Raw genomic sequence first — 54,655 nt, 5'->3', positions numbered from 1 at the left:
GCTTTTGTTGCGGCGGGCGTCCCGTCCTCCCGGGGGTCGCGCGCGTCGCTCCGGCATCGTCCGACGCGGCCCGTCCGGCCACGTCCGGCACCGTGCTCCTCGGAGCGGCGCCGGAACCCCTGGACCGCCCCGCCGTGACCGGCAGCCCCGCACCGGCGCCCTCCCCTGCCGTCACCGAGGCTCCGGCCCCCTCCGGGCCGCCGGGGGCCACGACCGGGGGCTCCGCGCCGGGCCCGATCGGCAGCGGCCCGGCCCTGCCCTTCGTCCCGGTCCCGACCCCCGCACCGAGCACTCCGGTCCCGGTTCCTGTTCCGACCGTGACTCCCCCACCGGACACTCCGGCTCCGGCAACGACGCACGTACCGAGCACTCCGGCGCCGGTCCCGACAGAGGCGCCGAGCACCTCCGCTCCGGTCTCGACTCCCGCACCGGTCACAACCCCCACTCCGGCCGCACCTCCCGCTCCGGCCGCACCGACCCTCGCGCTCGACACCGACGGCCGGCTGCTGCCCGATGCCCGGGGCACCGCCGCGCCCGGCGCCGAGGTGCTCCTCGAGGACGCCTCCGACGGACGCCGCGTGGGCTCCGCCACCGCCGACGCCGACGGCTCCTGGACCGCGCCGGCGCTCCCCCTCCCCGCGGGCACGACCACGGTGCTGGCGCGCACCGCTGCAGGAGTCAGCGCCCCCGAGACGGTCGACCTGCGCGCTCCGGTGCTCCTCGCCCGGGCCGCGTCGAGCGGGGGCGCGGTCGGCGTGCTCGTGCTCGCCGATCCCGACGCGGACGGCCTCGACCTCCTGGTCGACGGCGGGCAGGTGCGGTCCCTCGCTCCCGGAGCCCCCGTCCTCGCCGCGACCCTGGAGGTCGGTCCTGGGAGGCACACGATCGGCGTCCGCTACTCCTCCCCGGACGGGCGGACGGGACCCGTCGCCGTCGTGTCCGTCGACGCGGGCTGAGGCGCGCGGACCGCCCCGTGCCCCACCGTTATCCTGGGCGGATGCAGCCCGAACCCGCCGCGTCCGCGACTCCCCGGCCCGCCTCCGCGAGCACCCGTCCGACGGGCAGCGACGCCGCGTGGTCCGGCGCCCGGCCCGCGGGAAACCACTGGACCCTGACCTTCGCCTGCCCCGACCAGCCGGGCATCGTGCACGCCGTGTCCGGTGCCGTCGTCCAGGCCCGCGGCAACATCACCGAGAGCCAGCAGTTCTCGAGCGCCGACACCGGCCGCTTCTTCATGCGCCTGCAGGTGGAGTCGCCGATCAGCCGCGAGGAGTTCGCCGCCGCCCTGCTGCCGATCACCGAGCACTACGGGATGACCTGGCGCCTCGACGTCGTCGGCCGGCCGCTGCGCACCCTCGTCCTCGCCTCCACGGCCGCGCACTGCGTCAACGACCTGCTCTTCCGCCAGCGCGCCGGGCAGCTCGCGGTGGACATCCCGATGATCCTGTCCAACCACGGCAGCCTGCGCGACCTCGCCGAGTTCTACGGCGTGCCCTTCGAGTCGCGCCCCGTGGTCTCGCCGGAGTCGAAGCGCGGGTTCGAGGAGCGCGTGCTGGAGGTCGTCGAGGAGCACGACGTCGAGCTCGTGGTCCTGGCGCGCTACATGCAGATCCTCTCCCCCGAGCTCTGCGCGCGACTGGCCGGTCGCGCCATCAACATCCACCACTCGTTCCTGCCGGGCTTCAAGGGCGCGAACCCGTACAAGCAGGCGCACGCCCGCGGCGTCAAGCTGATCGGGGCGACCGCGCACTTCGTCACCAGCGACCTCGACGAGGGGCCGATCATCGAGCAGAACGTGGTGCGCGTGGACCACTCGCACTCGGTCGCTCAGCTCGTGGCGATCGGGCAGGACGAGGAGAGCCGCACGCTCACGCAGGCGGTCAAGTGGTTCGCGGAGGACCGGGTGCTCCTCGACGGGGCCCGCACCATCATCTTCCGCTGACCTCCGGCGGCTAGCATGGTCGGCGTGAATCGAGCAGGAGCGGACACCGCGGGCACCGACATCAGGATCGGCCCGAACGCGATCCTCCGGTTCCTCCTGGAGCTCGTCGCGTTGGCGACCTTCGCCCTCTGGGGCTTCGCGTCGTGGGACCTCCCGTGGAACATCGTCCTCGGCATCGGCGCTCCGGTGGTCGCCGCGCTGGTCTGGGCGCTCTTCCTCTCGCCGCGCGCGGTCCTCGCGATCGACATCTACGGCCGCTCGCTGATCGAGCTGCTCGTGATGGGCGCCGCCGCGCTGGCGTGGCTGGACCTCGGCCAGCCGGTCGTCGCGATCGTCTTCGGCGTCCTCGCCGTCGTCTCCGGCGTCATCGCGGGACGCCGCTCCCTCTGATTCTGACGGCGGCCGCTCAGGCCGAGGGGGCGCTCGCTCGGAGCCGTCCACCGCTGTCCCCGAGGGTGCACCGCTGTCCCCGTGCGATCACCGCCGCCTCGGACCGGAACCGTAGGGGGCGTCCCGACTCGCAGCGGCAGGTTGCCATCGCGCTCTCCCGTCGATGCACCTCCGGGGGTGCGCCACCGCAGCGGGATCCCGGGCCGATCGCACTGCCGGGGCCCCAGTCGGAGATGCTCCGCCCCGCCTGATCGTCGATCTCTCCCCGACCCGCTCCCGCCTCCGCTCTCGAGCCGTTCCCCCACGCAGCCCGGCCGGTCCTGCTCCCGGCCCGCACCACGAGCCGCCCCGTCTCCGCCTCCCCCGCCCGGGAACGGCGAACGGCCGCCCCCGCCGCTCCGGGAGGAGCAGGGGGACGGCCGTTCGCGGCGGTCGCGGAGGACTACTCCGCGGCGCCCGCCTCACGCTGCGCCAGGGCGCGGCGTCGGAGGCCGGTGATCACAGCACCTGCACCGAGGAGGGCGAGGGCGGCGGCTCCGAGGAGACCGCCGTCGAAGCCCGTCGACGGGAGGCCGCCGGCGCCGTGGCCGGGCGCGCCCGGTCCGGCGGTCGGCGTGGAGGTGGGCTCCCCCGGTCCGGCGGTCGGCGTGGAGGTGGGCTCCCCCGGTCCGGCGGTGGGGCCGGCCGTCGGCGTCGCGGTCGGCTCCGGGGTGCCCGTGGGCTCCGGAGTCGCGGTCGGCGTCGGGGTGGGGGTGACCGCCTCGGTGACGTCGACGCTCACGAGCGTCGCGAGTCCCGAGTCGGTGTAGGCGACACGGCCGAGGTAGCGGGCCGGGCCCGCCAGGTTCGACCAGGAGACCGCGTACGCGATCGGCTCGCCCTGCACGGCGTCGACCACGGCGGGGTCGGTGCTCAGCGAGCCGAGACCGTTCTCCGGAGTGATGACGAAGCTGCGGAAGTCGAACGTGACGGTCGAGGATCCCGGAGCGGTCGAGTAGACATCGGCCTGGACCGTGTACTCGCCCGGAGCGGGGTCGGCGATGTCGACGCGCTCGTCGGCCGAGCCGGTCGCCGAGGTGAAGACCTTGTCGGTGCTCTCGCTGGTGACGGTGAGGTCGAGGTCGGCCGCGTCGTCGAGCGAGTCGAGGTCGAAGCGGGCGAACTCGGCGCCCTCCGGCACCACGACGGTGGTCGTCAGCGACTTCCCCGTGGGGAGCGTCGCCGAGTGGCCGTCGGCGGCGGTGGCGTCCTCGGCGAGGACACCCTCGGCGAGACCGCTCGCGGTGAGCGGCAGCGCGCCGGTGATGCCGGGCGTGACCGTCACCGTGCCGGTGCCGGTCGAGCCGGTTCCGGAGACCTCGTAGGGCGCGTCCAGCAGGACGGGGCGCACCGCGATCGGGCTGCGGACGTCGTGCTCCGCGCTCGCCCAGGTCAGGTAGCCGGTGGCGAACTGGTTGAGCGCCGCCGAGCCGGTGGTGAAGGAGACCGTGTACTCCGCCGTCTGGCCCGCACCCGTGAAGGAGAGGGTCGAGGGCGAGACGACGGTGTCGATCCCGGCGAGGCCGTCGACCGAGGCGGTGTAGGTGCCCGCGCCGGTCGAGGTGACCGTGCGGGTCACGGTCTGCGTGCCCGCGAGGGCGCCGATCGCGATCGAGGCCTGGTTGAGGTCGGACGGGTCGATCGCGGCGATCGGGTCGATCACCGGGTTCGAGGTGAAGACGTAGCCCGCACCCTTGAGGAACGCGATCCAGTCCTCCGTGCCGCTCTGGTAGAGCAGTCCGGGGTCGAGGAACGCGGCCGGGTCGACGTGTCCGGCGCCCTGGGCGAAGACGTCCTCGGACGCGGCGCCCGACTGGTCGACGCTGTCGTAGGCGGAGGTCATCATGGCCGACTTCACCGCGGACGGCGAGGCCTTCGGGGTCGCGCCGAGGATCAGCGCGCCGAGGCCCGCCACGTGCGGCGACGACATCGAGGTGCCGGACTCGAACGCGAAGGCGGGGTCGTCGCCCTCGGCGTTGAAGCTGTCGGCGAGGATCGCGACGCCGGGCGCCGTGAGGTCGGGCTTCAGCACGTCGGCGCCGTCCGCCTCAGCGGGTCCGCGCGACGAGAAGCCGGCGACCTGCGGGACGGGGATGGAGGCGCCGGACGAGTTGCCCTCGGAGAGGGTCACGGTCGCACCGGCGGTGCCGGCGTAGGTCGTGATCGCCTGGTAGGCCTGCGAGTCGATCTGGATGCTCGGGACCGAGTGGTCGTCGACGTGCAGGGCGTTCGGGGTCGGGTTGAGCAGCAGCATGCCGATGCCGCCGGCCCGCTCGACCTCGGCCGACTTGGAGACGCGCGCGGTGACGCCCGCGGTGCAGGCGACGATCGTGCCCTTCACCTTGTCGGGGTCGAGGGTGCCGGTCTCGCAGATGGCGGGGTTCTCGGCGCCCGAGCGGACGACGTCGGCGCTGTTCACCAGCGGTCCGGTGACGTCCTCGTGGACCGAGATGGATCCTCCGACGAACTTCTGGCCGTCGCCGAGAGCGGCGGTCGCGGTGTAGGTCGGGATGGAGGACGCGGCGACCGTGGTGTACCAGGGCGACGCGTGGTCGAGCGTGGAGGCGCCCGCACCCGAGTTGCCGGCCGAGGCCGCGACGAAGACGCCGGCGGCGGCGGCGTTGAGGAACGCCTCGTCGATCGCGGTCAGGGTCGAGGTGGCCGAGCCGCCGCCGATCGAGAAGTTGATGACGTCGACGCCGTCCTTGGTCGCGGCGTCGATGGCCGCGAGGATGCCCGCTCCGGAGCAGAAGTCGTCGTCGTCGGTGCCCTCGTCGGGTCCGTTCCAGCAGACCTTGTACGCGGCGACCTTGGCGGCCGGGGCGACTCCGGAGATCTTCCCGTAGTCGTAGCCGTCGACGCTCGCCTCGACGCCGTTGTTGCCGGCTGCCGTGCTCGCGGTGTGCGAGCCGTGTCCGTCGGCGTCGCGCGGGGAGCGGTACTCGGGGTTGTCCGTCGAGCCGACCTCCTCGTCCGCGAGGAACCAGCGTGCGCCGATGAGCTTCTGGTTGCACTCGTCGCCGTCCCACTGCTCGGAAGCGGGGAGCCCCGGCGAGCAGGAGCCGACGAAGGTGCCGCCGTCCGACTTCACGAAGGAGGTGGTGGTGCCGTCCGTGTAGGGGGCCGCTCCGGGCGAGGTCGCCAGGGGCGCGCCTGCGAAGGAGGGGTTCTCGGGCGCGATGCCGGAGTCGATGACGCCGACGACGACGCCCTCGCCCGCCTTGTCGATGCCGCCCAGCTTCTGCCAGACGCCGGCCTCGCCCTCGAGGCCGAGGAAGTCGGTGGAGCGCTGCTGTCCGGTGTCGGGCACGGGGGTACCGGCGGCGGCCGCGGCGAGCGGCGAGGCCTGCGCGGCGCGGTCGACCTTCAGGTTCTCGACCTTGCGGACCTGGGCGACGTCGCGGCGGCTCGCGAGCTCGCCCGCCTGCTCGCCCGAGAGGGTCGCGGAGAAGCCGTTGAGGGCGACGGTGTAGTGGTAGCCGATGGCGGCGTCGACCGCGGAGGCGACGTCCTCCTGGCGCTGCTCGAGGTGGGCGGAGTAGTCCTCCACCGGAGCCGAGGCGGCCTGCAGCTGCGCACCGTCGACGGGCGCGGTGCGGGCGAAACGGGCATCGCTGCCCTGGTAGGTGGCCGCGGAGGGCTCGACGAGGGTGACGACGTAGTCGCCGTCGTCGAAGCTCTGGCCGACGGAGAGCCCGCCGACGAGCGAGGCACTGCCGGCGAGAGGGGCGGCACTGGCGCCGGTGGTGGCGAAGGCCGCGGTCGCGGCGACTCCGAGGACGGCGAGGCCCGCGAGGATGCGCCTCTCAGCGCGGCGGACGGGTGGTCGGTGGGACAGGTGGATCGGCAATCGATGTCCTTACTCACATTCGCTGGGAACCGGATCGGTTTCCACACAGAAACGACCCTACGAACTCGATTGCCCAGCTTTGTTACGAACAGGTAACGAAGTCGACGCTGAAGGGGGCCGATCCGTTGGCACTCTCCCTCCGCGAGTGCTAATTTATTCGCATTGAGCCGGGTCGGCTCAACTCTTGGAACTCTTCGTTGCACGACTGAATGGAGTGATCTCATGGCTGTCACCTACGACCCCGTCCGCGAGCTGGACCGCCTCGCCACCGCCCTCCTCGGCTCCGGCCAGGGGCCCCGCCGGATGCCGATCGACCTGTACCGGGACGGCGACCACTACGTCCTCACCGCCGACCTCCCCGGCATCGACCCCGGGTCCGTCGACGTCGACGTCGACGGGCAGCTCCTCACCATCCGCGCCCAGCGCACCGTCGCGGGCGGCGACGACGTCACCTGGATCACCCGGGAGCGCCAGTCGGCGACCTTCGTCCGCCAGCTGAGCCTCGGCCGGGGCGTCGACACCGAGCGCATCGCCGCGTCCTACGACAACGGCGTGCTCTCGGTGACCATCCCGGTTAGCGAGAAGGCGCGTCCCCGCCGCATCGAGGTCGTCTCGACCGCCCGCCCCGAGCAGGTGCGGATCGGCGAGGCGGCCGCCGAGTAGGACGACGAGCGAGGGCCCGTCCGCGATCGTGCGGGCGGGCCCTCCGCGTGTCCGCACGCCCTACGCTGGCCGGATGCGCGCCTCCTCCTCCGACACCGCTGTCGGCGTCCTGCTCCCCCGCGATCTCCCCGCCTCCGAGGTGCTCGTCTACGCCCGCCGCGCCGAGGAGCTCGGCTTCGACGAGCTCTGGGTGGTCGAGGACCTCGGCTTCCGCGGCGGCATCGCCCAGGCCGGCGCGGTACTCGCCGCCACCGAGCGGATCGTCGTCGGCATCGGCATCCTGCCCGCCGCCGTCCGCACGGCGGCCTTCACCGCGATGGAGCTCGGCACTCTCGCCGAACTGTTCCCCGGCCGCGTCCACGCCGGCATCGGGCACGGGATGCCGCACTGGATGCGCGGCCTCGGCGTCTGGCCGCGCAGCCCGCTCACCCTGCTCGAGGAGCAGTTCGACGCGATCCGCTCGCTGCTCTCCGGCGAGCGCACCGACCGCTCCGGCCGCTACGTGCACGTGGACGGCCTCGTCCTGGAGTCGCCGCCCGCCGTCGTGCCGCCGCTGCTGGCCGGCGTCCGCGGACCGAAGTCGCTGGCGCTCGCGGGCCGGATCGCCGACGGGGTCGTCCTGGCCGAGCCCGTCACTCCGGAGTACCTCGCGGCGGCCCGCGGCCACCTCGGCGGCACCGGACGGATCGTCGCCTACAACGTGGCCGCCGTGGACGACGACGCGGCCGCCGCGCGCGACGCGGTCCGGCTGGGACTCGAGTGGATCGGCGAGCCGGACTGGGCGCCGCACATCGCGCCGCTTCCCTTCGCCGAGGACTTCGCCCGCCTGCGGGCCGAGAGCGCCGACCGCGCCGCCTTCGTCCGCGACCTGCCCGACGCCTGGGTCGACCAGCTGGCCGTCGTGGGCACTCCCGAGGACGCTCGTCGCCGCATCGGCCTGCTGCACGAGGCCGGTGCGTCGAGCGTCGTGCTGATGCCGTCGGGGCCCGATCCGCTCCACGCGATGGAGGAGCTCGCCCGGGCGCTCTGAGGCGCTCGGCCCGGGCGCGTCCCACCGGGCCCGGAGACGCGTCCGGCCCGCAGGATCCGAGGATCGTGCGGGCCGGACGCGTCTGCTGAAGCCGGTGATCAGGCCGACATGCGGGCCTTCAGGTTCTCGTCGAGGGTCGCGAGGAACTCCTCGGTCGTCTGCCAGCCCTGCTCGGGGCCGACGAGCAGGGCGAGGTCCTTCGTCATCTTCCCGGACTCGACCGTCTTGATGACCACGTCCTCCAGGGTGAGCGAGAAGTCGATGAGCTCCTGGTTGCCGTCGAGCTTGCCGCGGTGCGCGAGACCGCGCGTCCAGGCGTAGATCGAGGCGATCGGGTTCGTCGAGGTGGGCTTGCCGGCCTGGTGCTGGCGGTAGTGGCGCGTGACGGTGCCGTGCGCCGCCTCCGCCTCGACGACGCTGCCGTCGGGCGTGGAGAGCACGGAGGTCATCAGGCCCAGCGAGCCGAAGCCCTGCGCGACGGTGTCGGACTGGACGTCGCCGTCGTAGTTCTTGCAGGCCCAGACGTAGCCGCCCTCCCACTTCATGGCCGAGGCGACCATGTCGTCGATGAGGCGGTGCTCGTAGGTGAGGCCCGCGGCGTCGAAGCGCTCCTTGAACTCGGTCTCGAAGATCTCCTCGAAGATGTCCTTGAAGCGGCCGTCGTAGGCCTTGAGGATCGTGTTCTTGGTGGAGAGGTAGACCGGGTAGTTGCGCGAGAGGCCGTAGTTCAGCGACGAGCGGGCGAAGTCGCGGATCGACGCATCCTGGTTGTACTGGACCTGCGCGATGCCGTCGTCCGGGGCCTTGTAGACCTCGAACCTCATCGGCTCGGAGCCGTCCTCGGGCGTGAACTCGACGGTCAGCGTGCCCTTGCCCTTGAAGACGAAGTCGGTGGCGCGGTACTGGTCGCCGAACGCGTGGCGGCCGATGATGATCGGCTTGTTCCAGCCGGGGACCAGGCGCGGGATGTTCGAGATGATGATGGGCTCGCGGAAGATCACGCCGCCGAGGATGTTGCGGATCGTGCCGTTGGGCGACTTCCACATCTTCTTGAGGCCGAACTCCTCGACGCGGGCCTCGTCGGGGGTGATGGTCGCGCACTTCACGCCGACGCCGTGCTTCTGGATGGCGTGCGCCGCGTCGATCGTGACCTGGTCGTCCGTCTCGTCGCGGTACTCGATGCCGAGGTCGTAGTACTCGAGGTTCACGTCGAGGTACGGGTGGATGAGGGTGTCCTTGATCTTCTGCCAGATGATGCGCGTCATCTCGTCGCCGTCGAGCTCGACGACCGTTCCCTCAACCTTGATCTTGGACATTGCTCTCCCATGGTGTCGATGACCCCGCACCTGTGCGGGACGGGCGGCTCTGCACCGCTCCGGATGGCCTCCGCCAGCCTACCCGAGGCCCGAACTGTCTCGATATCGAGACAGTTCTCGATCGTCCGCGCCGGGGCCGGCGCACGTCGCCCGACAGGAGGATGCCCGCCGTCCTGCGCCGCCGGTACAGTGACGGCATGAGTGACCTCCGCCTGGAAGAGCTGTCCGCCTCGAACATCTCCGCCGTGAACGGTCTGAGCCTCAAACCCGGCCAGGAGCAGTTCATCGCGCCGGTCTCCTACTCCGCCGCCGCCGCGGTGATCGACCCGGGCGCCTCCTGGCAGCGGGCCGTGATGGACGGCGACGAGCTGGTCGGCTTCATCCACGCGCACTTCGACCCGGAGGCGGCGGAGGAGTTCCGCAGCTGCATCTGGCGCATCAACATCGACGCGGCGAAGCAGGGCCGCGGCGTGGGCACCTTCGCCGTCCGCGCCACCGCCGACGAAGCGCGCGCCCGCGGCTTCGACACCCTCACGGTGATCTGGGAGTCCGGCGAGGACGGCCCGGAGCAGTTCTTCCGCTGGATCGGCTTCGAGGTCGTCGGCGAGACGCAGTACGGCGAGAACATCGGGGCGCTGACGCTCTGAGCGCGGCGCCGGAGGCAGCGGAGCCGGCCGACTTCGTCTCCGCCGTCCTCGAGGTGGTCGCCTCGATCCCGCCCGGCCGCGTGATGGCCTACGGCGAGATCGCCGCGGTCCTCGGCACGCGTGCGGCACGCGCGGTCGGCACGGTGATGGCCCGCTACGGCTCCGACACCGCCTGGTGGCGCGTCGTCCGCGCGGGAGGAGCGCCCCCGGTCGGCCACGAGGAGCGCGCCCGCCGGGAGTACGAGCGCGAGGGCACGCCCCTCGTCGTCACGCCGGGCGGCTGGCGCGTCGACGTGCGAAGCGCCCGCTGGCGCCCCTGAGCCGGGAGCGGCTCCGGGACGTGAGTCGCGAGCAGCAGCCGATCAGACGAGCGAGCCCCGCCAGGCCGCGTGCAGGGTGGCGAAGCGGCCCTCGCCGGCGATGAGCGCCTCCGGGGTGCCGTCCTCGACGATGCGGCCGTGCTCCATCACCAGCACCCGGTCGGCGATCGCGACCGTCGAGAGGCGGTGCGCGATGATGACCGCCGTGCGGTCCGCCAGCAGCGTCTGCAGGCCCTGCTGCACCAGGCGCTCGCTCGGGATGTCGAGGGAGGAGGTCGCCTCGTCCAGGATCAGCACCGCCGGGTCGGCCAGGAACGCGCGGGCGAACGAGATCAGCTGGCGCTGACCGGCCGAGACGCGGCCGCCGCGCTTGTTCACGTCGGTGTCGTAGCCGTCCGGAAGCGCCTGGATGAACTCGTGCGCGCCGACCGCCTGCGCGGCCCGGACGATCTCGTCGTAGGACGCGGTCGGCCGCCCGATCGCGATGTTGTCGGCGACGGATCCGGAGAAGAGGTACGCCTCCTGGGTGACCATCACGATCGCGCGCCGCAGGTCCTTCGGGTGCAGCTGCCGCAGGTCCACGCCGTCGAGGGTCACCACGCCGTCGCTCGGGTCGTAGAAGCGCGAGATCAGCTTGGCGAGCGTCGTCTTGCCGGCGCCCGTGGACCCGACGAGGGCGATGGTCTGCCCGGCGGGGATGTCGAGGTCGAAGCGCGGCAGCACCTCGCGGTCGGCGGCGTAGGCGAAGCGGACGCCCTCGAAGCCGAGGCGGCCCCGCGCCTGGCGCAGGTCGACCGGGCGGGCCGGATCCGGGACGCTCGGCTCCTCGGCCAGCACGCCCGAGATCTTCTCGAGCGCCGCGGCCGCCGACTGGTAGGAGTTGTAGAACATCGCCATCTCCTGCACCGGGTCGAAGAAGCGCCGGGTGTAGAGCAGGACCGCCAGCAGCGCGCCGATCTCGAGCCCGCCGTCGAGCACGCGGACGCCGCCGATGAACAGCACCACGGCGACGGTGACGTTGCCGATCAGCACGAGCCCGGGGTCGAAGGTGCCGAACACCCCGAAGACGCGCTTGTAGGCGAGCCGGTACTGCTCGACGACCCCGCCGAACACGGACTCGTTGCGCTTCTGCGTGCGGAAGGTCTGCACGGCGCGGATGCCGGTCATCGACTCCACGAACTGCACGATGAGCCGCGACGAGGCGACGCGAGTGCCGCGGAACAGCGCCTGCGACCGTTTCTGGAACCAGCGGGTGAGCAGCGCGAGCGGCACCAGGGCGCAGGCGAGCACGATGCCGCTCACGCCGTCCAGGGAGACCAGGGCGATCGCGACGAAGCCCATGTAGAGCGCACCCTGCACCAGCTGGTTGATGCCGGAGTCGAGCAGCTCGCGGATGGAGTCGAGGTCGCTGGTCTGGCGCGAGATGATCCGGCCGGAGGTGTAGTTCTCGTGGAACTCCAGGCTCAGCTTCTGGGTGTGCAGGAAGACCCGCTTGCGCAGGTCGATCAGGATCGCCTGGCTCACCCGCGCGGAGAGCACGGTGTACCAGGCGACCAGGAGCGCGCCGACGAGTCCGGTGAGGATGTAGGCGCCGACCGTGACCGCCAGCGGGACCGCGTTCCCCGCGAGGACCGCGGGCAGGCCGTTGTCGATGCCCGCCGCGATCAGCGCCGGTCCCGCGACCTGGGCAGCGGTCGCGACGACGACCACGACCGCGGTGAGCACCAGCCGCAGCCGGAGCGGCCGCAGCAGGGAGCCGAGCAGCCGCAGCGAGCGCCGGCGCAGGGCCGCCGACTCCGCTCTGCTGAGGTCGTCGCGCTCCTCGGAGGAACCGAGCGTGCTCATGATCGCGTCTCCTGGTGGGTCGTCGTGGGGCGGGAGCCGATGCGCTCGGTCCCGGCGGGCCGGGTCAGCTCGTCCTCCTCGAGGCTCGAGATGACGAAGCGGTAGTGCGGGCTGCTCGCGAGCAGCTCGCTGTGGGTGCCGACCGCGGTGATGCGGCCCTCCTCCATCAGTGCCACGCGATCGGCGAGCGCCACCGTCGAGGGGCGGTGGGCGACGATGATCGCCGTGGTGTCGCCGAGCACGCGGCGCAGCCCCGCCTCGACGCGCGCCTCCGTGTCGACGTCGAGCGCCGAGAGCGGGTCGTCGAGGACGAGCACCGCCGGACGCGCGGCCACCGCGCGGGCGAGGGCCAGGCGCTGGCGCTGGCCGCCGGAGAGGCTCATCCCCTCCTCGCCCACCTTCGTGTCCAGGCCCTCGGGAAGGCGGTGGACGAAGTCGGCCTGCGCGATCTCGAGGGCCTCGAGCAGCTCCTCCTCGGTCGCGTCGGGTCGGCCGAGGAGGACGTTCTCGCGCACGCTGGTGGAGAAGAGCGTCGCGTCCTCGAACGCCATGCCGATGTGCGTGCGCAGCTCGTCGCGGCGGAGCCGGCGGATGTCGACGCCGTCGAGCTCGATGGCTCCGCCGGTCACGTCGTAGAGGCGCGGGAGCAGCGCGGTGAGCGTCGTCTTCCCGGAGCCGGTGATGCCGACCAGTGCCATCGTCTCGCCCGGCTCGACCTCGAGGTCGACGCCGTCGAGGAGGTCGCGGTAGCGCTCGGGGGCGTCCTGGTAGCGGAAGTGGACGTCGCGGAAGCGGACCCGACCGCGCGGCTCGAGGATCGTCTCGGGGTCCTCCGGGTCGGTGATGGTGTTCCGGCTGTCCATCACCTCGAAGTAGCGGTCGACCGCCGTGCGGGTGTCGAAGGTCATCGAGAGGAGGAAGCCGATCGACTCCACCGGCCAGCGCAGCACGGTCGCGGTGGCGAAGAAGGCGAACAGCTCGCCGACGCTCAGCTGGCCGGCCGCGGCGAGCCAGACCCCGCCGAGCAGGCAGAGCGCGAACGCGATGTCCGGCACCAGCAGCAGGACGAGCCAGATCCCGGCGATGGCGCGGGCCTTGTCGATCTCGGTGCCGCGGAGCTTCTCGGCCTGGCCGGCGAAGTTCTCCAGCGCGTGCTGGTGGCGGCCGAAGGCCTTGAGGACGCGGATGCCGTGCACCGACTGCTCGACGGTCGTGGCGAGGTCGCCCGCCTGGTCCTGGCTGCGGCGCGCGATGCTCGAGTAGCGCTTCTCGAACGCGAACCCGTAGATCCAGACCGGGATCGAGCACACGACGAAGAGCACGCCGAGGATCGGGTTCCAGTAGACGAGGACGCCGAAGCCGACGACGATCGTCAGCGCGTTGACCACGAGCAGGACGAAGCCGAAGGCTATCCAGCGGCGGATGAGGCTGAGGTCGCTCATCGCCCGCGACAGGAGCTGCCCGCTCTGCCAGCGGTCGTGGAACGAGACGGGGAGGTCCTGCAGGCGGCTGTAGAGCGCCGAGCGCATGCGCGCCTCGATCCGCGTGCTGGGGGTGAGGACCATCCGGCGGCGCAGCGCGATGGCACCGGCCTCGACGACGCCGAGCACGAGGATGACGGCGACCGGGCCGATCAGCGGCCCGAGGTCGCCGGAGCCGGCGGAGGCCGCTCCGTCCCCCAGCGGCCCGTCGACGAGCTGCTGCAGGACGATCGGGATGACCAGCGACACCAGGCTCGCCACGAGCGCGACCGCGATGCCGCCGACCAGCCGGGGCAGGGAGTCGCCGACGAAGGGGACGAGGCGCAGCAGGGTCTGCAGCGTGCTCGGGCGCTTCTGCGCGGGGGCGCCGGGAGACGGGAGGGCGGGAGCGGACACGGCGGAGGGCTTTCGCGACGAGGGCGGGGCCTCCCCTGCCGGGTGGGCGGGGAGGCGGGAGGTGCCACCGGGCCGGAGAGCTCCGGGCAGCCTTGAAGGCTATACCCGGGCTATGTGCTCCGTCCAGCGGCCGCCGCGATCCGGCGGTTCCCCCCGCCTCCGCCGTCAGCGGACGCGGACCGAGAGGCAGGTGACACAGCCCTCGAGCTTCTCGAACTCCGAGACGTCCACGGTGAGGACGCGGTAGCCCAGGCTCCGCAGCAGCTCGGCGCTCCGGGGAGCGGAGGCGGCCATCAGGAGGGTGTCGTCGTCGAGGACGACCACGTGGGCGCCCGCCTCCTCGGGCATCGGCAGGAAGGAGGGGAACAGGCGCGGCTCGTCGACGACCGGCTCCCAGCCGATGACCGTGCCGTCGGGCAGCGCGGTCACGGCGCTCTTGAGGTGCAGCACCTTGGTCAGCGGGACCGCGACGACGTCGTACCCGCGGGGGCGGAGGATCGCGCGCAGCTGGGCGACCCCCGCCGCGTCGGTCCGGCCTCCGCGGCCGACGTAGACCGTCGATCCCACCTTGAGGACGTCGCCGCCGTCGAGCGTGCCCGGCTCCTCGATGCGGTCGACCGTCAGGCCGAGGGCGCGGACGGCCTCCTCGGCGCCTGCCGTCTCTCCGCGGCGGGACTCCGCTCCGGACCGGGCGATCACGGCGTGGTCGCCGAAGACGACGACCGCGTCCTCGAGGAAGACGGAGTCGGCGAGTCCGGGCGCCGGTGCGGCCTCGACCGTCTCCCAGCCGGCCCGCTCGAGCAGGTCGACGTACGCCTCCCACTGCTGCTGGGCGCGCTGCTGGTCGACGGGGACGCGCTCGAGGTGGGTGAGCTCGCCCGCCGAGAGGTCGGCGGCCGGGGCCCGGACGATCGCGATGCGGCGGTCGGTGACGACGGCGGCCGGAGCGCCCGTGGTGCGGAGGCGGTTCCAGAGTGCGCGGCCGACGCTCGCTGCCGAGACGGTGAACGCGAGCAGGAAGACGAGGTTGAGTCCGGCGAAGGTCTGGAAGATGGAGGCCCAGACGGCGCCCGTGACGGCCTCGCCGGTGGCGCTGGCTTGGACGAGCGTGCCGAACACGGCTCCGACCACGCCCCCGACGAGTCCCGCGAGGGCGGCGCTCCAGGTGCGTCCGAGCGTCCCCGCGACGGCGAGGACGAGGACGACCACGAAGCCGAGCACGCTCGAGAGCAGGAAGTAGGCGTTGACCTGCGGGATGGAGCCGGGCTGCAGCTGGTTGCCGATGAAGAAGGCCAGCAGGTTGGCGAGGTGCGCCACGAGCGCGGTCGCCGCGGCGGCGAGCAGCGCGACGAGGATCCGGCGGCCCGTTCCGGGCGCGCGGTCCCGGTTCGGGGCGGTGGTGGTCGCTGCGGTCGGGGTGTCGGGAGTGGACGCGGGCGTCGAGTCGGAAGGCACCCGGCGACCCTACGCGCCCCCGCCCCCGCCTCGCCTGTCGATCCCCTAGCAGCCCCCTAAGAGCCGCCCACCGCAAAGCAGAGCACTTTCAGCGGGAATCGCGTGCCCAGCGATTCCCGTGACCGGCGACGCCCCCACTCCATGGAAAGCCTCACGTCGTGACGCCGACCACGCCCCGCCGCGCGAGGAGCGGCCGGGAAACCGCCCACCGCAAGGCAGAGCCGACTCAGCGGGAATCGCGTACCAAGCGATTCACGCGGTCGGCGACGCTACCCGCTCCGCGGAACGCTCCGTGTCGCGAAGCCGACCGCGCCCCGCCGCGCAGGGAGCGGCGGGGAAGACAAGCACCGCAAGGCAGAGCCGGTTCAGCGGGAATCGCGTGCCAAGCGATTCCCGCGACCGGCGACGCACCCCGCTCTACGGAACGCACCACATCGCCGAGACGAGCACCGCAAGGCAGAGCCGGTTCAGCGGGAATCGCGTGCCAAGCGATTCCCGCGACCGGCGACGCACCCCGCTCTACGGAACGCACCCCGTCGCGAAGCCGACCGCGCCCCGCCGCGCAGGGAGCGGCGGGGAGATCGAACACCACTTCTTCCACTGAGTGACGGGCGCGGAGCGCCCGTCACTCAGTGGAAGAAGTGCCGCTCCCCCGTCGTGTACATCGTGACGCCGGCGCGGGCGGCCGCGTCGATGACCTCGGCGTCGCGGACGGAGCCGCCGGGCTGGACGACGGCCTTCACGCCGGCGGCGAGGAGCACCTCGAGGCCGTCGGCGAAGGGGAAGAACGCGTCGGAGGCGGCGACGGTGCCGGGGGCGCGGTCGCCGGCGCGGGTGACGGCGAGGTGGCAGGAGTCGACGCGGTTGACCTGACCCATGCCGACGCCGACGGAGGCGCCGCCCTTGGCGAGGAGGATCGCGTTCGACTTGACGGCGCGGCAGGCCTTCCACGCGAACTCGAGGTCGAGCATCGTGTCGGCGTCGGCGGGCTCGCCGGCGACGAGCTGCCAGCCGGAGCTGACCTCGCCGGGGCCGCCGATGAAGCGGTCCGGCTCCTGCAGCAGCAGGCCGCCGGAGATCTGCTTGAACTCGCGCTCCACGGGGGCGTAGAAGTCGGGGAGCTGCAGCAGGCGCAGGTTCTTCTTGGTCTTCAGCACCTCGAGCGCCTCGGGCTCGAAGCCGGGGGCGACGAGCACCTCGGTGAAGATCTCCTTCACCGTCTCGGCCATGGCGAGGGTGACGGGCCGGTTCGCGGCGATGACGCCGCCGAAGGCCGACACCGGGTCGCACTCGTGGGCGCGGCGGTGGGCGGAGGCGATGGGGTCGATCGCCTTCGAGCTCGCGATCGCGATGCCGCACGGGTTCGCGTGCTTGATGATCGCGACGGCGGGGAGCACAAAGTCGTAGGCCGCGCGGACGGCCGCGTCGGCGTCGACGTAGTTGTTGTAGGACATCTCCTTGCCGTGCAGCTGTGTCGCCTGCGCGATGCCGGTGCCGTCGGGAGAGACGTAGAGTGCCGCCTTCTGGTGCGAGTTCTCGCCGTAGCGGAGGACCTGCTGCAGGGTTCCGCGGATCTCGACCGAGCCCTCGACGCCCTCGGCCGCCTCCTGCCCGGCGAACCAGGCGGCGACGGCGGAGTCGTAGGAGGCGGTGTGCGCGAAGGCGCGGGCCGCCAGGGTGCGGCGCGCGGCGAGCGTCGTGCCGCCGTCGGCGAGGGCGGTCGCGATCCCGGAGTAGTCGGCCGGGTCGACGACGATCGCGACGTTCGCGTGGTTCTTCGCGGAGGCGCGGACGAGGGCCGGGCCCCCGATGTCGATGTTCTCGACCACGGTCGCCGGGTCGGCGCCGCCGGCGACGGTCTCGCGGAACGGGTACAGGTTCACCACGACCAGCTCGAACGCGGCGATGTCGAGCTGCTCCAGCTGCTCGCGGTGCGAGGCGAGCCTCAGGTCGGCGAGGATGCCCGCGTGCACGGCCGGGTGCAGCGTCTTCACGCGGCCGTCGAGCGACTCCGGGAACCCGGTGACGGCCGAGACGTCGGTGACCTCGTGGCCGGCGCCGCGGAGGGTCGCTGCGGTCGAGCCGGTGGAGACGAGCTCGACGCCGGCCGCGGCGAGCGCCGCTCCGAGCTCGAGCAGGCCGGTCTTGTCGCTGACCGAGATCAGCGCCCGGCGGACGGGGACCCGGTCGCGGTCGTCGTAGCTGCTGGGGTCGTGGGCGGTGATGCTCATGCGCGGGCGAGCTCCTCGAGGTCGACGGTTCCGTGGGCGATGTCGAGCACCGTCTGCACCAGCAGGCGACGCTCGATGGTCTTGATGCGCTCGTGCAGCGCGTCCTCGCTCTCGCCGGGGAGCACGGCGAGGCTCTCCTGGGCGATGACGGGTCCCGTGTCGACGCCGGTGTCGATCACGTGCACGGTGACGCCGGTCTCGGTCGCGCCGGCGGCGAGGGCGTCGCGGACGGCGTGGGCGCCGGGGAAGAGGGGCAGCAGGGCGGGATGCGTGTTGATCATCCGCGGGCTGAGCGCGTCCACCACCACGGGCGGCAGGATGCGCATGAAGCCCGCGCAGACGACGAGGTCGGGCTCCCACTCCCGGATGCGCCCGAGCAGGGCGGCGCCCCACTCGTCGCGGGAGGAGAAGTCGCGCGGCGCGACCGTGAAGGCGGGGACTCCGCGCTCCTCGGCGTGGCGGAAGCCCTCGGCGTCGGTGTCGCTGCCGACCGCGACGATGCGGGCGGGGAAGCCCTCGTCGCCGGCGGCGTCCAGCAGGGCGCGGAGGTTCGATCCGCCGCCGGAGAGGAGCACGACCAACTTCAGCACTGCGCAAGTCTAGGGGGACGCCTCAGCCGGCGTCAGCCGCGTCGGCTGCGGCCCGCGGCGAGGCCCAGGCCCGCGGCCAGCGCGAGCTCGAGGGCGGCGACCGCCCCGACGACGAGCGGGTCCGGGCCCACCTGGGCGAGCCGCCCGGGCCCGGCGGCGCCCGCCGAGAACCAGGCGAGGAGCCCGAGCAGCAGGCCGCCGACCACGCCGATCCCGCCGGCCGCGGCCGCGCCCCAGCGCAGCAGCGAGCGTCCGTCGAGCGCCTCGATCACGCCGCGCCGCAGCCGCCATCCCGCGGCGAACCCGGCGAGCAGCGGCACGAGCAGTCCGAGGAATCCGAAGGCCGAGTCCCCTGCGGGCAGTGCGGCGAGGACCGGTATCGACGGGATCGGTCCGAGCAGCGTTCCGGCCGCGCTCACGGAGGAGCCGGTGCCGAGGGCGAAGCCCGGGCCGATCAGCCAGCTCGCCGCCCAGATCACCAGGTTCGGGAGGAACGCCAGCTGCCCGAGAGTGAGGGCCAGGCCGCCGAGCGCCTCGGCGCCCAGGCTCTCGTAGAGCGCGACGACCGAGGTGTAGTGCACGACCAGCAGCACGGCGACGAGCACCGCCGCGACTCCGACCACGCCGGCCGCGGCGAGCGCTCCCCCGCGCAGCGACGCGAGGACGAGCCCGGGCCCCGGCGCGGGGACGCGGTCGAGCGCGGAGGCGGCCAGCTCGCCGAGGGGGTCGGCCTCGTCGCTGCGGGCGGAGTGGAGCGCTGCTCCGACGAGCACCCCCAGCGCGAAGACGAGCGGCGGCAGCAGCGTCCCCTGCAGGGGATCGACGGTGGCGGCCGGGTCCGCGGATCCGAGCGAGACCAGGAGCGCGATCGCCAGGTAGGTCGCGATCGCGACGAGGACGCCGATGGCCCGGAACGGCGACTCCTGGGCGCGGCGGCCGGTGCGCGCGCCGAGCAGCACGGTGAGGAGCGCGAAGGCCAGCGGAGCGATCGTCACCGGGAAGGCGTCCGCGCCTCCGGGCAGCGCGACGGCGAGGGCGGAGTCGGGGGCCAGCGCCGCCTGCAGGTCGGCCCCGTGGCCGAGCAGCCAGGCGTCGGCGGCGACCCGCCAGAACACGCCGAAGTCGACCGTCGTGTCGTACTGCACGGCCCAGAGGACGGTCAGCGGGACGAGCGGGATCGCGATCCCGATCAGCGCCGACAGCGCGGCGTCGAAGGCGGCGAGGAGGGCGACGGTGATCCGGTTCATGGGCCTGACGAGCCTAGCGGCGGCGCGCTCGGAGGCGGGTCAGGGGCGCGCCGCCCGGCCCTCTAGTGTCGGAGCCATGACGGGGACCTCGGACGCACGGACGGAGCGCGGCCTGGACCGCCTCGTGAACTTCTCCGACGCCGTCGTCGCCATCGCCATCACGTTCCTTGTCCTCCCCCTCGTCGACGTGGTCGAGGAGGGCCGCGCGGCCGATCTGGGGTCCCTCCTCACAGGTCACTACGGCACCCTCTCCGCCTTCTTCATCACGTTCGCCGTGATCGGGCGGCTGTGGGCGGTCCACCACTCCGTCTTCGAGGGCGTGGCCCGGTACTCGCCCGCGCTCGTCGTCGCGAACTTCGTCTGGCTGGCCGCGGTCGTGCTGCTCCCCTTCGCGGCGAACCTGATCTCGAACGTGCTCGACACCGACGGCAGCGTCATCGCGCTCTACATCGGCACGATGATCGCGGCGAGCGCGGCGACCCTCGCGATGCAGCTCATCGTGCGCCGCGACCCGGATCTCCTGGCCCCGGGGGCGGAACCGCGGCGCTCCCTCTCGAGGTCGCTGATCGTGATCAGCGTCCTCCTCGCGGCCCTCGTGCTCGCCGTCGCCGTGCCGGCCGTCAACATGTTCGCGCTCCTGCTGCTCCTGCTCTCGGGTCCGATCGAGCGCCTGGTGCACCGCGGTCGCCCCGGGGGACGAGCGGCCCACCGCCGGACGGAGCGCGGGCTCGACCGGCTCGTCAACTTCTCGGACGCGACCGCCGCCATCGCCATCACCGTCCTCGTCCTGCCGCTGGTGCAGCTGGCTCCCGAGGTCGCCCGGGAGGGCGGCGGAGTCCCGGCGCTGCTCGCGGAGCACCTGGACTCGGTCCTCGCCTTCGCGCTCTCCTTCGCGGTCATCGCCGTCTTCTGGATCCCCCACCACCGCGTCTTCGAGATCGCCGGGGACTACGACGGCGCCCTGGTGTGGCTGGATCTGCTCTGGCTGGCCGGGCTGGCGTTCTTCCCGTTCTCGACGAGCGCGCTGGCGCTGTTCCCGGACTCCCGGGCGACGATCGGGCTCTACATCGGCACCATGGCCGCGATGAGCGGGGCGCTGGTCCTGATCGAGCTGCGCCTCTCCCGGCACCCGGAGCTCAGGCGGCCCGGCGCAGGGCCCCTGCCGCTCGCGCCCGCCCTGCTGCCCTTCGCGCTGCTCCTCGTCGCACTGGCGCTGGCGCTGCTGGTCCCGTCGGTCGGGCTCTGGTGGCTGCTTCTGCTCCTTCTGCAGCGGCCCGTCCGGGCACTGCTCGCGCGGCGCTGATCCTCAGGCCCCGGGCGTCCAGCCCAGCTGCGGGGCGATGCGCTCCGCGACGGCGCGCAGGATGCGCCGGTGCGACTCCACCCCGCCGACCGCCGGGAGCGTCACCGTGAGCGCGTCCGCCTCCGCGAGCGCCGGATCCGCGGCGAGCGACGCGACGATCCGCTCCGGGCTCCCGACGTGGAGGGGGCTGAAGCGCATCGGGGCGGCGATGATCGACCGGTCGGCCGTGCGGGGGCGGCCCTCGTCGTCCATCCGCGCGAGGTAGCCCTCGATGAAGGGGCGGTGCGCCTCCTCGTCGGCGGCGTCGAGCAGCGGCAGCACGATGCGGCCCGCCGTCACCCTGGACGTGCGCCCCGAGTGCGCGGCGGCGAAGGCCTCGCGGTAGGCACGGATCTGCACCGCCTGCTGCTCGGCGAACGGCAGGCCCGTCTCCTCCGTGTTGAGCGTGGACACCTGCAGGTGCATGCCCTGCTCGCCTGCCCGAACCGCGGAGGACACTGTTCCCGCCCCGTACCAGAGCCGGTCGGCGAGGCCGGGCGCGTGCGGCTGCTGGACGAGCGGAGCGCCGACCGGGACCGACATCAGGGCCGACTCCGCGACGCCGAGCACGGCGCCCGAGAGCGCCTCGCGGAGTCGCGCGATGCGCTCCTGCGCCTCCTCGCGGAAGTGGCGCTCGGCCTGCCCGAACACCCCGTCGAAGACGGAGGAGAGATGCGCGAAGCCGCTGCTGACGCCGAGGTCGAGGCGTCCGCCCGAGAGCAGGTCCACGGTCGCGGCGTCCTCGGCGAGGCGCACGGGCGACTCGTAGCGGACGCCGATGACCGCGGTCCCGAGGCGGAGGCGGCGGGTCCGCTGGGAGGCGGCCGCGAAGAAGGTCATCGGAGACGCGAGGTAGCGCTCGAAGTGCCGCACGCGGACCCAGCCGGTGCCGTAGCCGAGCTCCTCGGCGAGCTCGAGCAGAGCGAGCCCGTCCTCGAGGCTCCGCGCGGCGTCGCCGGGCTGCTCGGGGCCCTCCGGGTACGGCACGAAGGTCAGCAGGTCGAGTCCGAGGCGGCGGGTCACGCTGCGACGCTACTCCGGCCAGGCCCGCCCCGACGACGGAACGGACGGCGCCGCCCGCCGGAGCAGGGGCACCGTCCGTTCCGACGGTGGTGCGGGGAGGACGGGCGCTAGAGCGCCGCGTAGACCTCGCGGAGCAGGGCGGCCGTCTCGGAGGGCGTCTTGCCGACCTTCACGCCCGCGGCCTCGAGGGCCTCCTTCTTGGCCTGCGCGGTGCCGGCCGAGCCGGAGACGATGGCGCCGGCGTGGCCCATCGTCTTGCCCTCGGGGGCGGTGAAGCCCGCGACGTAGCCGACGACGGGCTTCGTGACGTTCGCCTTGATGAAGTCCGCGGCGCGCTCCTCGGCGTCGCCGCCGATCTCGCCGATCATCACGATCGCCTTCGTCTCGGGGTCGGCCTCGAACGCGGCGAGCGCGTCGATGTGCGTCGTGCCGATGATCGGGTCGCCGCCGATGCCGATCGCGGTCGAGAAGCCCAGGTCGCGCAGCTCGTACATCATCTGGTAGGTCAGGGTGCCCGACTTCGAGACGAGGCCGATCGGGCCCTTGCCGGTGATCGTCGCGGGGGTGATGCCCACGAGCGACTCGCCCGGCGTGATGATGCCGGGGCAGTTGGGGCCGATGATCCGCGTCTTGTTCCCCTTCTCCTGCGCGTACGCCCAGAACTCCGCGGAGTCCTGCACCGGGATGCCCTCGGTGATGACGACGAGGAGGCCGATCTCGGCGTCGATCGCCTCGATGACGGCGTCCTTCGAGAAGGCGGGCGGCACGAACGCGATGGAGACGTCGGCGCCGGTGGCCTCCATCGCCTCCTTCACGGTGCCGAAGACGGGGAGCTCGACGTCGCCGTGGGTGACGGTCGTGCCGGCCTTGCGGGCGTTGACGCCGCCGACCACGTTCGTGCCGGCCTTGAGCATCAGCGCGGTGTGCTTGGTGCCCTCGCCGCCGGTGATGCCCTGGACGATGACCTTGGAGTCCTTGGTGAGGAAGATCGACATGCTTGTTCTCTGATTCCTTGAGTCGTCGGGTCCGTTACGCGGCGGCGAGTTCGGCGGCCTTGTCGGCGCCCTCGTCCATGGTCGCGGCGAGCGTGATGAGCGGGTTGGCGGCGGCCTGGAGGATCGCGCGGCCCTCCTCGACCTTGTTGCCGTCGAGGCGGACGACGAGCGGCTTCGTGGCCGAGTCGCCGAGGATCTCGAGCGCCTGGAGGATGCCGTTGGCGACCGCGTCGCACGCGGTGATACCGCCGAAGACGTTGACGAAGACGCTCTTGACCTGCTCGTCGCCGAGGATCACGTCGAGGCCGTTCGCCATCACCTGGGCGGAGGCTCCGCCGCCGATGTCGAGGAAGTTGGCCGGCTTCACGCCGTTGTGCCTCTCTCCGGCGTAGGCGACGACGTCGAGGGTCGACATGACCAGGCCCGCGCCGTTGCCGATGATGCCGACCTCGCCGTCGAGCTTCACGTAGTTGAGGTCGTTCTCCTTGGCCTTCGCCTCGAGCGGGTCGGCGGCGTCCTTGTCCTCGAGCGCGGCGTGGTCCGCGTGGCGGAAGCCGGCGTTCTCGTCGAGCGAGACCTTGCCGTCGAGCGCGACGATGTCGCCCTCCTCGGTGAGCACGAGCGGGTTCACCTCGACGAGCGTGGCGTCCTCGCCGGTGTAGACGTCGTACAGCTTCACCAGGACGGGCGCGACCTTGGCGATCAGCTCCTCCGGGAACTTCGCCGCGCGGGCGATCTCCTCGGCCTTGGCCTGGTCGATGCCCTGGCCGGGGACGACCTCGACGCGCGCGAGGGCGTCGGGGCGCTCGACGGCGAGCTGCTCGATCTCCATGCCGCCCTCGTAGGAGGTGAGCGAGAGGTAGGAGCGGTTGGCCCGGTCCAGCAGCACCGAGAAGTAGAACTCGCGGTCGATGCGCGCACCGCCGGCGACCATGACGCGTTTGACGACGTGGCCCTTGATGTCGAGGCCGAGGATCGACTGCGCCGCGGCGAACGCGTCCTCGGGGGTCTTCGCGACCTTCACGCCGCCCGCCTTGCCGCGGCCGCCGATCTTGACCTGCGCCTTGACGACGGTGACGCCGCCCAGCTTCTCCGCCGCGGCGCGCACCTCCTCCGGCGTGTCGGCGACGATGCCCGGGAGCACGGGGACGCCGTACTTCTCGAACAGATCACGGGCCTGGTATTCGAAGAGATCCACGCTGCATTCCCATTCCGCGCCGAGCGCGCTTGCGTTTCGAGTTCGAGGTGGCCCGGACGACGCCGGAGTCTCGGCACTGTCCCTGGGCCGCGCCGAGTCTACTCCGCACCCGCCGGGGGCTTCCCGTGCGGTCGCTCCGCGCCCGCCGGACGCCCGCCGGGGGTCACCGGCCCCTCCTCCGCCCGCCGCTCCCGCGTAGCGTGGAGCCATGTCGTCGGCCACCCGCACCCCGGACGTCTTCCGCGAGGGCGTGTTCCTGCTGGCGGGGGCGCGCGCGATCCTCCTCCAGATCGCGCACCCGGCGGTCGGGCAGGGCGTCGCCGACCACTCCGACTTCGTGCACCGGGCCGTGAACCGCCTGCACGGGACGCTCTCCTACCTCTACGTCCTGCACTACGGCACTCCCGAGGACGTCCGCGCCGTCCGCCGCCGCGTGAACAGGGCGCACGTGCCCGTGCGCGGCCCCGGCTACACGGCCTTCGACCCGGAGCTGCAGCGCTGGGTCGCGGCGACGCTCACCCAGTCGATGCTGCAGCTCTACGAGGGCGCCTTCGGTGCACTGAGCGAGGAGGAGGCGGACGACATCGTGCGCCGCTCCGTCGTCGTCGGCGCGGCCCTGCAGATGCCCGCGGACCTCTGGCCCGACTCCCGCACCGCGTTCGACGCCTACTGGGAGCGGGAGGTGGAGCGCCTCGACGTCACGCCCGCCGCCCGCCGCGTCGCCCACGACCTGCTGGGCCCGAGCATCGCCGCCTGGTACCTGCGCCCGCTCGGCCCCTACCTCCGCCTGATCACCGCCGGCCTGCTCCCGGCGGCGCTCCGCGAGCCCTTCGGCTTCCACTGGACCGCACGGCAGGAGGCGCGGTTCGAGCGGGCGCTCTCGCGCACCTTCGCCGCCTACCGCCTGCTTCCCGCGATCGTGAGGACGGCGCCCAGCCGCTACTACCTCGCCCGGGTCCGACGCGACGCTCAGAAGCCGGCCACGACCTCCCAGCCCGCGTAGGCGGCGAGCTCCAGCCCGAGCGCCTGCGCGGCCGCACGCGCCTCGTCGATCCCGCGCTCGTCGCGCACGTCGACGGTGACCGGCACGCTGTCGCCGAACCCCGCGATCTCGACCCGCGCGCTCGTCGGACCGCTGTAGAGCGGGACGTGCGCGTCCGCGGTCCGCGCGCCGACCACTCGCGAGCCGGTCGCCTCTGCGATCACCGCGAGGGCGAACGGAGCCGTCACCACCGCATCCGTGTAGAGCGTCGCCTCGCCGCGCATCGCGCCTCCCGTCGTCCGACCCGCGGAACCGGGCCGCAGCAGTCCGACTGTAGGCAGCCGCCCGCGCCTCCCGCACCCCCTTCCGCTCGGCGCCGGGATGCGCACTCCCCGCCCGTCCGTGCTGAACATCCGGTGCGGATCGCTCGACGCGGCCGCCCGGCGGATCTACGGTGAAGCACCCGGCATCCGCCGCGGCGGTCAACGACGACTGGAGCCTTGATGAGCATCACCGAACCCCGCACGGCCGAGGCCCCCGCCGCTCCCCCGCCCGCCGCCGGCTTCGGCACCCTCTCCGTCGCGGCCATCCTGGCGGAGGCGGCGCGGCGCACCCCTGACACGATCGCCATCCGCGTCGGCGAGCAGGCCGTCGACTACGCGACCCTCTGGCGGCAGACCCGTGCCTACGCCGGAGCCCTGCGCGCCCAGGGGATCGGACCGGGCGACCGCGTGGCCCTGCTCGTCCCGAACGTCCCCGACTTCCCCCGCGGCTACTTCGCCGTCCTCGCGCTCGGCGCCGTGGTGGTCCCGGTGCACGCCCTGCTCAAGCACGACGAGATCGCCTACGTCCTGCGCGACTCCGGAGCCGTCGCGCTCGTGTGCGCCGCTCCGCTGCTCGCCGAGGGGGCCGCCGGAGCGGACCTCGCCGACGTTCCCGTGCTGAGCGTGATGGTGCCCGACGGCACCGCCTCGCCCCTTCCGCGCCTGGAGGACCTCGCCGCGGAGGCGACTCCGATCGACGGCTACGTGCCCCGCTCCCCCTCCGACACGGCGACGATCCTCTACACCAGCGGCACCACCGGCCGTCCGAAGGGGGCCGAGGGGACGCACTTCGCGATCGTCTCGCAGTCGGACGTCCTGCTGATGAACACGTTCGACCTGCACCGCGGCGACGTGGTGCTCGGGGCGCTGCCGCTCTTCCACACCTTCGGGCAGGTCTGCGCGATGAACACGGCCTTCCGCACCGCCGCGACGGTCGTCCTGGTGCCGAAGTTCGACGGCGACGCCGCGCTCGAGGCGATGATCGCCCACGGCTGCACGGTCTTCGAGGGCGTGCCCACGATGTACGTCGCCCTGCTCGACGCCGCGACCCGGCGCGAGGACCGGCCGCCGCTGCGCTACGCGGTCTCGGGAGGCGCCGCGCTGCCCGTCGCCGTGATCGAGCGCTTCCGCGAGGTGTTCGGCGTCGAGATCTACGAGGGCTACGGGCTCACCGAGACCTCCCCGGTCGCCACCTTCAACCACGTCGGAGTCCCGCCGCGGCCGGGCACGGTCGGCACGCCGATCTGGGGCGTCGAGGTCGAGGTCGCCCGCCCCGACGTGACCGACCGCGTCGAGCTGCTCCCCCGGGGCGAGCTCGGCGAGATCGTGGTGCGCGGGCACAACCTGATGAAGGGGTACCTCGGCAATCCGGCGGCGACCTCGGAGGCGGTGATCGACGGCTGGTTCCGCACCGGCGACCTGGGCACGAAGGACGAGGAGGACTACGTCCGCATCCTCGACCGCACGAAGGACATGATCATCCGCAACGGCTACAACGTGTACCCGCGCGAGGTCGAGGAGGTGCTGATCGGGCACCCGGCCGTGCAGAACGCAGCGGTCTTCGGGATCCCGGACGAGCGCCACGGCCAGGAGGTGATGGCCGCGGTGATCCTCGCCCCGTCGGCGACCGCCACCGCGGAGGAGCTGATCGCCTACGCGAACGAGCACCTCGCCGCCTTCAAGTTCCCCCGCCGCGTCGAGTTCGTCGACGCCCTCCCGCTCGGGCCCAGCGGCAAGATCCTCAAGCGGGAGCTCGTCGCGCGCTACGCCGGCTGACCACTTCCGCGAGATGCCGCTCGGGTGAGCCCGCCACGGCGTACCTCCCACTCGAGTGGAATCTCGCGGACGGCGACCAGAGGGCACACGGGAAGGGACGGACGTCAGCCGAGCAGGGACCAGACGGTCCCGGCGAGGACGGTGCCGACGGCGGCGCCCGCGAGGACCTGGGCGGGGGTGTGCGCGCCGAGGCGCACCCGCGACCAGAGCACCCAGAGGACGATGGGCACGCTGATCAGCAGGGAGAGCGGTCCGTAGGCGATCAGCACGACGACGGCGCAGGTGGCGACCACCGCCGCGTGCCCGGACAGCTTCCAGACCAGGTTGACCACGCCGACGGCGAGCACCACGGCCACCGTCACCACGCCGAACGTGGTCACCGCGGCAGGAGCGCCGAGCACGGCGAGCAGTACCAGGCCGGCCGCTATCGACACCAGCGCCAGCGCGATCGGCAGCGCCCGCTCGCGCCGGTCGGGCACGTGATGGTCGCCGTGGATCCGGCCGGTGCGCATCAGCAGACGGATGACGAGGTAGGGCACCACGCCGACGAAGAGCGCCGCGAGCGCTCCCCAGGCGACGCCCAGCAGGGGCGGATCCGCGACGCGCGCGCCGACCACGACCGGCACGAGCACCGCGAGGACCGCCGGGGAGAACGCCTCCGTCGCGAGCCGCGCGGCCGCCGATCCGGCCGCCACCGGACTAGATCTTCTCGATCGGCGCGACCTTGATCAGCAGCTTCTTCGCGCCCACCTGGTCGAAGAGCACGTGCGCGACGCGCTTCGAGCCCTCGCCCGTCACCGCGTTCACGCGCCCCTCACCGAAGTCGATGTGCCGGATGCGGTCGCCCGGGATCAGCTCGAGGTCGCCGTTGTCGCGCACCATGCCGGTGATCCGGTTCGGGAACTCGCCCTTGGCCTTCGGCGCCGCGGCGAGCGCCTCCCGGAACTCGGTGTTCGATCGCGACTTGCCGAAGCCGGGCCGCTGAGCGTTCAGGGCCCGGGGCTGCGTGCCGCCGCGCGAGGTCGCCGCGCCGGGCGACTGGCGCCACTGGATCAGCTCTCCCGGGATCTCCTGCAGGAACCGGCTCGGCATCGCGACCGACGTCTCGCCGTACTGCGCGCGGGTCATCGCGAGCGAGAGGTAGAGGCGCTTGCGGGCCCGGGTGATCCCCACGTAGAACAGCCGCCGCTCCTCGGCCGGGCCGCCGGGCTCGTTCGCCGAGATGCGGTGCGGGAGCAGGTCCTCCTCGATGCCGGTGAGGAACACGGCGTCGTACTCGAGGCCCTTCGCCGTGTGCAGCGTCATCAGCGAGACGGTGCCGGAGTCGTCGTCGAGGTCGTCGGCCGCGGCGACCAGCGAGACCTCGGTGAGGAAGTCCACGAGCCCGCCGTCCGGGTTGTTGCGCGCGAACTCCTTGGTGACGGCGATGAGCTCGTCGACGTTCTCGGCGCGGGCCTCGTCCTGCGGGTCGCGGCTGGCGCGGAGCATGTCGAGGTAGCCGCTGCGGGTGAGGAGCGCCGTCAGCACCTCGTGCACCTTCGCCTCGCCGCCCTCCCGTGCGGGGTCGAGCATCAGCGCGCACTCGTCGAGGAGGGTCGCGAGGTCGACGATCGCCTTCGTCACCTTCGGGCCCATCCCGAGCGAGCCGGCGTTGCGCATCGCCTCCCGCAGGGTCACCGCGTTGGTGTCGGCGAACGACTGCAGCTGCGCCTCCGTCGCGGGGCCGATGCCCCGCTTCGGAGTGTTCATGATGCGCCGCAGCGCCAGCACGTCGGCCGGATTCGCCACCGTGATCAGGTACGCCAGGGCGTCCTTGATCTCGGCGCGCTCGTAGAACTTCGTGCCGCCCAGGATCCGGTAGGGCAGCGCGGAGCGGATGAAGATCTCCTCCAGCGCGCGGGTCTGCGCGTTGGTGCGGTAGAAGACCGCGATCTCGTCGTAGCCCGTGCCCGCCGCGTGCAGGCGGGCGATCTCGTCGACCACGAACTGCGCCTCGTCGTGACCCGAGTAACCGGTGTAGCCGACGATCTTCTCCCCGTCGCCGCTGGAGGACCAGAGGTTCTTCGCGCGACGGTCGAAGTTGTTCGAGATGACGGCGTTGGCCGCCGAGAGGATGTTCTGCGTCGAGCGGTAGTTCTGCTCGAGCAGGATCACGCGGCAGCCCGGGAAGTCGCGCTCGAACTCGACGATGTTGCGGATGTCGGCGCCGCGGAACGCGTAGATGGACTGGTCCGAGTCGCCGACGACGGTGAGCGAGGCCCCCGGGATGGAGCCGTCGGCCGTGACCGGTCCGCGGTAGGGGCGGTCGAACTGCGCCGCGGCCATCGTCGCCGGCGGCACGGGCCGGGTCAGCTCGTGGATCAGCGAGTACTGGGCGTGGTTCGTGTCCTGGTACTCGTCGACCAGCACGTGGCGGAAGCGCCGCTGGTACTTCGCGGCGACGTGCGGGAAGGCGCGGAAGAGGTAGACGGTCTGCGCGATCAGGTCGTCGAAGTCGAACGCGTTCGCCCCCTCGAGCGCCCGCGAGTAGGCCCGGAAGACCTGGAGGAACATCTCCTCGTTCGGGTCGCTGAGGTTCGCGGTGCGGGCGTAGGAGTCGACGTCGGCGAGCTCGTTCTTGAGCTTGGAGATCTTCGCGGAGGCGCTCGCGACGGTGATCCCGAGCGAGTCGGCCTCGAGGTCCTTCACGATGCGCTTGAGCAGGGCCCGCTGATCGCCCGAGTCGTAGATCGTGAACGACTTGGTCATGCCGAAGTTCTCGGCCTCGCGGCGCAGGATCCGCACGCACGCGGAGTGGAACGTCGAGATCCACATCCCCTCGGCGCTCTGCCCCACCAGCTTCTCGACGCGCTCGCGCATCTCGGCCGCGGCCTTGTTGGTGAACGTGATCGCGAGGATCTGGCTCGGCCAGGCCTCGCCGTTGCCCAGGAGGCTCGCGATGCGCCGGGTGAGGACGCTGGTCTTGCCCGAGCCCGCACCCGCGACGACGAGCAGCGCGTCTCCGCGGTACTCGACCGCCTCGCGCTGCTGGGGGTTCAGCCCCGCGACGAGCTGCTCGTGCGCCGGGTCGGTGCGGGGCGCGTCCCCGGGGCCGCCGGGGGGACCGACGATGACCGGGGTGGCGCGGGAGTCGCTCGGATCGAAGAGGAAGCTCATGTCCCTCCGAGTGTAGATCGCCCCTCCGACACCGGGAGCGGTCAGGCGGTCCGCTGACGCGGCGCGGGCGAGGTGAGCGCCCCACCGACGTCCAGTCCGCGCCACGCGAGGGAGAAGCCGAGCACGGCGAGCGCCGACGTCGACACCGCCAGGAGCTGCAGGAGCGCGAAGGCGGTGAGGTCCTTCGTGTCGTCGGGGTAGTACTGGATGCCCTGGACGGCGAGAGCCGCGAGCAGCACCACCACGATCACCGAGCACACCAGGAGCAGCCGGTTCACCCCGCGCCGCGCGGGCCTCTTCGGCGCTCGGCCCACCTGGGCCCTGGTGGTCAGCCACGCGCAGGCGGCGGAGGCGGAGGCGAGCGCGACGAGGTCGGCCCCGAGGACGTCGCTCGCCCGGTGCCAGGAGGCGGCCATCGTCAGGTTGCCGACCAGCACCACGACCGCGCCGCCCAGCGCGAGCACGACGGTCCGCGCGCGCCCGGGGACGACCATCGCCAGGGCGAAGACCACCGAGACGGCCGCCGCGGTGTGCCCGCTCGGGAAGCTGCCGCCGGTGTACCAGGAGTCGGTGTCGACCAGCTCGGGCCGCTCGAGGACCACGTTCTTGAGCAGCTGGGTGAGCCCGGCCGTGACGACGATCGAGCCGACGGAGGCGACGGCCAGCGCCGGGCGCCTCCGGATCAGTGCGATCGCCGCGACGAGCAGGGCGCCGACGACCATGGAGAGCGGGGTGACGTCCGCGAGCGCCCCCGCGGCGGCGCCGGTGGCGCGGCCGAAGACGAGGTCGGCTCCCCGGAGCCCCGAGTTCTCGACGCCCTGGCCCTGAGGGGTGAGCACGGCGAGCCAGTACACGACGGCGACGCCGATCACGGCGAGGACGGCGGTGGTGATCCAGCGGCGGGTGATGCGCTCTCGGGTGGACACGGGGCCTCCTCTCGAGGGTCGGGCGGGCGGTGGTGAGCCGATGATGCCAGCGCAGCCTCCGCGTCCGCTCGGCACGCGCCGGAGGAGCGCCCGATCACGATCCGGGTTCAGCCGCGGAGCAGGCGCTCCTGCTCGGCCGCCCGCGCCTCGATCGCCAGATCGGGCTGGTCGGCGAAGACGCCGTCCACTCCCGAGCGGAGGATCATCGCGAACTCCTCCTGCCAGCCGCCGTACTCCGCCGGGTCCTTCCCGCGGCGGTGCACCTTCTCGAGGAATCGGTTCTCGGCGCGCAGCGTCCAGCAGTAGACCTCGAGCCCGGCCGCGTGCGCGTCCTCGACGAGCGGACCGGTCCCCGTCGCCCGGCCGGCCGCGTCCCGCGAGAAGAGCATGCTCTTGTCGACGCTGATCCCGTCGACGGCTCCGGCGAGGTTCCGCAGTCCCGCCGGCGTGGTGAAGGCGGAGTAGGGGGCCGCGTCGGCGCCGTGGGCGGCCACGAGGTCGGGCGGGGCGCCGCGCGACTCGAGCAGGTAGATCCGGCGGGTGCCGACTCCGCTCACCGCGAGCCGCTCCAGCACGGTCTTCTCGAAGCTCTCGATCGTGAGCCGCGGGTCGCGCGGACCCCAGCCCGCGGCGGCGAGCTCCTCGCGCAGCAGCACGTCCAGCGGCAGCCCGATCCCGGCGAAGTACGTCGCGTGCTTGATCTCGGCGACGAGCCCCGGCGGAGCGAGCGGATCGTCCTCCGCCGCCCGGTCCAGCAGCGCCAGCAGCTCGCTGAAGCGCAGCAGCGGGAACTGGCCGTCGAACGTGGCGCTGGAGCTGCGCACCGCCGGCAGCCGCTCGCGGGCCCGCAGCTCCGACAGCTCGTCCCAGGTGAAGTCCTCGGTGAACCAGCCGGTGATCTCGCGGCCGTCGATCCGCTTGGTGGTGCGGCGTGCAGCGAACTCCGGGCGCTTCTCGACGTCCGTCGTGCCGGAGATCTCGTTCTCGTGGCGGAGGACGAGCACGCCGTCGCGGGTCGCCACCAGATCGGGCTCGAGCGCATCGGCGCCCAGCGCGATCGCCAGCTCGTAGGCGGAGCGGGTGTGCTCCGGTCGGTAGCCGCTCGCTCCGCGGTGGCCGATGACGAGCGGTGACTGGCGCGCGGGCATGCCGCGATCCTACGGGCGGCTCTGCACGGCTCGCAGCGGAGTCGAGGTCCGCTCGAAGAGAACAGCCAGACTCTGAGAGGTGCTCTCAGATAAGGTGGTGTCCATCGTCGCAGTCCTCTCGGATCCGCGGCGCACCCCGCACCCACAGCGACTCAGATCCGCGAGTTCCCTCGGAGACCAGCGCACCTGAGAGAAGAGGAACCATGGCAAGCAACAATCCGGCCTTCGGACGCCCGGAGTTCAGCAACCGCGGCTACGCCGGCCGCGTGCAGGACCTCCCGGACGTCTCCCCCGGCACGCTCGACCAGATGTACTCCCGTCCGGCCGCCGGCTCCGTCGAGACCGACCGGATGACCGTCGAGGACACCCTCGCCAAGACCGCCCTCGCCTTCGTCGTGCTCCTCGCGGGTGCGGCCGTCGGCTGGTTCGTCCCGGGCCTGATGCTCCCCGCCGTGCTCGTCGCGCTGGTGCTGGGCATCGTCAACGCCTTCAAGAAGCAGCCGTCGCCCGCCCTGATCCTCGGCTACGCCGCGACCCAGGGCATCGCGGTCGGCGCGATCTCGAAGTTCTTCGAGAGCGCGTACGCCGGAGCGGTCGTCCAGGCCCTCATGGCGACCGTCATCGTGATCGGCGTCACCCTGGCGCTGTTCATGAACGGCAAGATCCGCACCTCGCCGAAGCTCAACAAGATCTTCTTCATCGGCATGATCAGCTACGCGGTGTTCTCGCTGGTGAACCTGGGCCTCGGCCTCTTCGGCGTCGGCGGCGGCTTCGGTCTCCGCACCGGCTTCATCGGCATCGTGATCGGCCTCATCGCCGTCGCGCTCGCCACGTACTCGCTCGTGATGGACTTCGAGTTCATCCAGCAGGGCGTGCGCAACCGCCTCCCCCGCATCTACGGCTGGACCGGCGCCTACGGCATCCTGGTCACCGTCGTCTGGATGTACCTGGAGATCCTGCGCCTCGTCGCGATCTTCCGCGAGTAGCACGGCGCACCACGTCCGACGGGCGCTCGACCTCCGGGTCGGGCGCCCGTCGTCGTTCCCGGCCCCAGCGTCGTTCCCGGTGCACTGCCGGGAGCGCCTGGCACGATGGAGGGATGAGCGCCGCAGACTCCCGGATCGTCGGCCTCGACGTCGCTCGCGGCCTGGCCGTCCTCGGCATGTTCGCCGCCCACCTCGCCCCGGTCGAGAGCGAGATGCTCTGGAACGGCCGCAGCTCCGTCCTCTTCGCCGTGCTGGCGGGAGTGTCGATCGGGCTGATGACGGGCGGATCACAGCGCTCCTCGCGGCCCTGGCACGACACGGGATCGATCCTGCTCCGCGGGCTGTACCTGCTCGTCATCGGCGTCGCCCTCACCCTGCTCGGGACGCCGATCGCGGTGATCCTGCCGCACTACGGGGTGATGTTCCTCGTCGCGGCGCTGCTGCTCTTCCTGCCGCGGGCGGTCCTCGCCGTGCTGGTCGCGGTCGCGGCGATCGCCGGGCCCCTCGCGGTCGACGCGCTGACGAGCGCCGGCGGCTCCTGGCTCTCGACCCTGTCGCCCGACGAGGCGCTCCTGGCCGCGCAGCCCCTCATCTGGCTCACCCAGTACTACCCGGTGCCGTCGTGGCTGGCGTACGTGGTGCTCGGCCTCCTGATCGCGCGCTGCGACGTCCGGTCCGCGACCACCCAGCGCTGGGTCGTCGTCGGCGGCGCCGTCTCGGCCGTGCTCGGCTACGGCGGCGGGCTGCTGCTCGGGGGTCCGGAGGCGGTGGAGGCGCACGCCAGCACCACCGCCGAGCTCCTCGGGGCGGGCGGGGTCGCCTGCGTGGTCCTCGGCGCGCTGACGGCTCTGCTGCAGCGGCTGCCGCTCCTGGCACGGGCGGCGACTCCGATCGCGGCCGTCGGTGCGATGCCGCTGACGATCTACTCGCTGCAGCTCGTGGCGCTGGCGGTGTACCTGGTCCCGTACGAGCCGTTCGACTTCGAGGCGTGGCGCAGCTGGACGCTGCTCGGCGTCTTCGTGGTCGGCTCGATCGTCGCCGCTCTCCTCTGGAGGCGGCTCGTGGGGCAGGGCCCGCTGGAGTGGCTGCTCGCGCGCGCGTCGCTGCGACCTCGGGGTCCGCGCGCGGCGCTGGGTTAGGGTGGCCGGATGATCACGCGTCGCGAGGCCGCTCAGCGCCTCGACATCCCCCTCGAGATGGCGACGCGGCACGGCATCCCCACCCGTCTGTCGGAGGAGGAGCTCGCCGCCCTCGAGCAGGATCCGCCCGCCTGGCTCGTCCAGTCGCGCGCGAACCGCACCGGCAGGCGTCCCGTGTGGGTGACCCTCGACTGCGCCGTCTGCGGCCGCTCCGAGGCCGCCCGCCCGAAGAAGTGGTGGCCCGAGTTCACGTTCCTCGTCTGCGAGGACCACTCCCCCGCCTCCTGGCCGCACCACCCCGAGGGCCACCGCCGCGACGAGTACGACGGCATCGGCACCCGCTTCATCGGCGTGCTCGACACCCCCGCCTGACCCGCGCTCGCGCGCCTGCCGCCTGCACCTCGGCCCCCGGACCAGCGCCGACCCGCGTTCCCCGACCGCTCGGCAGGAGCTCGCTTCTCCGCCGGCACCCCAGGAACGTCCCCGCAGGGCCTCGTCCCGCTGACCGCCACTCGGAACGCCTCGCCAGGCACCGGTCAACCCCGACCGATCCCCCGGCCGAACCGCGGCCACCCGTTCCCTGAACAGCCACCTGAGCTCGTTCCCCGACCTGCATCCCGGGAACGGCCCCGCAGGGGCTCGTTCCCCCACCCGCTCCCGTCAACAAGAAACGGCCCCTTCGAAGGGAGCCGTTCCTGACGTTCCGCGGGTCTCCGCGCGGTCAGCTGCAAGGCGGAGAAGGGCGCGATACCGGAGGTATCGCAACCGCCGACAACGCCGCAGATGACCGTGCGGAGACCCGCGGAATCACTCCCACTCGATGGTGCCGGGGGGCTTGGACGTCACATCCAGCACCACCCGGTTCACGCCGCTCACCTCGTTGGTGATGCGGTTGGAGATTCTGGCGAGGAGGTCGTAGGGCAGGCGGGTCCAGTCGGCGGTCATCGCGTCTTCCGAGGAGACGGGGCGCAGGACGATGGGGTGGCCGTAGGTGCGGCCGTCGCCCTGGACTCCGACGGAGCGGACGTCGGCGAGGAGGACGACGGGGCACTGCCAGATCTCGGTGTCGAGGCCGGCGGCGGTGAGCTCGGCGCGGACGATGGCGTCGGCGTCCTGGAGGAGGTCGAGCCGCTCCTGGGTGACCTCGCCGACGATGCGGATGCCGAGGCCGGGTCCGGGGAAGGGCTGGCGGCCGACGATGACCTCGGGGAGGCCGAGCTCGCGGCCGATCGCGCGGACCTCGTCCTTGAAGAGGGTGCGGAGCGGCTCGACGAGCGCGAACTGCAGGTCCTCGGGGAGTCCGCCGACGTTGTGGTGGGACTTGATGTTGGCGGTGCCGGTGCCGCCGCCGGATTCGACGACGTCGGGGTAGAGCGTGCCCTGGACGAGGAAGTCGATCGTCTCGCCCTCGCCCTGGGCTTCGAGCACGAGCGCTTCGGCGGCGGCCTCGAAGGTGCGGATGAACTCGCGGCCGATGATCTTGCGCTTCTGCTCCGGGTCGCTGACGCCGGCGAGCGCGTCGAGGAACTGCTCGCGCGCGTCGACGGTGACCAGGCGGACGCCGGTCGCGGCGACGTAGTCCTCCTCGACCTGGCGGCGCTCGTCCTTGCGGAGGAGTCCGTGGTCGACGAAGACGCAGGTGAGCTGGTCGCCGATGGCACGGTGCACGATCGCAGCGGCGACGGCGGAGTCGACTCCGCCGGACAGGCCGCAGATGACGCGTCCGGTGCCGACCTGCTCGCGGATCACGGCGACCTGGTCGTCGATCACGTTGGAGGAGTTCCAGTCGGCCGGGATGCCCGCGGCGCGGTGGAGGAAGTTCTCGATGACGGCCTGGCCGTAGGCGGAGTGCTTGACCTCCGGATGCCACTGCACGCCGTAGAGGCGGCGCTCGTCGTTGCCGAAGGCGGCGACCGGGGTGGAGCTCGTGGAGGCGAGGACCTCGAAGCCCTCGGGCGCCTGTGCGACCGAGTCGCCGTGGCTCATCCACACCGTCTGGTCGGCGGGCTGCTCGCCGAGGAGCACGCCACCGTCGGTCGAGAGGGCGGCGTCCGTCGCTCCGTACTCGCGCAGCCCCGTGTTGGCGACCTCGCCGCCGAGCGTCTTCGCCATCACCTGGAAGCCGTAGCAGATGCCCAGGACCGGGACCCCGAGGTCGAAGATCGCGGGGTCGAGCTGCGGGGCGCCCTCCTCGTACACGCTGGAGGGGCCGCCCGAGAGGATGATGCCGACGGGCGACTTCGCGGCGATCTCGGCGGCCGTGGCGTTGGAGGGCACGATCTCGGAGTAGACGTTCGCCTCGCGGACCCGGCGGGCGATCAGCTGCGCGTACTGCGCGCCGAAGTCGACGACGAGGACGGGCTGCGCGGCCAGGTGCGGCTGGGGAGCGGTGGGCTGCTCGCTAATGGGGGGCCTCCACGGAGTCGGTCGGGGTCTTCGGGTCGGTGCCGGCGGTCCGGCGCTCGAGGTACTGCTCGACCTCGCGGGCGATGCGGGTCTCGACGAAGAAGGAGAGGGTGGGCACCACGCCGCCGAGCGCGATGAGCACGAAGCGCGTGAACGGCCAGCGCATGAGGCTCCACAGGCGGAAGTCGGCGAAGAGGTAGACGACGTAGAACCAGCCGTGCGCGATCAGGATGCCGGTGGACAGGTTCGCGCCGGTGCCGCTCGACGTGAACTCGCCTCCGGGCACCTCGTACATCGGGGCGAAGTGCAGGACGCCCTGCTGGCCGAAGGCGAACAGCTCGAGGTGGAAGACGTACTTGAGGAGCATCTCCGCGCAGAGCAGGAGCAGCATCACGCCGGTGATGATCGAGGTCACCCGGTAGAAGCGCAGCGCGCTCCGGATCGCAGGGAACTGCGCGGGCTTGGGCTCGAGGGGCATGACGACCAGTTTACGGTGCGGGGGCGGGGGCCTCGGCCCGGTCGCCCAGGTCGGCGCGGGCGCGCTCCTCGGCGTCGAGCGCCTCCTCGGCCTCGCGCTCCCACGCGTCCTTGACGAGGCGGAACCAGAGGTAGAGGGCGAAGCCGGCGAAGACGACCCACTCGATCGCGTAGAAGACGTTGAGCCAGTTCAGCGAGACGTCGCTCACGCGCGCCGGGGAGTCGATGGCCCCGAGTCCGGCGACCGGCTCGTCGACGACGACGTAGCCCTGGTAGACGTCCTGCGGCGGGTCCGGCCAGCGGTTGATCAGCGCGGGGACGGAGAGCGCGGTGAGGGTGGCGGGGTCCAGACCCTCCGCCGGCGCCTCCGCGGCCTCGTTGGCCACGAGGCGGCCGGTGAAGGAGGAGGGCGCCTGCTCGCTCCCGCTGTTGAGCGCGTCCGCGACGGACTGCGCCTGCGTTTCGTCCTGCGTCCAGCCGTAGGCGAGCACCAGGTCGGCGTCGGCGGTGCGGGTACGGGCGATGACCCACCAGCCCGGCTGCTCGCCGTTCAGGCGGCCGCCGAGGATCTCGGCACCGCCCGGCACGAAGACGGACGAGCCCTCCACGCGCTGTCCGTCGGCGGTCGCCGTGATCGAGCGGGAGGGGGTCGCGACCTCGGCGAGCGGGAGCGTCGTCTCCGACACTCCGGAGTCGGGCGCGGCGGCTTCGACCGCGCGGCCGACCTGCCACTGCCCGAGCGCGGCGAAGAGCCCGGCGATCAGGAGTGCGAGCGCCAGCGCGGCGATCCAGCGCGGGCGCCGGGCCACCTGCCCGACCGTGCTCTGCGTCATTCGTCCCTCGTCCGCCCTCGATCCGTGCGGTGTCCCGCGGGCCGGATCGAGCCTAACCCGTGAGTGTGGGAGCTCCGTGGGATCAGTAGTCGGGCTCCCTCGGGCGGCGGGGCCGGGCGTCGTCGGCGCCGTCGGACTGCTGCATCGCCTGGTCGATGAGCGCCTGGCGCATCGGATCGGGGAACTCGTCGTCGAGCTCGTCCGGCTCCGCGGGGCGCCTCGGAGGAGCGGGGGCCTCCTCCGCGGAGACGGCGGGCGCGGCCATCGCCGCCTCCACGAGCGCGAAGTCCTCCTCGTCCATGGCCGTGGCCGCTGCGGGTGCCGGGCGGTGCCGCCGCCGCGAGAGGAACGCGCCGATGCTCTCGGAGCGCGAGGCGAGGATCGGCCCGACGATCGCCATGATCAGCACGTAGAGGCCGGCGAAGGGCTGGATCCGCTCGTCGAGCCCCGCCGAGAGCGAGAGCGTCGCCAGGATGAGCGCGAACTCGCCGCGGTTGTGCAGGATGAACGCCGCGTTCAGGCCCGCGCGCGGTCCGAGCTTGTTGAGCCACGCGACGAACTGCCCCGCGCCGAGGTTCAGGACGATGGTCATCACCGCGGCGATCAGCACCGGGACCACGACGCTCGGGAACGCACCGGGATCCAGCCCGAGACCGAAGTTGACGAAGAAGAAGGCTCCGAACACGTCGCGCAGCGGGATCGCGATGTGCTCGACCCTCGACCGGAACCGCGTCGCTCCGATGACCAGTCCGATCAGGAACGCGCCGATCGCGTCCGTCACTCCGAGGACCTCGCCGATGCCGCCGAACAGGATGGCGAGACCGAAGAACAGGATCGTGAACAGCTCGTCGTCGCGGGTGCGGAAGAAGCGGGAGACGACCTTCCCGCCCCAGCGGGCGATCGCGAACATCACCACGAGGAACGCGAACGCGATGACGAGCTTGAGCACCACCGGCCACGGCTCCGTCTCGCCCGAGAGCACCACGGACACGATCGCCAGGTAGACCGCGATGAAGATGTCCTCGACGACCGTGACGCCCAGGATCATCGGCGTCTCGGGGTTCGCCAGGCGCTTGAGCTCGATCAGCAGCTTGGTGACGATCGCGCTCGAGCTCGTCGCCGTGATGCCGGCGATGATCAGCGCCTCGCGGCTCCCCCAGCCCAGCGCGAAGCCGAAGCCGAGGCCGACGGCCATGTTGACCGCGATGTAGGAGCCGCCGGAGAGGATCAGGCGGCCGGCGTTCCCGAAGAACTCGTCCTGGTCGAACTCCAGGCCGAGGTTGAACAGCAGGAGTATCAGCCCGAAGACCGCGGTCAGCTCGATGTAGCTCGACTCGAAGTCGAGCGGGAAGAGGTGGAAGTTCGGGCTCGCGAGGAGCCCGACGACCATGTAGATCGGGATGGCCGGGAGCCCGATCGTCCTCCCCAGCCGGCCGAGGACGTAGGCGACGACGAACAGGACGCCGAGGACGATGAGGTCTTCGCCGTGGTGCATCCTCAGGCTCCGGGCGGGGCGTCGACCGTCTTGGCGAAGCTGCCGGTGCGGAAGAACGCGAACGCCTTGGCGACCTTCTCGGGGCTGCCGGCGACCACGAGGGTGTCGCCGGGGAAGACGCGGAAGTCGGGGGCCGGCGCCGGATTGGCGGCGTCGCCCCGGACCACGGCGACGACGGTCAGCCCGACGATCCCTCGGTCGGCGGGCTTGCCGAGCTGCTGTCCGGCGATGTGGTCGTCGTAGTCGACGGTGAACCAGTCGATCGAGAGGCCCGGGATCTGATCGAGCGCGGTCAGCGACTCCGTGATCTGCGTGCCGCCGAGGAGCTCGGCGAGGGTGTGCGCCTCGTCGTCGCTCAGGCGGAGGGACACCTTGGCGCCGTCCTGGTCGCCCTCGGCGAACGTGATCAGGTCGCTGTGGCCGGAGCGGTGGGCGATGACCCCGACCTTGCCGCCGTCGGCCGTCAGGAACGTGTGCAGAACGCCGACACCGGGCAGTTTGACCCTGCGGACCTCGACCATGCGTGCTCCCTCCGCGCCGTGCGGCGCTCCCACTCGGGACTTCCAGCTTAGGCGCGTGCGGGGCCCTCCTGCCGAGGGAACCCCGACCCGCCGAGGGATCCCGCAGTTCCCGGCGGGCTCGGCGGTCCTGCGTTCCCTCGCTGCCCACAGGTGGTGGGGGGAGTCTCCACAGAGGGAGCGGAGGGAGGGAAGGGGGGCGGAAGCGTGCAGTGGGGATCTGTCGAGACGGGGCGTGCCGCCGGTCGGACGAGTCCGTGCGGCTGCGCCGCGGTACGCGCGGACCGGCGAGTGGGCGGGGGCCTCCGCGGACGAGCGGCAGCGGGCGCGGATCGACGCCGTGGCCGCGACCTGGAGCGCGCCCTTCGTCCTCCGCGAGTCGGCGGCGGCGGTCCGGGACGCCCCTTGGTCGAGCCGCTCGCGGAGACCGTGCATGTCGAGGGGCGACTGACCTGGGCAGCCGGACGTGGAACGGCGTCGCGGAGCGCGCGTCCGCCCCCACCCGCACTGATCGACGGACGCGCCGTCTCGGATCTGGCGCAGACCGCCGTCGATCCGAATCGCCCCGGCGTTCCTCCGGGACCGCTCGCCCGAGCACGTGCTTCTCGCCGTGAATTGCCGGGAGGATCGGGTCCGCAGCGTCGTCCGCTGGGGCCGACGCGAGGCCTGCGATGCCCGCCCGCTGATCGTCCGGCCGACCCGGGCCCGCGTCCGCCGCGTCGACGGACCCCCGGGCCGTCGAGGGAGCCCGCTGTTCGCGGCGGCCTCGACGGTCAGGATCGCCTCGGTCAGTGAGCGTCAGCTGGGCTGGTACGGCGCGACGACGACCTCGACCCGCTGGAACTCCTTGAGGTCGGAGTAGCCGGTCGTCGCCATCGAGCGGCGCAGGGCGCCGATGAGGTTCGCCGTGCCGTCGGCGCCGGTCGCCGGGCCGTAGAGGACCTGCTCGAGGGTGCCGACGGTGCCGACCTCGACGCGGCGGCCTCGCGGCAGCTGCGGGTGGTGCGCCTCCGCGCCCCAGTGCCAGCCGCCGCCCGGAGCGTCGGTCGCGCGCGCCAGCGCCGAGCCGAGCATCACGGCGTCCGCGCCCACCGCGACGGCCTTCACGATGTCGCCGGAGGTGCCGAGGCCGCCGTCCGCGATGACGTGCACGTAGCGTCCGCCCGACTCGTCGAGGTAGTCGCGGCGAGCGCCGGCGACATCGGCGACCGCGGTCGCCATCGGAGCCTGGATGCCGAGCGTCGTGCGAGTGGTGGAGGCGGCACCGCCGCCGAACCCGACGAGGACGCCCGCGGCGCCCGTGCGCATGAGGTGCAGGGCCGCGGTGTAGGTGGAGGCGCCGCCGACGATGACGGGCACATCGAGCTCGTAGATGAACTTCTTGAGGTTCAGCGGCTCGGTAGCGCGCGAGACGTGCTCGGCCGAGACGGTCGTGCCGCGGATGACGAACACGTCGACCCCGGCGTCGACGACGGTCTGGTAGAGCTCCGCGGTCCGCTGGGGCGACAGGGCCCCGGCGACGGTCACGCCCGCGGCGCGGATCTCGGCCAGGCGCGCGGTCACCAGCTCGGGGCGGATCGGAGCGGAGTAGATCTCCTGCATCCGCTGCGTCGCGGTCTCGGCCGGAAGCCTGCGGATCTCCTCGAGCAGCGGCTCCGGGTCCTCGTACCGCGTCCACAGGCCCTCCAGGTCGAGGACGCCCAGCGCCCCCAGATGCCCGAGCCGGATCGCCGTCGCCGGCGACACCACCGAGTCCATCGGCGCGGCGAGGATCGGCGTCGCGAACTGGTACGCGTCGATCGACCACTTCACCGACACGACCTCGGGGTCGCGCGTCCGGCGGCTCGGGACGACGGCGATGTCGTCGAAGGCGTACGCGCGGCGGGCGCGCTTGGCGCGCCCGATCTCGATCTCCATGACGCTGAGTTTACTGTGGCTCGCTCCTCGCTCCGCTCGCCGCTCGCCGCTCGCCCGCGGTCGGCCCGAGCGGGCGATCGCGGTCCGCGGAGCGGGTCGCGTCCGCGCTACGACGATCCGCTCGCACGCGGATCGCCGGTTACCGCTGAGCGGTGTCAGCTGTGGCTCGCTCCTCGCTCCGCTCGCCGCTCGCCCGCGGTCGGCCCGAACCGGCGATCGCGTTCCGCGGAGCGTCCTGCGTCCGCGCTTCAACGATCCGCTGGAACGCGGATCGCCGGTCACCGCTCCCACCGGGCTCCGCACCAGGCCGCGATCGACGCGAGCGGGCGCACACCACCAGCAGGTAGAGCCAGCGCGGCCGCCACCACAATTCGCTGCAAGGCGGGAAGCCCGTCCCCACTCCGTCGCGCTCGCGCGCGGCGCACGACCACTCCCCCGCGTCGGCAAAGGCGGAAGCCCTCCCCCCGCAGTCGCGGCGGCGCCCCGCGCCGCTCGCGCTGCGCCTCCCGCTCCTCAGCCGAGGACCGGTGCTCGTCTCCCGGAGGGAGGCGGCGGATCGGGATCGCGGCCCCTCCGGCGTGGTGGGCGTATGGGCCGCAGGCCCATCGGGCAGAGGGGCCGCGATCCCGATCCGCCGCCGGCCCCACCAGACCTCTCAGCGCCGGTAGTTCGGCGCCTCCACCACCATCTGCACATCGTGCGGGTGCGACTCCTTCAGCCCGGCCGCCGTGATGCGCACGAACTTCCCGCGCTCCTTCAGCTCGGGGATGGTGCGCGCTCCGACGTAGAACATCGACTGGCGGAGCCCGCCGGCGAGCTGGTACGCCACGTTCGCGAGCGGGCCGCGATAGGGCACCTGGCCCTCGATGCCCTCGGCGATCAGCTTGTCGTCGGTGGGCACGTCGGACTGGAAGTAGCGGTCCTTCGAGTAGGAGGTCCGCTCGCCGCGGGTCTGCAGGGCGCCGAGGGAGCCCATCCCGCGGTAGGTCTTGAACTGCTTGCCGTTCTGGAACACGAGGTCGCCGGGGCTCTCCTCGCAGCCCGCGAGGAGCGAGCCGAGCATCACGGTGTCGGCGCCGGCGACGAGCGCCTTGGCGATGTCGCCGGAGTACTGGAGGCCGCCGTCGGCGATCACGGGGACGCCGGACTCGCGCGCGGCGAGGGACGCCTCGTAGACCGCGGTGACCTGCGGGACTCCGACGCCGGCGACGACGCGGGTGGTGCAGATCGAGCCGGGGCCGACGCCGACCTTGATGGCGTCGGCGCCCGCGTCGACGAGGGCCTGCGCCCCGGAGCGGGTCGCGACGTTGCCGCCGATGACGTCGACGCCGGCGAACGCGGAGTCGGACTTCAGGCGGCCGATGATGTCGAGCACGCCGGCGGAGTCGCCGTTGGCGGTGTCGACGACGATCACGTCGACGCCCGCGTCGAGCAGGGCGGTGGCGCGCTGCCAGGCGTCGCCGAAGAAGCCGATCGCGGCGCCGACCCGGAGGCGGCCCTCGTCGTCCTTCGTGGCGTTGGGGTACTGCTCCGACTTGTCGAAGTCCTTGACCGTGATGAGGCCGGCGAGCTTGCCCTGCGCGTCGACGAGCGGCAGCTTCTCGATCTTGTGCTGCGCGAAGAGGGCGATGACCTCGCTGTCGGGGATGCCGACGCGGCCCGTGATCAGGCCGGTGCTGGTCATCACGTCGCGGACGAGCGTGGTCGCCTTCTCGAACGGCGAGACGAAGCGCATGTCGCGGTTGGTGATGATGCCCACGAGCACGCCGGTGGAGTCGACGACGGGGAGGCCGCTGATCCGGTACTGGCCGCAGAGGTCGTCGACCTGGGCGACGGTGGCGTCCGGGGTGGTGGTGACGGGGTTCGAGACCATGCCCGACTCGCTCCGCTTCACCCGGTCGACCTGGTCGGCCTGGTCGGCGATCGAGAGGTTGCGGTGCAGGACGCCGAGGCCGCCCTGGCGGGCCATCGCGATCGCCATGCGCGCCTCGGTGACGGTGTCCATCGCCGCGGAGAGCAACGGGGTCGCCACGCTGATGCGCTTGGTGAGACGGGAGGCCGTGTCGGCCTCGCTCGGGATGACGTCGGTGTGCCCCGGGAGGAGCATGACGTCGTCGTAGGTGAGTCCGAGGAATCCGAAGGGATCCGGCTGGTCCATCAATGCCCCTTAGCAGGTCGAGTGCGGGAGCCCGGAGAGGACGGGAGGAGTCCGCTCACGAGCGCCACGGTTGTTCGATCTTAAGCGCCGTGAGGCTCGCGGTATTCCTCGACGGCGCGGCCGCCGGGCCGCGGATGGGCGCTGGAGCGCTCTCCTCTCCCTCATAATGTCGTCACGCGTAAGTGCGGACGGTGAAACACCGCCGACACATGCGGAACGTATGGTCAACCAACGTTGTTTGACGACGGCGATTCGGGCGTGCCCGGAGACCCCATCCGTCTGTGCACCCTGACGAGAGGTAGACGTCTTGCTCACAGCCAGCCGTTCGATGCGCCGCCAGCGCTCGACGACCCTGCATCCGACGGACCGGGAGGCGCCCCGTGGATAGGAGACGCCCGAGGCTCCGAGACCGGCTCCTGTCCCTGGGTCTGCTCGCCGCGACCCTCACCGGGATCGCCGCGGCGGCCCCCGCCGCACTCGCCGCCACCACCGCCGACCAGTCGATCATCGCCTGGGTCCGCGTGCAGGGGACGAACGAGAACCTGACGGGGGTGACTGTCGAGATCGGCGGCGACGCCTCCGCGACCGTGACCACCGGCGAGGACGGCCGGGCCACGTTCCCCCTCGACGCCGCGGGCACCTACACGGTGACCGTCGACGAGGAGTCCCTGCCCGCCGACAAGGGCTACCCCGCCGCAGGTCAGAACCCGAAGCAGGTGAAGATCGTCGCCTCGCAGAACCAGATCGTGAACTTCATCGTCTCGACGGCCAACCCGAAGGGCTCCGGAGCGACCGTCCCGGTCCCGACGGACTCCGCGGCTCCGACGAGCCCCGCGACCGAGGGCACGACCGGCAACGACGCGACGAACCCCGACGGGACGTCCAACGCGGTGAACCAGCCGGTGTCGGCCGACACGTTCTGGATCATCTTCTGGCCGAAGGTCGTCACCGGCCTGATCTTCGGGCTCCTGATCGCCCTCGCGGCGATCGGCGCCTCGCTGATCTACGGCGTGACCGGCCTGAACAACTTCGCCCACGGCGAGCTGGTCACCTTCGGGGCGCTGATGGCGTACCTCTTCTCCGGGGTCTTCGGACTCCCGGCGCTGCTGGCCATCCCGATCGCGGTGATCCTCGGCGGGGCCTTCGGCTTCGTCCAGGACGGGCTGCTCTGGAAGCCGCTGCGGAAGAAGGGCATCCAGCTCATCCCGCTGATGATCGTGACGATCGGCCTCTCGCTGGCCCTGCGCTACGTGTTCGTCTTCTTCTTCGGAGCCGACCGCCTCTCGCTCCCCAACAGCACCGCTCCGTTCTTCACGGTGCCGGAGCTCGGGATCAGCCTGAAGTTCACCGACATCGTCGGCGCCGTCGTCGGCGTCGTCTGCATCGTCGCCGTGGCCTACGTCCTCACGAAGACGAAGATCGGCAAGGCGATGCGGGCGGTCTCGGACAACCGGGCCCTCGCCTCCGCCTCGGGCATCAACGTCGAGCGCGTCATCCGCGTCGTCTGGGTGATGTCGGGCGCTCTCGCCGCGCTGGCGGGCGTCTACATCGGCTACTACCAGTCGCTGCGCTGGGACACGGGAGCGTCGATCCTGCTGCTGATCTTCGCGGCGATCACGCTCGGCGGACTCGGCTCCGCCTACGGCGCGCTGGTCGGCTCGCTCATCATCGGACTGATGATGAACATCTCGACGATCTGGATCCCGGAGAACCTCAAGTACGTGGCTCCGCTCGTTCTCATGATCATCATCCTCCTGGTCAGGCCGCAGGGAATCCTGGGCCGCAAGGAACGGATCGGCTAGGACACCATGAACCTCAACTTCATCTGGCTGGCGATCGGGCAGATCGTCGATCCCACTGTCGCCGCGTACGCGCTGGCGACCATCGGCCTGGTCATCCACTTCGGATTCACGGGGCTGCTCAACTTCGGACAGGCCGGCTTCATGGCAGTGGGCGGCTACGCCTTCGCCATCACCTCGGTCAAGTTCGAATGGCCCGTCTGGGGCTCCTTCCTCGCGACGATCGTCGCGGCGACCGTCTTCGCGCTCATCCTGGGCATCCCGACGCTCCGGCTGCGGGCCGACTACCTCTCGATCGTGACGATCGCGGCGGCGGAGATCATCCGGCTCTCGGTCAAGACCCCCGAGTTCTCGGCGATCACCGGCGGCTCGGAGGGCATCAACGGCGCGGCGAAGGCGTTCAACGACCTCAACCCGCTCCCCGAGGGCCGCTGGGGCATCGGCGTCCTCACCTACAGCCAGGACCAGTGGTGGGTGCGGATCGTCGGCTGGGGCCTCGTGCTCCTGGCCTGCCTCCTGGTGTTCCTCCTGATGCGCAGCCCCTGGGGCCGCGTCATCAAGGGCATCCGCGAGGACGAGGACGCCGTGCGCTCGCTCGGCAAGAACGTCTTCTCGTACAAGATCCAGGCGCTCATCCTGGGCGGCGTGCTCGGAGGCCTCGCAGGAGCGCTGTTCATCCTCCCCCGCTCGCTCCAGCCCGACAACTACGGCACCCAGCTCACGTTCTTCCTCTACACGATCATGCTGCTGGGCGGCGCCGCGACGGTCTTCGGACCCGTCGTCGGCTCGATCATCTTCTGGGTCGTCCTCGGTCTGACCGACGGACTGCTCACGCTCGGGATCGACACCGGGGTCCTCAACAACGACCTCATCCGCCTCACCACCGTGCAGACCGGGCCCATCCGGTTCATCGTGGTGGGGGTAGCCCTCATGCTCCTGGTGATCTTCAGACCCCAGGGGATCTTCGGCAAGAAGAAGGATCTGCACTTTGCCTAAGACGCCGGTCTCGGACATCACCGAGGAAGCAATCGTCCCCGGGGTCAGGAAGAAGGACCCCATCGTCGTCGCCGACAACGTCAGCCGCCGCTTCGGCGGCCTGACCGCGGTCGACGTCGAGCACCTCGAGATCCCCCGCGGATCCATCACCGCCCTGATCGGCCCGAACGGGGCCGGAAAGACCACGTTCTTCAACCTGCTGACGGGCTTCGACAAGCCCAACACCGGCAAGTGGAACTTCAAGGGCAAGAACCTCGCCAACGTCCCGGCCTACCGGGTGTCGCGGATGGGCATGGTGCGCACGTTCCAGCTCACCAAGGCGCTCGGCGGCATGACGGTGCTCGAGAACATGCTGCTCGGCGCGAAGGGGCAGAAGGGCGAGAACATCTTCACCTCGCTCATCCGCCCGCTGTGGTCGAAGGAGGAGGACTCGATCGAGCAGCGCGCGATCCGCCTGCTCGAGAAGTTCAAGCTGGACACCAAGCGGGACGACTACGCGTCGAGCCTGTCGGGCGGCCAGAAGAAGCTGCTCGAGATGGCGCGGGCGCTGATGTCGGAACCCGAGCTCGTCATGCTCGACGAGCCGATGGCCGGCGTGAACCCGGCGTTGACGCAGTCGCTCCTGGGTCACATCGTGAACCTGAAGGACGAGGGCATGACCGTGCTCTTCGTCGAGCACGACATGCACATGGTCAACACGATCGCCGACTGGGTGATCGTGATGGCCGAGGGCAAGGTCGTCGCCGAGGGCCCGCCCTCGACCGTGATGAACGACCCGGCCGTCATCGACGCGTACCTCGGCGCGCACCACGACACCGACCTGGGCACGATCGAGGGCCAGCTCGAGATCGCCGAGGAGATGGACTCCGACCTCGTCCGCGAGGACGTGGAGCGGCAGGCGGAGCAGGCCGGCATCCCGACGCCCGGCCACGACGCTCCGGCGGCCGGAACGGCGTCCCCGTCGGCCTCCGCGCCGACGAGCGTCGCCCCGACGACCGACGCCCCGGCCGTCGAATTCGAGAAGGACGAGAGATGACCGCCGACACGACGACTCCGAACACCCTCGAGACGCACGATCTGCACGCGGGCTACGTGCCGGGGGTCAACATCCTCAACGGCTCGAACGTCTACGTGAAGCGCGGCGAGCTCGTCGGGATCATCGGCCCGAACGGTGCAGGCAAGTCGACGCTGCTGAAGGCGATGTTCGGCCTGGTCAACATCCGCCGGGGCACCGTCCTGCTGAACGGCGAGGACATCACCGGCCTCAAGGCCGACAAGCTGGTGTCCAAGGGCGTGGGCTTCGTGCCGCAGAACAACAACGTCTTCCCGTCGCTCACCATCGAGGAGAACCTCGAGATGGGCATGTACCAGAAGCCGAAGCTGTACAAGGAGCGGCTCGAGTTCGTCACCGAGCTCTTCCCGGAGCTCAGCAAGCGGCTCAAGCAGCGCTCGGGGTCGCTCTCGGGCGGTGAGCGCCAGATGGTGGCGATGTCGCGGGCTCTGATGATGGACCCGTCGATGCTGCTGCTCGACGAGCCCAGCGCCGGCCTGTCCCCGATGCGGCAGGACGAGACCTTCGTCAACGTGCAGCGGATCAACCGCGCGGGCGTCTCGATCATGATCGTCGAGCAGAACGCGCGGCGGGCGCTGCAGATCTGCGACCGCGGCTACGTCCTCGACCAGGGCCGCGACGCCTACGAGGGCGCGGGCCGGGAGCTGATGAACGATCCGAAGGTCATCGAGCTCTACCTGGGCACGCTCGCGACGACCAACGAGGTCACCACGAGCACCCCGACCGTCGGCGGCTGACCCCCGCTGCGAAGGGCCCGTCGTCTCCGGACGGCGGGCCCTTCGTCGTTGCCGGGGCGCGGAGCGGGCGCGAGCGGGCCGAGGGGCCGGTGCGGCTCCGGGGCGGAGGCGGGGCCGCTCGCGCAGGGCGCCGGGCGGCTCGGAGACCACTCCGAGCAGGGCGGGAAGGCAGGCGGCTCGGTGCCCGGAGACGCGCCGGCAAGGGGTGCCGCAGAAGGGAGGCGGGGGGGCCGCTCTCCCGGCGCGGACAGGCCTTCACCGGTCTCTCCGCGATGCCCGCCGAACCCCCGGGAAGTCGGCGGAACGGCGGGCCAGACCCTCGGTCTCCTGTCCGCGGGACGAGGGCAGGACAGCGAGAGTCTCTCCGCACCAGCGACACCCACGAGGGGGACAGGATATCGCCCTGCCTGCCGTAGTTTTGGGTACACGGGACAGCCCTGCAGGGGGACGTCCCGCTCCCCTCTCCCCCGGTAGGGACCGCGATCGGCCGCCGATCTCCTCCCCTCCCCGCAGCGCCTCGAGCGCCGCGTCGTCCGCCTCGAAGGAGCCGACCATGAAGAGATACACCCCCGCCCCTGTGGAACTCGGAGCCGGCTTCGGCACCGGTGCGATCGGCGACTACGAGCGCTGGCGCGTCGTCGGCGTCTACGCCCAGGTCGTCATCGCCGAGACCACCGGCGGCAAGCGCCGCAACTACAGCCGTTCCTTCGTCACGTACCGCCTGGCGCAGGAGGCGGAGCTGCTCCGCGCCTCCTAGGCCCTCCGCACTCCACGAGCGCGCGTCCTCCCACTGGAGGGCGCGCGCTTCTGCGTTCCCGCTCGACGTCGTCGCTCCCGCCCGCGGTTCGGCAGGGCGCCCCCTCGAGGCAGGGAGAGGCGCTCGGAGGCGCGTACAGGCCGTCAGAGCCGCTCCTCCTCCCGGGTGGCTCCTCGACGCCACGCCGGGCCCTGGACGCCGCGGAGCCGTCCGCCCGCACCCGACAGCGGCCACCCTCCCGGACGACCGCCGCGCCTCGCTGCGTCCGCACGACCGGCGCGTCTCCTGCTCTCCGCTCCGGGAACGGCGGAGGGGCCCGGTCCGAAGACCGAGCCCCTCAGGGATGCGGCAGGAGCCGCGTCACCGCGTCGTCAGTTCAGCGAACCCTCGACGGTCTCCTCGAAGGAGGTGGTGTTGCCCGTGCCGTACTTGTAGATCGAGACCGAGGCCTCGCTGGTGTCGCCGTTCTCGTCGAACGAGATCGGGCCGGAGAGGCCGTCGTAGTCGACGTCCTCGCCGTCGGCGATGAGCTTCGCGCAGTCGGCGAAGGTCGTGCACTTGGTGCCGCCCTCCGAGACCGACATGAGGTTGTCGCGGATGGTCGCACCGTCCGTCGCCTTGCCCTGGAGCGCGGCGAGAGCGGTCAGGACCGTGGCGTCGTACGACTCCGGCGCGTAGCTGAACACGGTCAGCGCGTCGTTGCCCTGCGACTCCACGAGCGACTGCAGCTTGCCCTGGAAGTCCTCGGACGCCTGGACGCCCGGGTTGGTGAACTGGGCGCCGGCGATGTCGACGTTGGTGTCGGACTCGCCGATGACGCCGTAGTTGCCGTCCGTGCCGTAGAGCTTCGAGAAGTCGAAGCCCTTGGCCGAGAGCTGCTCCGCGATGGTCTTGATCTCGTCGAACGAGATGACGACCAGCGCGTCGGGGTTCGGGGCGAGGACCGAGGTCAGCGCCGAGTTGAAGTCGGTCGAGGCCGGCTCGAAGATCTCCTCCGCCGCGACGGATGCTCCGCCCGCCTCGAGGGTCTCCTTGATGTTCTTCTCGAGGCCGGTGCCGTACGCGTCGTTCATGTACAGGATCGAGACGTTGGTCTTGCCGTCGCCGAGGATCTTGTTGCCGAGGATGCGGCCCTGGAGCACGTCCGAGGGAGCGGTGCGCCAGTAGTAGCCGTCGTCGTCGTAGGTCGTGAAGTCCGGCGAGGTGTTGGCCGGCGAGATCTGGACGACCCCCGCCTGGGTCACCTGGTCGATGAAGGTCTTCGAGACGCCCGAGGACGCCGCGCCGATGATGGCGGAGACGTTGTCGGCGATGAGGGACGTGGCCGACTGCGTCGCGATGTCGGTCGTGGTGTCGCCCGAGTCCTTCTGCTCCACGTCGATCGTGATGCCGGCCTTGGCGTCGTTGATGTCGACGACCGCCTGGTCGACGCCCGCGATCTCGGGCGGGCCGAGGACGGCGAGGGTGCCGGTCTGCGGGAGGATCGTGCCGATCTTGAGGGACAGGTCGCCCGAGCCGCTGTCGCCGCTCGATCCGCTGTCGCCGCCGCCGGCGCAGCCGGCGAGGACGAGAGCGCTGGCGCCCAGAATGGCGACGCCGCCGAGGGTTGCCCGGAGGGACCGCGCGCGGGCCGAGCCGGCCTTCGCGTAAACGCCCATGTTGCTCCTTGAGAGGTGTGTGTCAGTGGGAGCGGCGCCGGTGGCAACCGCTCGGCCAACCTAACCTTCGAAGCAGCCGTGAACAATACAGGGGTGTTACCAATACGTTTCGCGACCGGATCGTTACCATTCCGCTGTCGCGCCGCGCCAGGACGACGCGTTCCGCAGATCAGACGGAGGATCGGCGCCGTCTGCGCTCCGCGGCGACGAGGTCGCCTGAGAAGATCGCCAGGGCGGCCCACACCAGCGCGAAGCCGATCCAGCGCTCGAGCGGCATCTCCTCGTGCAGGACGAAGGCCCCGACGAGGAACTGCAGGAACGGCGTCAGGTACTGCACGAAGCCGACGATCGACAGCGGGAGGCGCCGGGCGGCGCCCGCGAACAGGAGCAGCGGGACGGCCGTGACGATCCCGGCCGAGGCGAGGATGAGGGCGTGCCCCGTCCCCTCCGTCGTCAGGGTCAGCCCCACCGTGGAGCCGACGACCGCCAGCTGCACCACGGCGAGCGGCGTCAGCCAGAGCGTCTCGAGCGTCAGCCCGCCGACCGCGTCCACCGTGCCGCCGACGCGGCTCTTCACCAGGCCGTAGAGGCCGAACGAGAAGGCGAGGGCGAGCGAGATCCACGGGAAGGATCCGTAGCCCACCGCGATGACCAGCACCGCGACCGCGCTGACGCCCATCGCGGCCCACTGCAGGGGCCGGAGGCGCTCGCGCAGCACCAGGACGCCCAGCAGCACCGTGACCAGCGGGTTCATGAAGTAGCCCAGGGCCGCCTCGATGACGTGGCCCGTGGTCGTGGCGATCACGTAGACCTGCCAGTTGACGTAGATGAGCACGCCCGCGATCGCCATCACGCCGAGCAGGCGGGGGCGGCGCAGCAGCGCGCCGAAGGAGCGCCAGCCGCGGAGGACCGTGAGCAGGATCACGCAGAAGACGAGCGAGAAGAGCACCCGGAACGCGACGATCTCGAACGGCGAGGCCGGCGCCATCGCGATGAAGTAGAGCGGCATCGCACCCCAGAGCAGGTAGGCCGAGAACGCGAACAGCAGCCCCGTGCCGGACATCCCGCCCGGGCGTCCCGCCGCTCCGAGCGCCTCCACTCCTTCGCCGACGGGCACGTCCGAAGGGGACGGCGAGACGGCCTCGGCAGGGGTGCGGGAGCTGGTCACTCCCCCGATGCTACGCAGGCGCGGGGTGGGAGGACGGCCCCGCAGCGGGCGGATCAGGCCACTGGTCGCGAGGAGGACCGGGAACGACGGAAGGGCCCGCCGACCGAGGTCGACGGGCCCTTCCGAGGGATGCTGCCTAGCGGACGACGACCGCGAGGACGTCGCGAGCGGAGAGGACCAGCAGGTCCTCGCCGCCGAACTTGACCTCGGTTCCGCCGTACTTGGAGTAGATCACCTTGTCGCCGACGGCGACGTCGAGCGGCACGCGGTTGCCGTTGTCGTCGATGCGACCGGGTCCGACGGCGACGACCTCGCCCTCCTGCGGCTTCTCCTTGGCGGTATCGGGGATGACGAGACCGGAAGCGGTCACCTGCTCCGCCTCGACCTGCTTGATGACGATGCGATCTTCGAGCGGCTTGATGGACACCGACACGGTTGACCTCTTTCTTGACGACGATGTGGGCGGAACGCGGTTCTGGCACACACGCTCCGAGAGTGCTAGATCCATCGTAGGGGCTCCGCTGGCACTCGTGCAATCAGAGTGCCAAGCGGGGCGGCGGACCCGCCGGGAGGCCGTGGCCTACCATGGCCGGATGCGACGCGACGAGCTGGTCGAGCTCCTCTCCCCCGAGGGCCTCCGGCTCCTCGACTCCCTCGACGGCTACCGGTCCGACGATCTGGTGCGGGCCGTGGCACGCCTCCGGGCCGCCGGCCACTCCCCCGTCCTCGTCGCCGCGGTGCTCACCCAGGCGAGGCTCCGGCAGAAGGCGGAGGCGAAGTTCGGCGAGTTCGCCCGCTCGATGCTCTTCACGGACGCGGGACTCGAGCAGGCGACGCGGCTGCGCGTCGCCGCCCTGCACGCCGGCCGGTTCGCTGCGGCGGGAGCGGCGCGCGTCGCCGACCTCGGCAGCGGGATCGGCGGCGACGCCCTCGCGATGGCCGCGATCGACCTGGCGGTCACCGCCGTCGAGGCCGACGAGGTCACCGCGACCCTGGCCAGCTTCAACCTCGCCCCGTTCCCCGCGGCGAGCGCCGTGCACTCGACGGGCGAGGGCTTCGACCTCGACGGCTTCGACGCCGTCTACCTGGACCCGGCACGCCGCACGGCCGGCCACCGCGAGACCCGCCGGCTCGACGATCCGGACGACTACTCCCCCTCCCTCGACTTCGCGTTCGGCCTGGCCGAGCACCGTCCCGTGGGCGTGAAGGTGGGTCCCGGCTTCGACCGCGAGCGCCTGCCGCGGGACGCCGAGGCGCAGTGGGTCTCGGTCGACGGGGAGCTGGTCGAGACCGGGATCTGGTTCGGTTCTCTGGCGCGCCCGGGCGTGCGCCGCTCCGCTCTGCTGCTCGGCGCGGCCGGCTCCTCCGAGCTCACCGCGGCGGGCGACAGCGAGGACGAGGAGGTCGGCCCCCTCGGCGCGTTCGTGCACGAGCCGGACGGCTCCGCGATCCGCGCGCGCCTCCTGGGCGAGCTCGCGCGCTCCAGCGGCTCGCGGATGCTCTCGCCCGGCATCGCCTATCTGACGGGCGACGATGCGGCCGCCTCGCCCTTCCTCCGCAGCTTCCGGGTCCTCGCCGAGCTGCCGCTGGACGAGCGCACGCTGGCGAAGGAGCTGCGCACCCGCGGCATCGGCGTGCTCGAGATCAAGAAGCGCGGGGTGGACGTCGACCCCGCCCGCTTCCGCAAGCGGCTGGGCCTCTCCGGCACCGGCAGCGCGGTGCTGATCCTGACGCGGATCGCCGGGCGCCACCGCGCGCTGCTCGCGGAGCGCGTCGAGCGGCCCGCGCCGGCTCAGTAGCCGGAGGTGCCGGCGGCGAGGGCCACCACGACGAAGACGAGGAAGACCGCCAGGTAGATCAGCGAGACGGCGATGCCGGCGAACCCGGTGATGATCGCGGTCAGCGCGAAGCCGCGTGCGGCCGGCTCGCGCCGGCGTCCGAGGAAGCCGAGCACGACGGCCGGAGCCGACAACAGGAAGCCGAAACCGGCGGCGAAGAGCGTGATGACCAGGCCGACGATACCGAGGATCATCCCGACGAGGCTCAGCGTGCGGGGGACGACGGGCGCCGGAGCGGCCGCGTAGGCGGCGGGGTGGCCGGGCGCGGAGGAGTAGGCGGGCGCCGAGGGGTACGCGGGCGGCGGCGGCGGCGACCCGTAGGCCGGCGGTGCGGAGTCGGCGAGCGGCACCGACGGCTGCGACGCGGCCGAGGGCGGAGCGGGCGGGGCC

General features: G+C 72.0%; 45 protein-coding genes and 1 pseudogene. 19 read left to right on the top strand and 27 right to left on the bottom strand.

The genetic code is table 11. The features are described from left to right. Positions 1–317: 317 nt before the first annotated feature. From C5C50_RS10620 to C5C50_RS10610, 3 genes are read left to right on the top strand one after another with little or no spacing between them, the layout of a single operon-like run. Entirely contained in the window at positions 318–956 is a 639-nt protein-coding gene (locus C5C50_RS10620; protein ID WP_146085884.1) for an Ig-like domain-containing protein, read from the top strand. 41 nt (positions 957–997) lie between these two features. Further along, the gene (gene purU / locus C5C50_RS10615; protein ID WP_104227281.1) at positions 998–1,942 is read left to right on the top strand and encodes a formyltetrahydrofolate deformylase; all 945 of its coding nucleotides are present in this window, start codon (positions 998–1,000) and stop codon (positions 1,940–1,942) included. A gap of 24 nt (positions 1,943–1,966) precedes the next feature. After that, positions 1,967–2,332 (top strand): YrdB family protein, encoded by a 366-nt coding sequence (locus C5C50_RS10610; RefSeq protein ID WP_258067734.1) that lies wholly within the window; start codon positions 1,967–1,969, stop codon positions 2,330–2,332. A 442-nt stretch (positions 2,333–2,774) separates the two neighbouring features. Here C5C50_RS10610 and C5C50_RS10605 read toward each other — a convergent pair whose 3' ends face one another. Next, complete coding sequence (locus C5C50_RS10605) at positions 2,775–6,221, bottom strand: S8 family serine peptidase (protein WP_104261002.1); 3,447 nt, start codon at positions 6,219–6,221, stop codon at positions 2,775–2,777. Between the two features lie 222 nt (positions 6,222–6,443). Here C5C50_RS10605 and C5C50_RS10600 point away from each other — a divergent pair, with 222 nt between their 5' ends. Both C5C50_RS10600 and C5C50_RS10595 read left to right on the top strand, forming a co-directional pair. Next, on the top strand, positions 6,444–6,884 hold the full coding sequence (locus C5C50_RS10600; RefSeq protein ID WP_104273415.1) for an Hsp20/alpha crystallin family protein: 441 nt from the start codon (positions 6,444–6,446) through the stop codon (positions 6,882–6,884). A 73-nt stretch (positions 6,885–6,957) separates the two neighbouring features. Further along, positions 6,958–7,914, top strand: coding sequence for an LLM class flavin-dependent oxidoreductase (locus C5C50_RS10595; protein WP_104273414.1), 957 nt, complete (start codon positions 6,958–6,960; stop codon positions 7,912–7,914). 98 nt (positions 7,915–8,012) lie between these two features. Here the strand turns inward: C5C50_RS10595 and C5C50_RS10590 are convergent, their stop codons facing one another. Then, entirely contained in the window at positions 8,013–9,230 is a 1,218-nt protein-coding gene (locus C5C50_RS10590) for an NADP-dependent isocitrate dehydrogenase (protein WP_104224939.1), read from the bottom strand. Positions 9,231–9,427: 197 nt separating this feature from the next. Here C5C50_RS10590 and C5C50_RS10585 point away from each other — a divergent pair, with 197 nt between their 5' ends. Beyond that, positions 9,428–9,877 carry a GNAT family N-acetyltransferase gene (locus C5C50_RS10585; protein ID WP_104224946.1) on the top strand — a complete coding sequence of 150 codons (450 nt, stop codon included), beginning with the start codon at positions 9,428–9,430 and terminating at the stop codon, positions 9,875–9,877. Continuing rightward, positions 9,874–10,197, top strand: a complete 324-nt coding sequence (locus tag C5C50_RS10580) for an MGMT family protein (protein WP_104238475.1) — start codon at positions 9,874–9,876, stop codon at positions 10,195–10,197. The genes C5C50_RS10585 and C5C50_RS10580 overlap by 4 nt, the downstream gene beginning before the upstream one ends. A 42-nt stretch (positions 10,198–10,239) precedes the next feature. Here the strand turns inward: C5C50_RS10580 and C5C50_RS10575 are convergent, their stop codons facing one another. The 6 genes from C5C50_RS10575 to C5C50_RS10550 form a co-directional block, all read right to left on the bottom strand. After that, positions 10,240–12,042: an ABC transporter ATP-binding protein gene (locus C5C50_RS10575; protein ID WP_104273413.1), complete on the bottom strand. Its 1,803-nt coding sequence runs from the start codon at positions 12,040–12,042 to the stop codon at positions 10,240–10,242. After that, complete coding sequence (locus tag C5C50_RS10570) at positions 12,039–13,919, bottom strand: ABC transporter ATP-binding protein (RefSeq protein ID WP_104227288.1); 1,881 nt, start codon at positions 13,917–13,919, stop codon at positions 12,039–12,041. The genes C5C50_RS10575 and C5C50_RS10570 overlap by 4 nt, the downstream gene beginning before the upstream one ends. Before the next feature lie 165 nt (positions 13,920–14,084). After that, a complete protein-coding gene (ddaH, locus tag C5C50_RS17430) occupies positions 14,085–15,374 on the bottom strand; it encodes a dimethylargininase (RefSeq protein WP_104248130.1) in 1,290 nt (429 codons plus the stop codon). Positions 15,375–16,003: 629 nt separating this feature from the next. Beyond that, the gene (purH, locus tag C5C50_RS10560) at positions 16,004–17,605 is read right to left on the bottom strand and encodes a bifunctional phosphoribosylaminoimidazolecarboxamide formyltransferase/IMP cyclohydrolase (protein WP_104273412.1); all 1,602 of its coding nucleotides are present in this window, start codon (positions 17,603–17,605) and stop codon (positions 16,004–16,006) included. Then, positions 17,602–18,195 (bottom strand): phosphoribosylglycinamide formyltransferase, encoded by a 594-nt coding sequence (gene purN, locus C5C50_RS10555; protein WP_104273411.1) that lies wholly within the window; start codon positions 18,193–18,195, stop codon positions 17,602–17,604. The genes purH and purN overlap by 4 nt, the downstream gene beginning before the upstream one ends. Positions 18,196–18,227: 32 nt before the next feature. Then, a complete protein-coding gene (locus C5C50_RS10550) occupies positions 18,228–19,442 on the bottom strand; it encodes a DUF6350 family protein (protein ID WP_104227293.1) in 1,215 nt (404 codons plus the stop codon). 76 nt (positions 19,443–19,518) lie between these two features. On the opposite strand from C5C50_RS10550, the gene C5C50_RS10545 reads away from it, so the two are divergent. Continuing rightward, a complete protein-coding gene (locus C5C50_RS10545; RefSeq protein WP_181133921.1) occupies positions 19,519–20,745 on the top strand; it encodes a TMEM175 family protein in 1,227 nt (408 codons plus the stop codon). A 3-nt stretch (positions 20,746–20,748) separates the two neighbouring features. On the opposite strand, the gene C5C50_RS10540 is transcribed toward C5C50_RS10545, so the two are convergent. From C5C50_RS10540 to sucC, 3 genes are all read right to left on the bottom strand, one after another. Then, positions 20,749–21,807, bottom strand: a complete 1,059-nt coding sequence (locus C5C50_RS10540; protein ID WP_104273409.1) for an LLM class flavin-dependent oxidoreductase — start codon at positions 21,805–21,807, stop codon at positions 20,749–20,751. 107 nt (positions 21,808–21,914) lie between these two features. Then, complete coding sequence (sucD, locus tag C5C50_RS10535) at positions 21,915–22,802, bottom strand: succinate--CoA ligase subunit alpha (RefSeq protein WP_104224929.1); 888 nt, start codon at positions 22,800–22,802, stop codon at positions 21,915–21,917. A gap of 34 nt (positions 22,803–22,836) precedes the next feature. Beyond that, the gene (gene sucC, locus C5C50_RS10530) at positions 22,837–24,000 is read right to left on the bottom strand and encodes an ADP-forming succinate--CoA ligase subunit beta (RefSeq protein ID WP_104224928.1); all 1,164 of its coding nucleotides are present in this window, start codon (positions 23,998–24,000) and stop codon (positions 22,837–22,839) included. A 208-nt stretch (positions 24,001–24,208) separates the two neighbouring features. On the opposite strand from sucC, the gene C5C50_RS10525 reads away from it, so the two are divergent. Further along, positions 24,209–25,003, top strand: coding sequence for an oxygenase MpaB family protein (locus tag C5C50_RS10525; protein WP_104273408.1), 795 nt, complete (start codon positions 24,209–24,211; stop codon positions 25,001–25,003). Here C5C50_RS10525 and C5C50_RS10520 read toward each other — a convergent pair. After that, positions 24,970–25,266 (bottom strand): hypothetical protein, encoded by a 297-nt coding sequence (locus C5C50_RS10520; protein ID WP_104224926.1) that lies wholly within the window; start codon positions 25,264–25,266, stop codon positions 24,970–24,972. The genes C5C50_RS10525 and C5C50_RS10520 overlap by 34 nt on opposite strands. Before the next feature lie 219 nt (positions 25,267–25,485). On the opposite strand from C5C50_RS10520, the gene C5C50_RS10515 reads away from it, so the two are divergent. Then, on the top strand, positions 25,486–27,081 hold the full coding sequence (locus tag C5C50_RS10515; RefSeq protein ID WP_104273407.1) for a long-chain fatty acid--CoA ligase: 1,596 nt from the start codon (positions 25,486–25,488) through the stop codon (positions 27,079–27,081). A gap of 104 nt (positions 27,082–27,185) precedes the next feature. Here C5C50_RS10515 and C5C50_RS10510 read toward each other — a convergent pair whose 3' ends face one another. The 4 genes from C5C50_RS10510 to C5C50_RS10495 form a co-directional block, all read right to left on the bottom strand. Then, complete coding sequence (locus tag C5C50_RS10510) at positions 27,186–27,776, bottom strand: phosphatase PAP2 family protein (protein ID WP_104267785.1); 591 nt, start codon at positions 27,774–27,776, stop codon at positions 27,186–27,188. 4 nt (positions 27,777–27,780) lie between these two features. Further along, positions 27,781–30,237, bottom strand: coding sequence for an ATP-dependent helicase (locus tag C5C50_RS10505; protein ID WP_104273406.1), 2,457 nt, complete (start codon positions 30,235–30,237; stop codon positions 27,781–27,783). Positions 30,238–30,278: 41 nt separating this feature from the next. Next, on the bottom strand, positions 30,279–31,163 hold the full coding sequence (locus C5C50_RS10500; RefSeq protein ID WP_104224743.1) for a phosphatase PAP2 family protein: 885 nt from the start codon (positions 31,161–31,163) through the stop codon (positions 30,279–30,281). Between the two features lie 107 nt (positions 31,164–31,270). After that, on the bottom strand, positions 31,271–32,311 hold the full coding sequence (locus C5C50_RS10495) for a glycerophosphodiester phosphodiesterase family protein (protein ID WP_104224742.1): 1,041 nt from the start codon (positions 32,309–32,311) through the stop codon (positions 31,271–31,273). A gap of 203 nt (positions 32,312–32,514) precedes the next feature. Here C5C50_RS10495 and C5C50_RS10490 point away from each other — a divergent pair, with 203 nt between their 5' ends. From C5C50_RS10490 to C5C50_RS10480, 3 genes are all read left to right on the top strand, one after another. After that, positions 32,515–33,297, top strand: a complete 783-nt coding sequence (locus C5C50_RS10490; protein WP_104224741.1) for a Bax inhibitor-1/YccA family protein — start codon at positions 32,515–32,517, stop codon at positions 33,295–33,297. A gap of 113 nt (positions 33,298–33,410) precedes the next feature. Further along, positions 33,411–34,436: a DUF418 domain-containing protein gene (locus tag C5C50_RS10485; RefSeq protein WP_104273405.1), complete on the top strand. Its 1,026-nt coding sequence runs from the start codon at positions 33,411–33,413 to the stop codon at positions 34,434–34,436. A 9-nt stretch (positions 34,437–34,445) separates the two neighbouring features. Next, on the top strand, positions 34,446–34,808 hold the full coding sequence (locus C5C50_RS10480) for a DUF5997 family protein (protein WP_104224739.1): 363 nt from the start codon (positions 34,446–34,448) through the stop codon (positions 34,806–34,808). A 435-nt stretch (positions 34,809–35,243) separates the two neighbouring features. Here the strand turns inward: C5C50_RS10480 and guaA are convergent, their stop codons facing one another. The 7 genes from guaA to guaB all read right to left on the bottom strand — a co-directional run bounded on the left by guaA (position 35,244) and on the right by guaB (position 44,240). Further along, on the bottom strand, positions 35,244–36,809 hold the full coding sequence (gene guaA / locus C5C50_RS10475) for a glutamine-hydrolyzing GMP synthase (protein WP_104227304.1): 1,566 nt from the start codon (positions 36,807–36,809) through the stop codon (positions 35,244–35,246). 28 nt (positions 36,810–36,837) lie between these two features. Continuing rightward, a complete protein-coding gene (locus C5C50_RS10470) occupies positions 36,838–37,320 on the bottom strand; it encodes a DUF3817 domain-containing protein (protein ID WP_104234169.1) in 483 nt (160 codons plus the stop codon). Positions 37,321–37,330: 10 nt separating this feature from the next. After that, positions 37,331–38,152 (bottom strand): SURF1 family cytochrome oxidase biogenesis protein, encoded by an 822-nt coding sequence (locus tag C5C50_RS10465; protein ID WP_104238461.1) that lies wholly within the window; start codon positions 38,150–38,152, stop codon positions 37,331–37,333. Positions 38,153–38,234: 82 nt separating this feature from the next. Continuing rightward, positions 38,235–39,647 (bottom strand): cation:proton antiporter, encoded by a 1,413-nt coding sequence (locus C5C50_RS10460; protein ID WP_104234167.1) that lies wholly within the window; start codon positions 39,645–39,647, stop codon positions 38,235–38,237. Between the two features lie 2 nt (positions 39,648–39,649). Beyond that, on the bottom strand, positions 39,650–40,168 hold the full coding sequence (locus C5C50_RS10455) for a cation:proton antiporter regulatory subunit (protein WP_068256939.1): 519 nt from the start codon (positions 40,166–40,168) through the stop codon (positions 39,650–39,652). Positions 40,169–40,963: 795 nt separating this feature from the next. Beyond that, a complete protein-coding gene (locus C5C50_RS10445; RefSeq protein WP_104248095.1) occupies positions 40,964–42,082 on the bottom strand; it encodes a GuaB3 family IMP dehydrogenase-related protein in 1,119 nt (372 codons plus the stop codon). A gap of 655 nt (positions 42,083–42,737) precedes the next feature. Beyond that, positions 42,738–44,240: an IMP dehydrogenase gene (guaB, locus tag C5C50_RS10440; RefSeq protein ID WP_104269417.1), complete on the bottom strand. Its 1,503-nt coding sequence runs from the start codon at positions 44,238–44,240 to the stop codon at positions 42,738–42,740. Positions 44,241–44,620: 380 nt separating this feature from the next. Here guaB and C5C50_RS10435 point away from each other — a divergent pair, with 380 nt between their 5' ends. The 5 genes from C5C50_RS10435 to C5C50_RS10415 all read left to right on the top strand — a co-directional run bounded on the left by C5C50_RS10435 (position 44,621) and on the right by C5C50_RS10415 (position 49,601). Beyond that, the gene (locus tag C5C50_RS10435; RefSeq protein ID WP_104269416.1) at positions 44,621–46,042 is read left to right on the top strand and encodes a branched-chain amino acid ABC transporter permease; all 1,422 of its coding nucleotides are present in this window, start codon (positions 44,621–44,623) and stop codon (positions 46,040–46,042) included. Positions 46,043–46,048: 6 nt separating this feature from the next. Next, complete coding sequence (locus tag C5C50_RS10430) at positions 46,049–47,035, top strand: branched-chain amino acid ABC transporter permease (RefSeq protein WP_104224731.1); 987 nt, start codon at positions 46,049–46,051, stop codon at positions 47,033–47,035. Next, on the top strand, positions 47,028–48,071 hold the full coding sequence (locus tag C5C50_RS10425) for an ABC transporter ATP-binding protein (protein ID WP_104251056.1): 1,044 nt from the start codon (positions 47,028–47,030) through the stop codon (positions 48,069–48,071). Before C5C50_RS10430 ends, C5C50_RS10425 begins: the two co-directional genes overlap by 8 nt. Continuing rightward, on the top strand, positions 48,068–48,844 hold the full coding sequence (locus C5C50_RS10420; RefSeq protein WP_104273403.1) for an ABC transporter ATP-binding protein: 777 nt from the start codon (positions 48,068–48,070) through the stop codon (positions 48,842–48,844). Before C5C50_RS10425 ends, C5C50_RS10420 begins: the two co-directional genes overlap by 4 nt. A 553-nt stretch (positions 48,845–49,397) precedes the next feature. After that, on the top strand, positions 49,398–49,601 hold the full coding sequence (locus tag C5C50_RS10415; RefSeq protein WP_146076626.1) for a hypothetical protein: 204 nt from the start codon (positions 49,398–49,400) through the stop codon (positions 49,599–49,601). Between the two features lie 371 nt (positions 49,602–49,972). Here C5C50_RS10415 and C5C50_RS10410 read toward each other — a convergent pair whose 3' ends face one another. The 3 genes from C5C50_RS10410 to groES form a co-directional block, all read right to left on the bottom strand. After that, on the bottom strand, positions 49,973–51,259 hold the full coding sequence (locus C5C50_RS10410; protein WP_104234163.1) for an ABC transporter substrate-binding protein: 1,287 nt from the start codon (positions 51,257–51,259) through the stop codon (positions 49,973–49,975). A 169-nt stretch (positions 51,260–51,428) separates the two neighbouring features. Next, positions 51,429–52,322 (bottom strand): EamA family transporter RarD, encoded by an 894-nt coding sequence (rarD, locus tag C5C50_RS10405; RefSeq protein WP_104224726.1) that lies wholly within the window; start codon positions 52,320–52,322, stop codon positions 51,429–51,431. 241 nt (positions 52,323–52,563) lie between these two features. Next, positions 52,564–52,860 (bottom strand): co-chaperone GroES, encoded by a 297-nt coding sequence (gene groES, locus C5C50_RS10400; protein WP_097167691.1) that lies wholly within the window; start codon positions 52,858–52,860, stop codon positions 52,564–52,566. Between the two features lie 160 nt (positions 52,861–53,020). On the opposite strand from groES, the gene C5C50_RS10395 reads away from it, so the two are divergent. Further along, positions 53,021–54,226 (top strand): SAM-dependent methyltransferase, encoded by a 1,206-nt coding sequence (locus C5C50_RS10395; RefSeq protein WP_104273402.1) that lies wholly within the window; start codon positions 53,021–53,023, stop codon positions 54,224–54,226. Here the strand turns inward: C5C50_RS10395 and C5C50_RS16990 are convergent. Next, positions 54,220–54,655: pseudogene (locus C5C50_RS16990) on the bottom strand (hypothetical protein); the annotation flags it as partial. The gene C5C50_RS10395 and the pseudogene C5C50_RS16990 overlap by 7 nt on opposite strands.

This window comes from Rathayibacter sp. AY1D9 (assembly GCF_002932395.1).
GTDB lineage: Bacteria > Actinomycetota > Actinomycetes > Actinomycetales > Microbacteriaceae > Rathayibacter.
This window is presented reverse-complemented; position numbering and strand designations above follow the sequence as displayed.

What these genes read in the sequence shown, in the direction of transcription:
- C5C50_RS10590 (WP_104224939.1), bottom strand. Translation starts at nt 9,230, where the DNA reads ATGTCCAAGATCAAGGTTGAGGGAACGGTCGTCGAGCTCGACGGCGAC.
- rarD (WP_104224726.1), bottom strand. Translation starts at nt 52,322, where the DNA reads ATGTCCGGCACGGGGCTGCTGTTCGCGTTCTCGGCCTACCTGCTCTGG.
- C5C50_RS10495 (WP_104224742.1), bottom strand. Translation starts at nt 32,311, where the DNA reads ATGCCCGCGCGCCAGTCACCGCTCGTCATCGGCCACCGCGGAGCGAGC.
- C5C50_RS10600 (WP_104273415.1), top strand. Translation starts at nt 6,444, where the DNA reads ATGGCTGTCACCTACGACCCCGTCCGCGAGCTGGACCGCCTCGCCACC.
- guaB (WP_104269417.1), bottom strand. Translation starts at nt 44,240, where the DNA reads ATGGACCAGCCGGATCCCTTCGGATTCCTCGGACTCACCTACGACGAC.
- C5C50_RS10395 (WP_104273402.1), top strand. Translation starts at nt 53,021, where the DNA reads ATGCGACGCGACGAGCTGGTCGAGCTCCTCTCCCCCGAGGGCCTCCGG.
- C5C50_RS10505 (WP_104273406.1), bottom strand. Translation starts at nt 30,237, where the DNA reads ATGAGCTTCCTCTTCGATCCGAGCGACTCCCGCGCCACCCCGGTCATC.
- C5C50_RS10470 (WP_104234169.1), bottom strand. Translation starts at nt 37,320, where the DNA reads ATGCCCCTCGAGCCCAAGCCCGCGCAGTTCCCTGCGATCCGGAGCGCG.
- C5C50_RS10595 (WP_104273414.1), top strand. Translation starts at nt 6,958, where the DNA reads ATGCGCGCCTCCTCCTCCGACACCGCTGTCGGCGTCCTGCTCCCCCGC.
- C5C50_RS10525 (WP_104273408.1), top strand. Translation starts at nt 24,209, where the DNA reads ATGTCGTCGGCCACCCGCACCCCGGACGTCTTCCGCGAGGGCGTGTTC.
- C5C50_RS10480 (WP_104224739.1), top strand. Translation starts at nt 34,446, where the DNA reads ATGATCACGCGTCGCGAGGCCGCTCAGCGCCTCGACATCCCCCTCGAG.
- C5C50_RS10520 (WP_104224926.1), bottom strand. Translation starts at nt 25,266, where the DNA reads ATGCGCGGCGAGGCGACGCTCTACACGGATGCGGTGGTGACGGCTCCG.
- C5C50_RS10455 (WP_068256939.1), bottom strand. Translation starts at nt 40,168, where the DNA reads ATGGTCGAGGTCCGCAGGGTCAAACTGCCCGGTGTCGGCGTTCTGCAC.
- C5C50_RS10550 (WP_104227293.1), bottom strand. Translation starts at nt 19,442, where the DNA reads ATGAACCGGATCACCGTCGCCCTCCTCGCCGCCTTCGACGCCGCGCTG.
- sucD (WP_104224929.1), bottom strand. Translation starts at nt 22,802, where the DNA reads ATGTCGATCTTCCTCACCAAGGACTCCAAGGTCATCGTCCAGGGCATC.
- C5C50_RS10585 (WP_104224946.1), top strand. Translation starts at nt 9,428, where the DNA reads ATGAGTGACCTCCGCCTGGAAGAGCTGTCCGCCTCGAACATCTCCGCC.
- C5C50_RS10515 (WP_104273407.1), top strand. Translation starts at nt 25,486, where the DNA reads ATGAGCATCACCGAACCCCGCACGGCCGAGGCCCCCGCCGCTCCCCCG.
- C5C50_RS10575 (WP_104273413.1), bottom strand. Translation starts at nt 12,042, where the DNA reads ATGAGCACGCTCGGTTCCTCCGAGGAGCGCGACGACCTCAGCAGAGCG.
- C5C50_RS10490 (WP_104224741.1), top strand. Translation starts at nt 32,515, where the DNA reads ATGGCAAGCAACAATCCGGCCTTCGGACGCCCGGAGTTCAGCAACCGC.
- C5C50_RS10545 (WP_181133921.1), top strand. Translation starts at nt 19,519, where the DNA reads ATGACGGGGACCTCGGACGCACGGACGGAGCGCGGCCTGGACCGCCTC.
- purH (WP_104273412.1), bottom strand. Translation starts at nt 17,605, where the DNA reads ATGAGCATCACCGCCCACGACCCCAGCAGCTACGACGACCGCGACCGG.
- C5C50_RS10485 (WP_104273405.1), top strand. Translation starts at nt 33,411, where the DNA reads ATGAGCGCCGCAGACTCCCGGATCGTCGGCCTCGACGTCGCTCGCGGC.
- C5C50_RS10415 (WP_146076626.1), top strand. Translation starts at nt 49,398, where the DNA reads ATGAAGAGATACACCCCCGCCCCTGTGGAACTCGGAGCCGGCTTCGGC.
- C5C50_RS10445 (WP_104248095.1), bottom strand. Translation starts at nt 42,082, where the DNA reads ATGGAGATCGAGATCGGGCGCGCCAAGCGCGCCCGCCGCGCGTACGCC.
- C5C50_RS10410 (WP_104234163.1), bottom strand. Translation starts at nt 51,259, where the DNA reads ATGGGCGTTTACGCGAAGGCCGGCTCGGCCCGCGCGCGGTCCCTCCGG.
- purU (WP_104227281.1), top strand. Translation starts at nt 998, where the DNA reads ATGCAGCCCGAACCCGCCGCGTCCGCGACTCCCCGGCCCGCCTCCGCG.
- C5C50_RS10465 (WP_104238461.1), bottom strand. Translation starts at nt 38,152, where the DNA reads ATGACGCAGAGCACGGTCGGGCAGGTGGCCCGGCGCCCGCGCTGGATC.
- C5C50_RS10460 (WP_104234167.1), bottom strand. Translation starts at nt 39,647, where the DNA reads ATGCACCACGGCGAAGACCTCATCGTCCTCGGCGTCCTGTTCGTCGTC.
- C5C50_RS10430 (WP_104224731.1), top strand. Translation starts at nt 46,049, where the DNA reads ATGAACCTCAACTTCATCTGGCTGGCGATCGGGCAGATCGTCGATCCC.
- C5C50_RS10420 (WP_104273403.1), top strand. Translation starts at nt 48,068, where the DNA reads ATGACCGCCGACACGACGACTCCGAACACCCTCGAGACGCACGATCTG.